At 68.5% G+C, this 57,236-nt stretch carries 56 protein-coding genes and 1 riboswitch (2 of these 57 cut by a window edge); of the genes, 46 read left to right on the top strand and 10 right to left on the bottom strand.

From position 1 onward, the window contains the following. Positions 1-966: the 5' portion of a glutamate--cysteine ligase gene (locus BJQ95_RS11315; protein WP_240694596.1), read on the bottom strand. The gene continues 204 nt to the left of window position 1, outside the view; the window shows 966 of its 1,170 coding nt (coding positions 1-966); the start codon lies at positions 964-966; the stop codon falls past the left edge of the window. Between the two features lie 294 nt (positions 967-1,260). On the opposite strand from BJQ95_RS11315, the gene rpsP reads away from it, so the two are divergent. The 11 genes from rpsP to BJQ95_RS11260 all read left to right on the top strand — a co-directional run bounded on the left by rpsP (position 1,261) and on the right by BJQ95_RS11260 (position 8,593). Further along, positions 1,261-1,677: a 30S ribosomal protein S16 gene (gene rpsP, locus BJQ95_RS11310; protein WP_130176408.1), complete on the top strand. Its 417-nt coding sequence runs from the start codon at positions 1,261-1,263 to the stop codon at positions 1,675-1,677. Between the two features lie 2 nt (positions 1,678-1,679). After that, the gene (locus tag BJQ95_RS11305; RefSeq protein ID WP_066596208.1) at positions 1,680-1,916 is read left to right on the top strand and encodes an RNA-binding protein; all 237 of its coding nucleotides are present in this window, start codon (positions 1,680-1,682) and stop codon (positions 1,914-1,916) included. Between the two features lie 21 nt (positions 1,917-1,937). Beyond that, positions 1,938-2,648, top strand: a complete 711-nt coding sequence (rimM, locus tag BJQ95_RS11300) for a ribosome maturation factor RimM (RefSeq protein ID WP_130176407.1) — start codon at positions 1,938-1,940, stop codon at positions 2,646-2,648. 93 nt (positions 2,649-2,741) lie between these two features. Continuing rightward, positions 2,742-3,599 carry a formate/nitrite transporter family protein gene (locus tag BJQ95_RS11295; RefSeq protein ID WP_130176406.1) on the top strand — a complete coding sequence of 286 codons (858 nt, stop codon included), beginning with the start codon at positions 2,742-2,744 and terminating at the stop codon, positions 3,597-3,599. 10 nt (positions 3,600-3,609) lie between these two features. Next, positions 3,610-4,395 (top strand): tRNA (guanosine(37)-N1)-methyltransferase TrmD, encoded by a 786-nt coding sequence (gene trmD, locus BJQ95_RS11290; RefSeq protein ID WP_130176405.1) that lies wholly within the window; start codon positions 3,610-3,612, stop codon positions 4,393-4,395. A 10-nt stretch (positions 4,396-4,405) separates the two neighbouring features. Further along, positions 4,406-4,960 carry an MFS transporter gene (locus BJQ95_RS11285; protein WP_130176404.1) on the top strand — a complete coding sequence of 185 codons (555 nt, stop codon included), beginning with the start codon at positions 4,406-4,408 and terminating at the stop codon, positions 4,958-4,960. A gap of 205 nt (positions 4,961-5,165) precedes the next feature. Next, positions 5,166-5,510, top strand: coding sequence for a 50S ribosomal protein L19 (gene rplS / locus BJQ95_RS11280; protein WP_130176403.1), 345 nt, complete (start codon positions 5,166-5,168; stop codon positions 5,508-5,510). A gap of 110 nt (positions 5,511-5,620) precedes the next feature. Then, the gene (lepB, locus tag BJQ95_RS11275) at positions 5,621-6,367 is read left to right on the top strand and encodes a signal peptidase I (RefSeq protein WP_130176402.1); all 747 of its coding nucleotides are present in this window, start codon (positions 5,621-5,623) and stop codon (positions 6,365-6,367) included. Positions 6,368-6,401: 34 nt separating this feature from the next. Beyond that, complete coding sequence (locus BJQ95_RS11270; RefSeq protein ID WP_130176411.1) at positions 6,402-7,046, top strand: ribonuclease HII; 645 nt, start codon at positions 6,402-6,404, stop codon at positions 7,044-7,046. A 25-nt stretch (positions 7,047-7,071) separates the two neighbouring features. Next, a complete protein-coding gene (locus BJQ95_RS11265; protein WP_130176401.1) occupies positions 7,072-7,395 on the top strand; it encodes a DUF2469 family protein in 324 nt (107 codons plus the stop codon). A 37-nt stretch (positions 7,396-7,432) separates the two neighbouring features. Continuing rightward, positions 7,433-8,593, top strand: coding sequence for a dipeptidase (locus BJQ95_RS11260; RefSeq protein ID WP_130176400.1), 1,161 nt, complete (start codon positions 7,433-7,435; stop codon positions 8,591-8,593). 36 nt (positions 8,594-8,629) lie between these two features. Here BJQ95_RS11260 and BJQ95_RS11255 read toward each other — a convergent pair whose 3' ends face one another. Further along, entirely contained in the window at positions 8,630-9,073 is a 444-nt protein-coding gene (locus tag BJQ95_RS11255; protein ID WP_130176399.1) for a nitroreductase/quinone reductase family protein, read from the bottom strand. Between the two features lie 117 nt (positions 9,074-9,190). Between BJQ95_RS11255 and BJQ95_RS11250 the strand changes: the two genes are divergently transcribed. The 6 genes from BJQ95_RS11250 to BJQ95_RS11225 all read left to right on the top strand — a co-directional run bounded on the left by BJQ95_RS11250 (position 9,191) and on the right by BJQ95_RS11225 (position 15,408). Then, entirely contained in the window at positions 9,191-9,715 is a 525-nt protein-coding gene (locus tag BJQ95_RS11250; protein WP_130176398.1) for a DUF1269 domain-containing protein, read from the top strand. A gap of 149 nt (positions 9,716-9,864) precedes the next feature. Continuing rightward, positions 9,865-10,221, top strand: coding sequence for a YraN family protein (locus BJQ95_RS11245; protein WP_130176397.1), 357 nt, complete (start codon positions 9,865-9,867; stop codon positions 10,219-10,221). After that, the gene (locus BJQ95_RS11240; protein ID WP_130176396.1) at positions 10,221-11,756 is read left to right on the top strand and encodes a YifB family Mg chelatase-like AAA ATPase; all 1,536 of its coding nucleotides are present in this window, start codon (positions 10,221-10,223) and stop codon (positions 11,754-11,756) included. Before BJQ95_RS11245 ends, BJQ95_RS11240 begins: the two co-directional genes overlap by 1 nt. After that, positions 11,753-13,090, top strand: coding sequence for a DNA-processing protein DprA (gene dprA, locus BJQ95_RS11235; protein ID WP_130176395.1), 1,338 nt, complete (start codon positions 11,753-11,755; stop codon positions 13,088-13,090). The genes BJQ95_RS11240 and dprA overlap by 4 nt, the downstream gene beginning before the upstream one ends. 184 nt (positions 13,091-13,274) lie before the next feature. Next, complete coding sequence (locus BJQ95_RS11230; protein ID WP_205750030.1) at positions 13,275-14,249, top strand: phosphodiesterase; 975 nt, start codon at positions 13,275-13,277, stop codon at positions 14,247-14,249. Between the two features lie 109 nt (positions 14,250-14,358). After that, positions 14,359-15,408, top strand: coding sequence for a tyrosine recombinase XerC (locus BJQ95_RS11225; RefSeq protein WP_130176394.1), 1,050 nt, complete (start codon positions 14,359-14,361; stop codon positions 15,406-15,408). Between the two features lie 94 nt (positions 15,409-15,502). Here the strand turns inward: BJQ95_RS11225 and BJQ95_RS11220 are convergent, their stop codons facing one another. Beyond that, the gene (locus tag BJQ95_RS11220) at positions 15,503-15,901 is read right to left on the bottom strand and encodes a M23 family metallopeptidase (protein WP_240694595.1); all 399 of its coding nucleotides are present in this window, start codon (positions 15,899-15,901) and stop codon (positions 15,503-15,505) included. Between the two features lie 787 nt (positions 15,902-16,688). Here BJQ95_RS11220 and rpsB point away from each other — a divergent pair. The 9 genes from rpsB to BJQ95_RS11175 all read left to right on the top strand — a co-directional run bounded on the left by rpsB (position 16,689) and on the right by BJQ95_RS11175 (position 23,477). After that, a complete protein-coding gene (gene rpsB / locus BJQ95_RS11215) occupies positions 16,689-17,633 on the top strand; it encodes a 30S ribosomal protein S2 (RefSeq protein WP_130176393.1) in 945 nt (314 codons plus the stop codon). An 11-nt stretch (positions 17,634-17,644) separates the two neighbouring features. Continuing rightward, the gene (tsf, locus tag BJQ95_RS11210) at positions 17,645-18,472 is read left to right on the top strand and encodes a translation elongation factor Ts (RefSeq protein ID WP_130176392.1); all 828 of its coding nucleotides are present in this window, start codon (positions 17,645-17,647) and stop codon (positions 18,470-18,472) included. Positions 18,473-18,635: 163 nt separating this feature from the next. Continuing rightward, positions 18,636-19,352 carry a UMP kinase gene (gene pyrH, locus BJQ95_RS11205; RefSeq protein WP_088456458.1) on the top strand — a complete coding sequence of 239 codons (717 nt, stop codon included), beginning with the start codon at positions 18,636-18,638 and terminating at the stop codon, positions 19,350-19,352. 31 nt (positions 19,353-19,383) lie between these two features. Further along, positions 19,384-19,938, top strand: a complete 555-nt coding sequence (frr, locus tag BJQ95_RS11200) for a ribosome recycling factor (protein ID WP_130176391.1) — start codon at positions 19,384-19,386, stop codon at positions 19,936-19,938. A gap of 12 nt (positions 19,939-19,950) precedes the next feature. Then, on the top strand, positions 19,951-20,931 hold the full coding sequence (locus BJQ95_RS11195; RefSeq protein WP_130176390.1) for a phosphatidate cytidylyltransferase: 981 nt from the start codon (positions 19,951-19,953) through the stop codon (positions 20,929-20,931). 46 nt (positions 20,932-20,977) lie between these two features. Continuing rightward, positions 20,978-21,526 (top strand): DivIVA domain-containing protein, encoded by a 549-nt coding sequence (locus BJQ95_RS11190; protein WP_130176389.1) that lies wholly within the window; start codon positions 20,978-20,980, stop codon positions 21,524-21,526. A 198-nt stretch (positions 21,527-21,724) separates the two neighbouring features. Beyond that, a complete protein-coding gene (locus BJQ95_RS11185) occupies positions 21,725-22,351 on the top strand; it encodes a lytic transglycosylase domain-containing protein (protein ID WP_240694594.1) in 627 nt (208 codons plus the stop codon). Between the two features lie 53 nt (positions 22,352-22,404). Beyond that, positions 22,405-22,704: a hypothetical protein gene (locus BJQ95_RS11180; RefSeq protein ID WP_130176388.1), complete on the top strand. Its 300-nt coding sequence runs from the start codon at positions 22,405-22,407 to the stop codon at positions 22,702-22,704. Between the two features lie 44 nt (positions 22,705-22,748). Then, on the top strand, positions 22,749-23,477 hold the full coding sequence (locus tag BJQ95_RS11175; protein WP_130176387.1) for an alpha/beta hydrolase: 729 nt from the start codon (positions 22,749-22,751) through the stop codon (positions 23,475-23,477). A 74-nt stretch (positions 23,478-23,551) separates the two neighbouring features. Here BJQ95_RS11175 and BJQ95_RS11170 read toward each other — a convergent pair whose 3' ends face one another. Together BJQ95_RS11170 and BJQ95_RS11165 are read right to left on the bottom strand one after the other, a co-directional pair. After that, on the bottom strand, positions 23,552-24,601 hold the full coding sequence (locus tag BJQ95_RS11170; protein WP_130176386.1) for an AI-2E family transporter: 1,050 nt from the start codon (positions 24,599-24,601) through the stop codon (positions 23,552-23,554). A gap of 36 nt (positions 24,602-24,637) precedes the next feature. After that, positions 24,638-26,251, bottom strand: a complete 1,614-nt coding sequence (locus tag BJQ95_RS11165; RefSeq protein ID WP_130176385.1) for a hypothetical protein — start codon at positions 26,249-26,251, stop codon at positions 24,638-24,640. A gap of 273 nt (positions 26,252-26,524) precedes the next feature. Between BJQ95_RS11165 and BJQ95_RS11160 the strand changes: the two genes are divergently transcribed. Beyond that, positions 26,525-28,342, top strand: a complete 1,818-nt coding sequence (locus BJQ95_RS11160; protein WP_256041358.1) for a hypothetical protein — start codon at positions 26,525-26,527, stop codon at positions 28,340-28,342. 55 nt (positions 28,343-28,397) lie between these two features. Beyond that, the gene (locus tag BJQ95_RS11155; protein WP_256041357.1) at positions 28,398-29,303 is read left to right on the top strand and encodes a tetratricopeptide repeat protein; all 906 of its coding nucleotides are present in this window, start codon (positions 28,398-28,400) and stop codon (positions 29,301-29,303) included. 95 nt (positions 29,304-29,398) lie between these two features. Here BJQ95_RS11155 and glgB read toward each other — a convergent pair whose 3' ends face one another. Together glgB and BJQ95_RS11145 are read right to left on the bottom strand one after the other, a co-directional pair. Next, on the bottom strand, positions 29,399-31,615 hold the full coding sequence (gene glgB / locus BJQ95_RS11150) for a 1,4-alpha-glucan branching protein GlgB (RefSeq protein WP_130179229.1): 2,217 nt from the start codon (positions 31,613-31,615) through the stop codon (positions 29,399-29,401). Further along, positions 31,612-33,690, bottom strand: coding sequence for a maltotransferase domain-containing protein (locus BJQ95_RS11145; protein ID WP_370688332.1), 2,079 nt, complete (start codon positions 33,688-33,690; stop codon positions 31,612-31,614). The genes glgB and BJQ95_RS11145 overlap by 4 nt, the downstream gene beginning before the upstream one ends. A gap of 92 nt (positions 33,691-33,782) precedes the next feature. Between BJQ95_RS11145 and glgP the strand changes: the two genes are divergently transcribed. After that, positions 33,783-36,371 (top strand): alpha-glucan family phosphorylase, encoded by a 2,589-nt coding sequence (glgP, locus tag BJQ95_RS11140; RefSeq protein ID WP_130179230.1) that lies wholly within the window; start codon positions 33,783-33,785, stop codon positions 36,369-36,371. 9 nt (positions 36,372-36,380) lie between these two features. On the opposite strand, the gene ybaK is transcribed toward glgP, so the two are convergent. Next, complete coding sequence (ybaK, locus tag BJQ95_RS11135; protein WP_130179231.1) at positions 36,381-36,872, bottom strand: Cys-tRNA(Pro) deacylase; 492 nt, start codon at positions 36,870-36,872, stop codon at positions 36,381-36,383. Beyond that, on the bottom strand, positions 36,869-38,926 hold the full coding sequence (gene glgX / locus BJQ95_RS11130) for a glycogen debranching protein GlgX (RefSeq protein ID WP_130179232.1): 2,058 nt from the start codon (positions 38,924-38,926) through the stop codon (positions 36,869-36,871). Before glgX ends, ybaK begins: the two co-directional genes overlap by 4 nt. A gap of 88 nt (positions 38,927-39,014) precedes the next feature. Between glgX and BJQ95_RS11125 the strand changes: the two genes are divergently transcribed. The 11 genes from BJQ95_RS11125 to BJQ95_RS11075 all read left to right on the top strand — a co-directional run bounded on the left by BJQ95_RS11125 (position 39,015) and on the right by BJQ95_RS11075 (position 51,742). Then, positions 39,015-40,223: a cysteine desulfurase family protein gene (locus tag BJQ95_RS11125; protein ID WP_130179233.1), complete on the top strand. Its 1,209-nt coding sequence runs from the start codon at positions 39,015-39,017 to the stop codon at positions 40,221-40,223. A gap of 21 nt (positions 40,224-40,244) precedes the next feature. After that, positions 40,245-41,426, top strand: coding sequence for a tRNA 2-thiouridine(34) synthase MnmA (mnmA, locus tag BJQ95_RS11120; RefSeq protein ID WP_130179236.1), 1,182 nt, complete (start codon positions 40,245-40,247; stop codon positions 41,424-41,426). Next, positions 41,419-43,734: an NAD-dependent DNA ligase LigA gene (gene ligA / locus BJQ95_RS11115; protein WP_256041356.1), complete on the top strand. Its 2,316-nt coding sequence runs from the start codon at positions 41,419-41,421 to the stop codon at positions 43,732-43,734. Before mnmA ends, ligA begins: the two co-directional genes overlap by 8 nt. A 90-nt stretch (positions 43,735-43,824) precedes the next feature. After that, positions 43,825-44,829, top strand: coding sequence for an NAD-dependent epimerase/dehydratase family protein (locus BJQ95_RS11110; protein WP_256041355.1), 1,005 nt, complete (start codon positions 43,825-43,827; stop codon positions 44,827-44,829). 182 nt (positions 44,830-45,011) lie between these two features. Further along, entirely contained in the window at positions 45,012-45,242 is a 231-nt protein-coding gene (locus BJQ95_RS11105) for a hypothetical protein (protein WP_130178926.1), read from the top strand. Between the two features lie 234 nt (positions 45,243-45,476). Further along, complete coding sequence (locus BJQ95_RS11100) at positions 45,477-46,913, top strand: alpha/beta hydrolase (protein ID WP_256041354.1); 1,437 nt, start codon at positions 45,477-45,479, stop codon at positions 46,911-46,913. A 36-nt stretch (positions 46,914-46,949) separates the two neighbouring features. Continuing rightward, on the top strand, positions 46,950-47,246 hold the full coding sequence (gene gatC, locus BJQ95_RS11095) for an Asp-tRNA(Asn)/Glu-tRNA(Gln) amidotransferase subunit GatC (protein ID WP_130178782.1): 297 nt from the start codon (positions 46,950-46,952) through the stop codon (positions 47,244-47,246). 5 nt (positions 47,247-47,251) lie between these two features. Beyond that, the gene (gene gatA / locus BJQ95_RS11090; protein ID WP_130178783.1) at positions 47,252-48,799 is read left to right on the top strand and encodes an Asp-tRNA(Asn)/Glu-tRNA(Gln) amidotransferase subunit GatA; all 1,548 of its coding nucleotides are present in this window, start codon (positions 47,252-47,254) and stop codon (positions 48,797-48,799) included. Further along, positions 48,799-50,319 (top strand): Asp-tRNA(Asn)/Glu-tRNA(Gln) amidotransferase subunit GatB, encoded by a 1,521-nt coding sequence (gatB, locus tag BJQ95_RS11085; protein WP_130178784.1) that lies wholly within the window; start codon positions 48,799-48,801, stop codon positions 50,317-50,319. The genes gatA and gatB overlap by 1 nt, the downstream gene beginning before the upstream one ends. Beyond that, entirely contained in the window at positions 50,319-50,636 is a 318-nt protein-coding gene (locus BJQ95_RS11080) for a hypothetical protein (RefSeq protein WP_130178785.1), read from the top strand. Before gatB ends, BJQ95_RS11080 begins: the two co-directional genes overlap by 1 nt. Further along, positions 50,633-51,742: a VIT1/CCC1 transporter family protein gene (locus BJQ95_RS11075; protein ID WP_240694882.1), complete on the top strand. Its 1,110-nt coding sequence runs from the start codon at positions 50,633-50,635 to the stop codon at positions 51,740-51,742. Before BJQ95_RS11080 ends, BJQ95_RS11075 begins: the two co-directional genes overlap by 4 nt. 94 nt (positions 51,743-51,836) lie before the next feature. Here the strand turns inward: BJQ95_RS11075 and BJQ95_RS11070 are convergent, their stop codons facing one another. Continuing rightward, positions 51,837-52,511 (bottom strand): TIGR03086 family metal-binding protein, encoded by a 675-nt coding sequence (locus tag BJQ95_RS11070; RefSeq protein WP_130178786.1) that lies wholly within the window; start codon positions 52,509-52,511, stop codon positions 51,837-51,839. A gap of 276 nt (positions 52,512-52,787) precedes the next feature. On the opposite strand from BJQ95_RS11070, the gene BJQ95_RS11065 reads away from it, so the two are divergent. The 6 genes from BJQ95_RS11065 to BJQ95_RS11040 all read left to right on the top strand — a co-directional run. Beyond that, positions 52,788-53,786 carry an LLM class flavin-dependent oxidoreductase gene (locus BJQ95_RS11065; RefSeq protein ID WP_130178787.1) on the top strand — a complete coding sequence of 333 codons (999 nt, stop codon included), beginning with the start codon at positions 52,788-52,790 and terminating at the stop codon, positions 53,784-53,786. A gap of 27 nt (positions 53,787-53,813) precedes the next feature. After that, positions 53,814-54,434 (top strand): hypothetical protein, encoded by a 621-nt coding sequence (locus BJQ95_RS11060; protein ID WP_130178788.1) that lies wholly within the window; start codon positions 53,814-53,816, stop codon positions 54,432-54,434. 85 nt (positions 54,435-54,519) lie between these two features. Beyond that, positions 54,520-55,788, top strand: a complete 1,269-nt coding sequence (gene dinB, locus BJQ95_RS11055) for a DNA polymerase IV (protein WP_130178789.1) — start codon at positions 54,520-54,522, stop codon at positions 55,786-55,788. Between the two features lie 9 nt (positions 55,789-55,797). Then, the gene (locus BJQ95_RS11050) at positions 55,798-56,124 is read left to right on the top strand and encodes a hypothetical protein (protein ID WP_130178790.1); all 327 of its coding nucleotides are present in this window, start codon (positions 55,798-55,800) and stop codon (positions 56,122-56,124) included. Between the two features lie 81 nt (positions 56,125-56,205). Beyond that, a riboswitch (TPP riboswitch) is annotated at positions 56,206-56,315 on the top strand. Between the two features lie 32 nt (positions 56,316-56,347). After that, positions 56,348-57,016 carry an ECF transporter S component gene (locus BJQ95_RS11045; RefSeq protein ID WP_205750209.1) on the top strand — a complete coding sequence of 223 codons (669 nt, stop codon included), beginning with the start codon at positions 56,348-56,350 and terminating at the stop codon, positions 57,014-57,016. Continuing rightward, on the top strand, positions 57,013-57,236 hold the 5' end (the start) of the coding sequence (locus tag BJQ95_RS11040; protein ID WP_205750210.1) for an ABC transporter ATP-binding protein. The gene runs 1,324 nt beyond the window's last position; only the first 224 of its 1,548 coding nucleotides appear in the window; it begins with the start codon at positions 57,013-57,015; its stop codon lies off the right edge, out of view. The genes BJQ95_RS11045 and BJQ95_RS11040 overlap by 4 nt, the downstream gene beginning before the upstream one ends.

Here is a 57,236-nt window from a genome sequence, read left to right as displayed (position 1 = left end):
CTCGTCGGTCACCATGCGTTCGGTGCCGGTGGAGTTCACGATGATCTCCGCCGCGAGGCCATACCGGGCCGCCCGCCACTTGTTCTCGCGCACGAACCACGGCTGCATCGTGGGAACCGGCCGTCCCTCATCGATCTCCGTCGACATCCACTCGACCAGGCACTGGATGAGAGCGGCGATCGCACCGAGCTCCTGCACAGTGGACACCCCGTCGCAGGCCCGAACCTCGATCGTGCCCCAGCGGGGTGACGGGCGGATGTCCCAGCGCACCTCGCTGGCATCCTCGATGATCCCCGTCACCGTCAGGTCGTTGACGTACGCCTCCCACGCTGCCCAGTTCTCGAGGCGCCAGGGCAGCCCTGCGGTGGGCAGCTGCTGGAACATCTGAGCACGATTGGACGCGTACCCCGTGTTCACGCCGGCCCAAAACGGGCTGGACGCACTCAACGCCTGCAGATGCGGCACGAAGCTCAGCAACCCGTTCAGGATCGGGATGACCTTGGCGCGGTCTTCGATGCCCACGTGCACGTGGATGCCCCAGATCATCATGTTGCGCCCCCACCACTGGGTGCGGTCGATGAGCTTGTGGTAGCGCTGCTTATCGGTGACCTTCTGCTCGAACCACTGGCCGAACGGATGCGATCCGCTGCAGATCGGGTCGACACCCCGCGGATCGGTGATGGCACGCACCTCGGCGACCTGGCCGGCCACGTCGGCAACCGCGCCGGCCACAGTGCGGTGCACCCCGGAGACGAGCTCCACGGTGTTCAGGAGGAGTTCACCGGTGATGTGCGGATGCGGGGAGCCATCAGGTCCGCGCAGGGCGTCCAAGACCTCTTCGGCAATCGACACGAGATCGCCGGTGGCCCGGTCTACCAGGGCAAGTTCCCACTCGATCCCGACCGTCGAACGCGCGGAGCGAGCGAATTCGATTCCCGCGGTTCCGGTTCCCGCCCTGCTTCCCACTGGTGTGCCCTTCGTGCCGTGTGCCCCGGTAAGGGCGATCTGGCCCAATCCTGACAGCTAATCCACCCGGATTCCGACTGCCGCGCTCCACCGCGTCGCGGAGCCATCCCGGTTTTCTGCACGAGTCAGAGTTCGATTATCACAAAGTGGTCGATGTCTGACACAATGATTAGTCGAGTTCCGTTGCGCCCGACCCTCTAATCCGGCGTAACACGAACCTTATTGAGCTTGTGCCGAGTGTGCCCCCACGCTCACGGCTGTCAGTTCGCCAAACATCTAAATCACAGGAGAATTGTGGCTGTCAAAATCCGTCTGAAGCGCATGGGCAAGATTCGTGCGCCGTACTACCGCATCGTTGTGGCCGACTCGCGCACCAAGCGCGATGGTCGTGTCATCGAAGAGATCGGCATCTACCACCCCACGCAGGAGCCTTCGGTCATCGAAGTCAAGTCCGAGCGTGCCCAGTACTGGCTCTCCGTCGGCGCCCAGCCGACCGAGCAGGTTGCGGCACTCCTCAAGCTGACGGGCGACTGGGGCATCTTCAAGGGTGACAAGAACGCCGTCTCCACCGTCAAGATCAAGGAGCCGAAGGCTCCCTTCGTCGCCGACGAGAAGAAGAAGCCGGTTCTGAAGCCCAAGGCCGACAAGCCCGCAGCCAAGGCCCCGACCGAAGACGTTGCCGCAGAGGCAACCGAAGAGGACAAGGCGTAATTTTGCTCGCTCCCGCGCTTGAGCACCTCGTCAAGGGAATCGTTGATCACCCGGACGACGTGCACGTTGTAGCCCAGAACTCACCCCGTGGCGAGGTGCTCGAGGTTCGTGTGAACCCCGAGGACCTCGGCCGGGTGATCGGCCGCGCCGGTCGCACCGCCAAGGCGCTGCGCACTCTCGTGGCCGCTCTGGCCGATGGCAAGCGCGTGCGGGTCGACGTTGTCGACACGGACTTCTGAAGCGGCGTGGACTAGCCCCTCATGAGTTTCGACAGCACGACCCCAGACACCCAATTACGGGTGGGGCGCCTCACCAAGGCCCATGGCCTCAAGGGCGCCATCAAGCTGGAGCTGTTCACGGATGACCCGGGACGACGTTTCGTTCCGGGCGCCGTGTTCACCCTCCAGGTGCCGACCAGCTCACCCTGGCACGGCAAGACCATCGAACTCGTCGAGCTGCGCTGGTACAACCAGCACGCCGTCGGGTTCTTCAAGGGTGTCCCCGACCGCGAGGCCGCGGAGACCCTGGCCAAAGCCATCCTCTGGATCGACCAGGACTCCGCCGAGCAGACGGATGAAGAAGACGCCTGGTACGACCACCAGCTGGTGGGACTCGCCGTCGTGCGCGACGGAGTGCAGATCGGCACGCTCACCCGCCTCGAACACCTGCCGGCCCAAGACCTCCTCATCGTGAAGACCGCCAACGGCGAGGTGATGATTCCCTTCGTCAAGGCGATCGTGCCCTCGGTCGACATCAAGGCCGGCGTCATCACGATCACCCCGCCGCCCGGGCTGCTCGAAGAGCTGCCGGACGAGCCGGACACGGACGCACCCGACACTGACGAACCGGACACTGACGAACCGGACACCGACGAATCAGACGCCGACGAATCCGACGCCGAACAGGCAGCGGATGCCGAAACCCCTCAAGAACCGGCAGCGACGCCGACTCCAGACGGCCAGGACGCATAACCGCCCCTGACCCAGTTCACGGGGAGAGGCGCGCCGCGCCACACCTACTTCACGTTCGTATAGATCGCGGCCGTTGAAGAGGAGTACCGTCGCATGTCCTACGTGAAACCGGACCAGCTGATTGATCAACTGGTCCACTCCGGAGTCGTCAAGACCAACCTCACCGCCCGCCAGATGTTCCTGCGCGGCACGCTTTCCGGAGCGATCCTCGGTGCGGCGACGACCCTCGCGTTGACCGCGGCGGCCCAGACCGGTCTGCCGATCGTCGGCGCTCTGGTGTTCCCGGTCGGGTTCTGCGTGATCCTGATGCTCGGCCTCGAGCTGGTCACCGGCAGCTTCGCGCTCATCCCGCTGGCGATCCTCGAGGGCCGCACGACCATCGCCAAAGGCCTGAAGAACTTCGCCATCGTCATCCCCGCGCACATCGTCGGCGCGGGCCTCTACGCCGCGCTTTACGTCGGTGTCATCACCTACCTCGGCACGGACACGACCGACCCGATGATCCAGGCGATCATCAAGATGGCCGAGCACAAGGTCCTGCCCTACGCCGCCGTCGGCGCCGGCGGCGTACTGGTGGCCATCATCAAGGCCATGCTCTGCAATTGGATGGTGGCGCTTGGCACCATCATGTTCTACACGTCGACCTCCGCGTCGGGCAAGATCCTGGGCATGTGGCTGCCCGTGCTCACCTTCTTCGGCCTGGGCCTGGAGCACGCCGTGGTGAACATGTTCGTCATCCCGGCCGGCATGCTGCTCGGCGCCGACATCAGTTTCGCCGACTGGTGGGGGTGGAACACCGGCCCCGTTCTGATCGGCAACTTCCTCGGCGCCGTGCTCTTCACCGCCTTACCGCTGTACTTCTCCCACCGCAACAAGGTCAACCGCGCCGCGGCCCTGCAGGACGACGACGACGCCGAGACCGCGCCGGAGCTCGCCGCCCGCCACTCGTAGACTTGCCCCCATGCGCATCGACATCATCAGTATTTTTCCGGAGTTCTTCGGTGTGCTGGACATCTCGCTTCTCGGCCGCGCCCGGCAGTCCGGCCTGATCGACCTCAACGTGCACAACCTGCGCGACTTCACCCACGACCGGCACAACACCGTCGACGACACGCCATACGGCGGCGGCGCCGGCATGGTGATGAAGCCGGAGCCCTGGGGCGAAGCACTGGACAGCATCCTGCCGGCCGCCCCTGAAACGGATGCGGCCGCACCGGATGCCGCCGGTGGCCCGGTGCTGATCTTCCCGTCGCCTGCGGGCGAGCAGTTTACCCAGGCGATGGCCCGCGATCTTGCCCAGCAGCCGCACCTGGTGTTCGGCTGCGGACGCTACGAGGGCATCGACCAGCGCGTCGTGGACCACTTCGCCGGTCGCGGCCAGGTGCGCCTGGTCAGCCTCGGCGACTACGTGCTCAACGGCGGCGAGGTGGCCGTCATGGCCATGATCGAAGCCATCGGACGGCTCATCCCCGGCGTGGTGGGCAACCCGGAGAGCCTCATCGAGGAGTCCCACGAGGACGGCCTGCTCGAATACCCCAGTTACACCAAGCCCGCCAGCTGGCGCGGCCTCGAGGTGCCGCCGGTGCTGCTCAGCGGCAACCACGGCGCCATCGCGACCTGGCGTCGGCAGCAGCAGATCGAACGCACCCGGAAGGTGCGCCCCGACCTGGGCGACGCCGCCGACGCCGCCGACGCCGCGCTTCTGCCTCCAGCGAACTCCAAGGCTCGGCGACGCACCCGCGAGTAACCTTGGGATTGTGATTCTCCGCAGGGTCTTCTACTACTGGCAGTTCGTAGCCGTCGGCGTGCTTCCGCTTTGGCTCATGGTCGCCGCGTCTATTTTCGGCAGCACCGCCTGGCAGGTTCTCGGTGCCACGTTCGGCGCTGTCGCCATCGGGTTCGGCCTGCTCGTGGTGAGCCTGCTCATCATCGCCCGCAGAGAGGTACGGGCCGCCAAAGCGGTGTCCTGGGCTGATGTGGGAGTGCTGACCCTCTGGCACGTTCTCATCGTGCTGATGGGGGTGTACTCGGTCACGGCTCCCTGGCTGTCCGTGCTCGTGGTTCTCGTGGGCCTCGGCGCCTTCTGGTTCGTATTGTGGGAGCTCTTCGATGCCGCCCGCAAACGGGTGCGCGAGGCCCTGGTCTACATCGACGAAACCGCCAGGTTCGGCACGGTGCCAGCCGGCCAGAACCCGTTCCAGCCCATGACCGATAGCTTCGCCGGGGACCAGGACGCAGCCGGCAAGAACGCGTCGCATCCGCCCGCTGACCCGTCCGTCATCATCATCCGGGAGAAGCCGACCGACCGGTAGGTCCGGCGCCGACACGGGGGTTTGGTGCGCGGCCTGGTTTCGTGGCAGAATAAGCGTTTGTGCCGCGGCATGTCTCTGCCACAGGGGAGCTGCATTTCTATCGGCACGCACACACTCAATTGGTCGCCACCACCTCACCCTCGGTGAGGGGGCGGGGCGCCACGAAAACGTCCTCGACCTGTGGCGGGTACAGAGAGCGAATAACATGCATATTCTCGACCAGGTGGACGCAGCATCGCTGCGTTCAGACATCCCGGAGTTCCGCGCCGGCGACACCGTCAAGGTCCACGTCAACATCGTTGAAGGCGCGCGTTCGCGTGTCCAGGTCTACCAGGGCGTCGTCATCGGCCGCTCCGGCGAAGGCGTTCGCGAGACCTTCTGCGTCCGTAAGGTCAGCTTCCAGGTCGGCGTCGAGCGTACCTTCCCGGTGCACTCCCCGGTGATCGACCACATCGAGGTCGTCACCCGCGGTGACGTGCGTCGCGCGAAGCTGTACTACCTGCGGGGGCTCCGCGGCAAGAAGGCCAAGATCAAGGAAAAGCGCGACTAAGCAGCGCCAGTCGCGGCGCGCTCGGGCAACTCCCTGAGCGTATTCGCAGGCCGCTGGATTTACCCCTGAGCTCCTCACCGCTAAACTGGGCGAGGAGCTCAGGCGGTTAAATGACAGACAACACTCTGCCCTCGCGATCGCATCGCCTGGAACCAGATTCGTCGCGGAAGAAACGCGGCGTCGCGATATTCATTCGCGACCTTCTCATCATCTTCGTGGTGGCACTGCTCATCTCGTTCCTGATCAAGACGTTCCTCGTGCGTTCCTTCTACATCCCCTCAGGGTCGATGGAGAGCACGCTGCTGGTCGATGACCGCATCATTGTCAATCAGCTGGAGCCCGGCCTGATCCCCGTCTCCCGCGGCGACGTCGTCGTCTTCCGCGATCCGGGCGGATGGCTGCCGCCGCAGGCGCCCATCGAACAGAGCCCGATCGTTGCAGCCCTCGACTGGACCATGTCCGTGGTGGGCCTGTCCGCGCCGGACAGCAACGACCATCTGATCAAACGGATCATCGGCCTCCCCGGAGACCACGTGGTCTGCTGCAACACGCTGGGCCAAATGAGCGTCAACGACATTCCGCTCAGCGAACCGTACGTACTGTTGCCCGAGGGGCAGACCAACGTGTCCAAGGAAGCGTTCGACGTTGTCGTTCCGAAGAATTCCCTGTGGGTGATGGGAGACAACCGCTACGACTCCCTCGACTCGCGTTACCACCCCAACACCCCGGGCAAGGGCTTCGTGCCGATGGACAACGTGGTGGGCCGCGCTCTCGTGATCAGCTGGCCTCTGGAGCGGTGGAGCTGGTTGGACGACTACCCCGCGGTGTTCCGCGGGGTCGAGGACGCCGAGAGGTGAACCTCGCCGGACTGACCGGGTACCGCCCATGATGATGGCCGTCGTCGAGCCCACCCTCGAGGTGGAGCTGGCGATGCTTGCCGCCGGCGCCAGCTGCGTGATCGGCTGCGACGAGGTCGGGCGGGGCGCCCTCGCCGGCCCCGTCGCCGTCGGTGTGGCCGTGGTGACCGCAGACGTCGGCGCGTTCCCCGTAGGGCTCCGCGACTCCAAGCTCCTGAGCGAACCGCGCCGCGAGCTCCTCGCGCCCCTCGCCGTCGCCTGGGTGAAGCACAGCGCGGTCGGACTGGCGTCGGCGCACGAGGTCGACGAGGTCGGCATCATCGCGGCCCTCGGCCTGGCCGGCAAGCGCGCCCTGGCGCAGTTGCACGCCGACGGCGTCGACATCGTCGGCGGCGTGGTGCTGCTGGACGGCAACGACGACTGGTTGAACAAGGCCCTGGCCACCCCGCTGGCGGTCGTGACCCGCATCAAGGCCGACCAGGACTGCGCATCGGTCTCGGCCGCATCCGTGATCGCCAAGGTGCACCGCGACCGGCTGATGATCGCCGCGGACATCGCCACCCCCGGCTACGGCTGGACGGGCAACAAAGGCTACGGCAGCGCCGCGCACATGAGCGCGATCGGCGAACTCGGCGCGAGCGAGCACCACCGGCGCAGCTGGCTCAAAACTCCGGCCTAGCTTGTGCGCGTAAGATTGTCTCACCATGGAAGAAGAAGAGTTCGAGGACTACGACCGCGAGGTCGAGTTGGCCCTATACCGCGAGTACCGAGACGTTGTGGGGCAGTTCCAGTACGTTGTCGAAACCGAGCGCCGCTTCTACCTCGCGAACGAGGTTGAGCTCGTCCGTCGTGACACCGAACACGACTTCTACTTCGAATTGACGATGAAGGATGTGTGGGTCTGGGACGTCTACCGGTCCGACCGTTTCGTGAAGTCGGTGCGGGTGCTGACGTTCAAGGATGTCAATGTGGAGGAGCTGGCCTCGAAGGAATTCGAGCTGCCCAAGGAACTCGCACTCGACGAGTAACCCGTTCCGCGGGCCGCTCGGCTGCTAGCGTGTGCGGATGAGCGCACGCCACACCCCGTCCAGCGTCGCCGTCGCCGCTCCGGCCGGCACGGCGGCCCGTCACCGCGCCGTACCTGACCCGGTCGATACCGCCCAGGCCACCGTTGCCGCGGCGCTTGACCTCGCCCCCTTGATCGACGGCCACAACGACTGGGCCTGGGAGTGCCGGGAAAACCGGGGCTACTCCGTCGAGGGCCTGGACGGCCACCTCGACACCGACACCGATATCGCCCGGCTCCGCGCCGGCCGGATGGGCGGTCAGTTCTGGTCGGTGTACGTCGAGGACACCCTCATCGGTGCCGACGCCGTGCAGGGCACCCTTGAGCAGGTCGACTGGGTCTACCGGCTCGCCGCACGATACCCGGAGACCTTCGTGATCGCCACGAGCGCCGCAGGGGTGGAAGGCGCCCGCGCGAGCGGTCGCATCGCCTCGCTACTGGGCGCCGAGGGCGCGCACTCGCTGAACGATTCACCCGCCGTATTGCGGATGCTGGCCAGGCTCGGGGTGCGCTATCTCACTCTCACCCACGTGCACAACACCAGCTGGGCAGACTCCGGCACCGACGAGCCCGTGCACAACGGTCTGAGCCCGCGCGGTGTGGAGTACATCCGGGAACTCAACCGGCTGGGCATGCTCGTGGACCTCTCACATGTGTCCCCGGCGACGGCGCACGCGGCCCTTGACATCACCAGTGCCCCGGTGATCTTCAGTCATAGCGCTTGCCACGCCGTCACGGCCCACCCCCGCAACGTGCCCGACGACGTGCTCGCGCGCCTGGCCGACAACGACGGCGTGCTGATGGTCACCTTCGTACCGCAGTTCGTCTCGGCCGCCTATGCGGAGTGGTTCGGGGGCGACAAGAGCGCCCCAGCGCCCCGGGTCACCCTGGCGCAGGTGGCCAACCATGTGGAGCACGCGCGTGAGACGGCCGGTATCCGCCATATCGGACTTGGCGGTGATTTCGATGGCACCGATGAGTTCCCCGAGCAGCTCGACGGTGTCGACGGCTACCCGGCTCTGCTGCTTGAGCTGGCCCGGCGCGGTTGGAGTGCCGCCGAGCTGGCCGCCCTGGCCGGCGCCAATGTGCTGCGCGTGCTGCGGGCTACGGATGCCGCGTTCGGCGGCGACGACTCGGCGCTGACCCGACTGAGCCGCTGACCGACTGAGCTGCTGAGCCGCTGAGCCGGCGCCCGGTCAGGGTCTGCGGGGCTCGCAGATGACCACCGGGATATCCCTGGTGGTTTTCTTCTGGTAGCCGGCATACCCGGAATAGGCCCGCACGATGGTCGGCCACAGCGCCGCCTTCTCCGCTTCGGTCGCCGTGCGGGCCCGCATCAGGCGGGTGTGGCCGTTCTCGGTGAGTTCCACGTCGGGCTGGGCAACCAGGTTGAGGTACCAGAACGGGTCGCGGTCGTCGCCGCCCTTTGAGGCGATCAGCACCACCCGGTCCGGCTCGTGGATCGGGGCGGTGAGCAGCGTGGAACGCCGCTCACCAGTCTTTCGCCCGATGGTGTGCAGCTCCACCACGGGCATCGGCCCGAGCTTCCAACCCAGCCGGCCGCGGGAGACCACCTGAAGCGACCGGTGCACGGCATTCATGGCTCGCATCGACAGGTCTCTCAGGCGGTCGGATGTCATGGGATCAGCCTACGACCGCGACCACGGCCGCCGCCGGTTGACACCCGGACGGGGGCTGGATACCGTCCCCTACGTCAGCGCTCAATCCCGTACCCCAGATGAACTTAGGAGTTTTTCATGTCCGACGAATCCGTCTTCCTCTACCTCGGTGTGTACCCCAACGCGGCAACCGCCGAGTCCGACCTCGAGGTTGTGCGCGAGCTGCACTCCAGCAAAGTGATCGGAACGTACGACGCCGCCGTCGCCACCAAGGAGGCCGACGGCTCGGTGCAGGTGCACCGCAAGACCAGCAAGCACGCCGGGTGGACCGGTGTCGCCGCCGGCGCCGTCGTCGGGCTGTTGTTCCCGCCCGCGATCATCGGCAGCGCCATCGTCGGCGGTGCGGCCGGCAGCGTTGTCGGTCACTTCTGGCGGAGCCTGGACCGCGGTGACATCAAGGAACTCGGCGAGATGCTCGATTCCGGGGAGGCCGCGCTCATCGTGGTGGGCAAGGACCGGCTCGAGCAGGAGTTCCAGCGGGCCGGGCTGGTGGCTCAGAAGCACATTGAAAAGGAGATAAAGGTGGATGCCAAGGAGCTCGACAAGCAGCTCGCTCAGGCCTCCACGGAGATGCAGACGACGGAACGCACCGACACGGTCTGAGTGTGACGGTCTAGGCAGGCCGGTCTCGTCTCCGGCGGCCATCGAGAGCCCGCTCCTCCACAGGGAGCGGGCTCTCGCGTGTCTGCACAGGCTCTAGCGCCGTCGGTCTGGCCGAAGCGGGCCGCCGCACGCTGGACCCGGAGGTGCTCGTGGCACGCAAAGACGATTTGGGCCGGCTGGGTGAAGACTGCGCCGCGGCGTTCCTGGTGCGGGCCGGTTACACAGTGGTGGAGCGCAATTGGCGCTGTGCGCAGGGTGAGATCGACCTGATCGTGGCCAAGGACGGCGACATCGTGTTCGTCGAGGTGAAGACCCGCTCCGGAACCGGCTACGGGCATCCGTTCGAAGCCATCACGGTGGCCAAGCTCGCCCGGCTACGTCGGTTGGCCGGCGCGTGGTGCGCCGAATTCGAGCCCAGGGCGCGAAACATCCGAATCGACGCCGTTGCCGTGATCGCCCGTCCCGGCCTGCCGCCGGTGGTGGAACACCTCGAGGGTGTGTCCTGATGAGCCTGGCCCGCACCCATTCCGTCGCGCTGATCGGCCTCGCCGGGTCGCTCGTCGAGGTGGAGGCCGACATCTCCAGCCAGTTGCCGGGGATGAGGCTGATCGGGCTGCCGGATGCGGCACTGGCCGAGGCCGCTGAACGAGTGCGCGCCGCGGCCAAGAACTCCGGCTGCGCGTTGAACGGCCATAGGCTCACCGTGAACCTCTCTCCCGCCGCCCTGCGCAAGCACGGCTCCGGTTTCGACCTGGCCATCGCCCTGGCCTGCCTGGCCGCGGACGACGTCGTGCCCGCCGCGTCGGTGGGTGCCGTCGTGCACATCGGCGAGCTCGCCCTTGACGGGCGGCTGCGGCCGACCCCCGGCATTCTGCCGGCGGTGATCGCCGCGGCGCGGCTGGGGCACCGTACCGTGATGGTGCCGGCCGGCAACGCCGAGGAAGCGGCCCTGGTGCCGGGGATCCGGGTGGTGGGTGTGGCGTCCCTTCGCGACGCGCTGATCTGGCACGGCGCCCGGTTGGAGCCCCAGGAGGTGGACGTGCTGTGCGCACCGGTCGAGGACGACCCGGCCGACGAGAACCTCGACCTGCTCGACGTGGTCGGCAACGACGAGGCCATCCTCGCCCTGCAGGTGGCCGCGGCCGGCGGACACCACGTGTTCATGCTCGGACCTCCCGGGGCGGGCAAGACCATGCTCGCCGCCCGGCTGCCCGGACTGCTGCCCGACCTGGGCCCGGCCGAATCCCTCGAAGTGAGCTCGCTGCGGTCTCTGAGCGGTCGCCCGGTGGGACGCTCGCTGATCACCCGGCCCCCGCTGGAGGCGCCGCACCACACCATCACCGCCGCCGCGATGGTCGGTGGCGGCAGCGGGCAGATCCGGCCCGGCGCCGCGGCGCGGGCGTCCCACGGCGTGCTCTTCCTCGATGAGGCGCCGGAGTTCGCCGGCGCCGTGCTGGACGCCCTGCGGCAGCCCCTCGAATCCGGTCGGATCAGCATCCACCGGGCGAATGCCGTCGCCCACTTCCCGGCCCGATTCCAGCTCGTGCTGGCTGCCAACCCGTGCCCATGCGGTCAATACGGCACCGGAGACCAGGAATGCACCTGCCCGCCGAACTCCCGGCGCCGTTACCTCGCCCGGATCTCCGGCCCGCTGCTGGACCGCATCGACATTCAGCTCACCGTGACCCGGGTGACCGCCGCGCAGTTGCGCATCGCCGCCGTCGGCGGCCGGCTTTCCAGCGACGTGGCCAGGCACCGGGTTGCAGCTGCCCGGGCAACCGCGGCGACTCGTCTGGTCGGCACACCGTGGACGCTGAATTCGCAGGTGTCCGGTCCCTGGCTGCGCAGCCCCGAGCGACGCCTGGATGCCCGGGTGACGGCGATGCTCGACCGGGCCCTCGAGCGCGGTGGGATCACCATGCGTGGCTACGACCGCATATTGCGGGTCGCCTGGTCCGTCGCAGATTTAACCGGAGTCGCCCGGCCCGGGCCAGACGAAGTAGGGCAGGCACTGTACCTGCGGAAGGGAATGGCGTCATGACACTGTTCGGACTCGACGAGGCGGTGGTGACCTCGCTCATCGCGGGAGTACGTCCGGCAGCCGCAGCATCCGGTGTGGTGCAGCCAACGGATGTGCGGCCCGCTGATGCCCAGCTCATTGAGGGGCAGCTCGCCGATGCGCAGCTCGCCGACCCAGGGGAGGCCTTCGCCCGGGCGGCGTGGACCACCATCGCCGAACCCGGGGACGGGGTGGCCGGCACAGTGGTCGGCCTGCTCGGTGCGGCCGCGGCGCTCCGCTCGGTGGTCGAGGCGTGGCCTCCGGACCGGCTGGCCGGCACTCTCACCGACTCCAGCGACGAGTACGAGGAGGGTGACCCGGCCGGGCTCCGCCCGGAGTTGGAGCAGGCCCTAGCCCGGTGGCGACCCCGGTTGTCCTCGACCGAGGTGATCCGGTCGCTCCAACAGGCCCGGCGCACCGGAACGGCCCTGCTCCTGCCGCGCGACCCGCTCTGGCCGGCCGCGGTCAGCGACCTGGGCAGGCATGCCCCGCTGGCACTGTGGTGGCGGGGTCGATCCGAGGCCCTCGCGGCGCTGGGCCACTCCATCGCCCTGGTCGGCGCACGTGCCGCGACCGGGTACGGCGAACACGTGGCGATGGAGGCGGCGGCCGGCCTCGTTGACCGAGGCCTGGCCATTGTGTCCGGCGCGGCATACGGCATCGACGGAATGGCACACCGGTCGGCGCTGGCCAGCAACGGCACGACAGTCGCCTTCCTGGCCGGGGGAGTCGACCGGTTCTATCCCAGCGGGCACGATGCCCTGCTCACCCGCATCGTGGAGGCGGGCGCCGTGCTCTCCGAGCTGCCGTGTGGTGCACCGCCCACCAAATGGAGATTTCTGCAACGCAACAGGCTGATCGCCGCCGCCAGCGGTGCCACCGTCGTGTTGGAAGCGGGCTGGCGCTCCGGCTCGCTCAACACCGCCGGGCACGCGGCCGCCCTGGGCCGTCCGCTGGGCGCCGTGCCCGGACCGGTGACCTCGCCCACCTCGGCCGGCTGCCACCGGCTGCTGCGGGACTACGACGCCATCTGCGTCACCACGGCGGCCGAGATGGCCGAGCTCATCGGCGTGGGCGTCGACCTGGAACTTGACCTGACCGGTGCGGACGGCCGTGACGGCGGGAAGGGGGCACGGGAACGCACCAGCGACCAGGTGCGGGTGTTCGACGCGCTCAGTGTGCGGGCACCGCGGGTTCCCGCCGAGATCGCCCGACGGTCCGGGCTCTCGACCACGACGGTGCTCGGCGTTCTCGGCACCCTGGACCTTGAGGGATCGGTGCGGGAACGGGCGACGGGCTGGGTGCGGGTCACCTGAGCCGCCGACCCAACTATTTCCCGTCCGGACAATGGGTCCCGGCACACCGGGCGCAATTGTCCGCAGCGGCACCAGTTGGGCATCCGGTCATGCCGCGTTCGGTCGGTGGATGCGTTTAGGGTGATTCGTGACGGCGCAGCAGGGCAGGCGCGTCTCGAGCATCTGCGAACGTGAGGGGTCAAGCATGACGGGAACAACACCGACCGAGGGGCTGAAGGCGGTGCTACCGGGCACATCCGTGCAGATGGGCCAGCATCCGCAGGCCTCCCATCTCATCGCCCACCTCAGCGACACGCACTTCCTGGGCACGGCCGCAGACGGCTCCGGGCGGCTGCTGTATGACGCCGTGGACACCGACAGCACCGTGCACCGTGCGATGGCACAGCTGGAGGCTTCCGGCCTGGCCATCGACGCCCTGGTCTTCACCGGCGACATCGCCGACCGCGGCGAGCCGGATGCCTACCGCCGGGTTCGCGACATCGTCGAGGCGTCAGCCGAGCGGATGGGTGCCACCGTGGTCTGGGTGATGGGCAACCACGACGAGCGCTCGGCGTTCCGCACCGAACTGCTGCGTACCGACGGCCACGACGCGCCCGTCGACGGTGTTGTCGACGTGAACGGACTGCGGGTGATCTCCCTGGACACCAGCGTGCCCGGCTACCACCACGGCGAGGTCACGCCCCACCAGCTCGCCTGGCTCCGCGACGTGCTGGGGCGGGCATCCGAGCACGGGTCGCTGCTGGCGTTGCATCACCCGCCGGTGCCCACCGCTCTGCCGCTGATGACGATCCTGGAACTCCGCGAACAGCAGGCGCTCGGGGACGTTCTTCGCGGCAGCGATGTGCGAGCGATCCTGGGCGGCCACCTGCACTATGCCACCACCGGGTTGTTCGCCGGGATCCCGGTGTCGGTCGCCGCGGCCACCTGCTACACGATCGACGCTGCCGCTCCGCCGCGTCAGCTCACCGGGCTGGGCGGCGGCCAGTCGATGAATCTGGTGCACGTCTACGCCGACCAGGTGGTGCACTCGAACGTTCCCCTGGGCAGCTTCGACGTGGTCACCCGGTTCGACCCTGCCTACCTCGACCGGATGGAAGCGCTCAGCCCCGCGGATCGGCTGGCGGCCTTCTCCCGGCACACTACATCCGCAGCTCGGTAATGGCGACCGGGGACTTTCCCCACGGGCATGCCCCCGGCGGAGGGACTCGAATGGATGCTTTTCCCGCGTCGCTGCGGAGATCCTGCTGGGTGCGCGAGATGCTGGTGGCATGCATCTTGACCCGGCGATAGATGGCTTCGCCCGCTATCTCGCCACCGAACGCGGCTTCTCCGCGAACACGGTTCGGGCCTACTGCGCCGACCTGTCCGGTTTGGCCACCTTTGCCGAGGAGCGGGCTGTCGCCACCGTCGACGGCCTGACCCTGGAGCTGCTGCGCGACTGGCTCTGGGAAGGCACCCAGGCGGGCCTGGCGCGAGCCACCATCGCCAGGCGCTCCGCGTCGGCCCGCGGGTTCACGGCCTGGCTCACCCGGGACGGCGTGCTGCCCAGCGACCCGGCCGTGCGGCTTCGCTCGCCCAAACCCGGCCGTACCCTGCCGCGGGTGATCAACCGCACCCAGATGCAGGAACTCCTGGACCGGCTCGAAGCCGCCGCGAGCACTGGTGATTCCGGCGCCGTGCGCGACCTGGCCATCATCGAGTTGCTGTACGCCTCCGCACTGCGGGTCTCGGAACTTGTGGGGCTCGACGAGGGGGACGTCGACCTGTCCCGTTTGACGGTGCGAGTAACCGGCAAGGGCGACAAACAACGTGTGGTGCCGTTCGGGGTGCCGGCGCGGAGCGCGATCGTGCGCTATCTGCAAACGGCACGTCCGGCGTTGGCCAGTGCGGGCCCGGCCAGGACGACGTCAGGAACAACGCCAGACGGGGAAGCGCCAGCGGGAGCAGCGCCCGCCGCGACGGCAGGGACCACGACTCCCGAGGTGACGCGTGCAGGGGCGGCCGGGTCTCCGACGGGGCGCCGAGCTGGCAGGGTCGACCCTGCCGCCCTGTTCCTCGGCAGCCAGCGGCAGCGACTCGGGGTGCGGGCCGTGTACCGCCTCGTCGCTGCACTGCTCGAGGCAATGCCGGGCAGCGGCCCGGCCGGTCCGCACGCTCTGCGCCACACCGCCGCCACACATCTGCTCGACGGCGGCGCCGATCTGCGCGCGGTGCAGGAGATGCTCGGCCACGCCAGCCTCGGCACCACCCAGATCTACACCCACGTCTCGGCGGAGCGCCTGCAGCAAAGCTACCGTCTCGCCCACCCCCGCGCCTAAAGGCCGCCCGTCCCGCCCGCGAACTGTGAGTTAAGCACCTAAAGAACGACATCTTGGGTGCTTAACTCACAGTTCGCGAGGGGGTGCGCGGGAGTCAACGGGATGGGAGCGGCAGCGGGCCGGACGGCGGGAGGGGGAGCAGGACCGCGCGGGCCAAGCCCCCGAGGAACAGCACCGGCGAGATGTACTGGCCGTAGCGACGCACCCCGAAGTGCACACACCGAGCCGTGCAGTGTGCGCCCGTCGCCACGATGCCGATCACCTGTCCGGCTTGAACCCGATCGCCTTCGCTGACCGTGGCGTTGACCGGCTCGAAGCTCGACAACAGATCGTTGCCGTGCTGGATGGAGACTACCGGCCGGTCCACCACCGTGCCCACGAACGTCACCACGCCGTCGGCGGGGGAGCGAACCGAATCGCCCTGGCCGGCCACGAGGTCGATGCCGCGATGCCCGGCCGCATACCGGCCGGCCGGCGCCTCGAAGGGACGCAAGACTTCTCGCGGTGGTCCGACCGGCCACGCCCACGCTGCCGCCCGCGCCGGTGCCACCACCACCACCACGGGCGCTGCCGTTCTCGCCACTGCCGCCACCGCTGGCTGTGTCGCCGCTGGGACAACCATCGCCGTGGCCGCCGTGGCCGCCGTGGCCGCCGTGGCCGCCGCCCCTGCCGCAGTGGCTGCTATCGCCGCTGTGTCCGCCGCCTCTGCCGCGGTGGCCGACGCAGCGCGCGCCGCGGGCGGAGCCGGGACGGGGCCGACGGGCGCAGCGGGGCCGCTCGCGAGCAACGACGCCAGTACGGCGCAGGCAGAAAGCGCGACCAAGCGCTGCCGTGCTGGAGCACCTCGGCGCCGGAACCGGCCGACGGCAGAGCGTGCGGAGAAGAGGCTACCGGCGAACCGTCTGGGGCGTCCTGTCACAGTCATGGAATCAGCATCCGGCGACGAGCGGGCTGGGGGAGAGCCGGCCGCCGGACTGTGCACAACTCAGACACACGGGGGCTGTGGAGGAGTGCTGGCGGAGCAGCAGGCGATGGGATGCAGAGCGCTCACGGGGCCTGCCGGTGGTCAGCGGCACGGGCCGGCCAAGTGCTAGAGTGCTCAGAGCAGCGCTTTGTGCGCTGACTACGCGTGCCCATTCGGCCAACACACCCATTCGGTCCCGCTTCTCACGAAGTCGGGCGGTTGTGTGCCGGGCACCAGGAGTAGTGATCATCCGATCACGACACAAACCGATAGGCGTTTTCTGCTGCGCAGATTCGTCAGATAAGGAGTACGGCTCATGGCCGTCGTAACCATTCGCCAGCTGCTCGACAGCGGCGTGCACTTCGGGCACCAGACCCGCCGTTGGAACCCGAAGATGAAGCGCTTCATCTTCACCGAGCGTTCGGGCATCTACATCATCGACCTGCAGCAGTCGCTTGGGTTCGTTGACAAGGCCTATGACTTCGTCAAGGAGACCGTCGCCCACGGCGGCACCATCCTCTTCGTCGGCACCAAGAAGCAGGCGCAGGAATCGATTTCGGAGCAGGCGACGCGTGTCGGCCAGCCCTACGTCAACCAGCGCTGGCTCGGTGGCCTCCTCACCAACTTCCAGACGGTCTCCAAGCGTCTGGCTCGCATGAAGGAGCTCGAAGAGCTCGACTTCGAGGACACCGCCAAGAGCGGTTTCACGAAGAAGGAAATGCTCATCAAGAAGCGCGAGCTCGTCAAGCTGCACAAGAGCCTCGGCGGAATCCGCAACCTGACCAAAACGCCGTCTGCGCTCTGGGTGGTCGACACCAACAAGGAGCACCTCGCCATCGACGAGGCGCGCAAGCTCGGCATCCCCGTCATCGCGATCCTGGACACCAACTGCGACCCCGACGACGTGCAGTACCCGATCCCGGGCAACGACGACGCCATCCGCTCCGTGGGCCTGTTGACCCGCATCATCGCGGACGCCGCAGCCGAGGGCCTCATCCAGCGTCACCAGAAGCCCGAAGAGGGCGCCGAAGTCGAGCCCCTCGCCGCGTGGGAAGCCGAGCTGCTCGCAGCTCCGGCCGAGACCACCCCGGAGCAGTCCTCCGCTGAGACCGAGAAGGTCGCCGACGCCACCGTCGACACCGAGCCGGTTGCCGAAGAGGCGCCTGTTGCAGAGACCGCAGCAGCAGAGACCGCAGCAGCAGAGCCCGAAGCCGCAACCGAAGAGGTTGCAGCCGACGCTCCCGTAGCCGACACCAAGTAAGGACAACAGGTATGGCAAACTTCAACCTCGAATCCGTCAAGATCCTGCGCGAGCGCCTCGGCACCGGCATGGTCGACACCAAGAACGCACTCGTCGAAGCCGATGGCGACATCGAGCGCGCGGTCGAGATCCTGCGTCTCAAGGGTGCAAAGGGCAACGCCAAGCGCGCTGACCGCTCCACCTCTGAGGGCCTCGTCGCCGCCAAGGTGATCGGCAATACCGCGTTCCTGCTCGAGCTCGCCTGCGAGACCGACTTCGTCGCCAAGGGCGAGAAGTTCGGCGCTCTCTCCGAGAAGGTTCTGGACGCGGTTTCCGCAGCCGGTGCCACCTCCGTCGAGGAGGCGCTTGCCGCTCCCGCCGCCGAACAGACCGTGGGTGAGCTCATCAACGGCGAAGCCGCGATCATCGGCGAGAAGTTCGAGCTTCGCCGTGTTGCAGCCGTCACCGGTGACAACTTCGAGATCTACCTGCACAAGACCAGCAAGGACCTGCCCCCGCAGGTCGGCGTTGTCCTTGGCTACACCGGTGAGGACGCCGCGACCGCTCGCAGCATCGCTCAGCACATCTCGTTCGCGAACCCGGAGTACCTGGCTCGCGAAGACGTACCCGCGGAAGCCGTGGAGGCCGAGCGTCGCATCGTCACCGAGATCAGCGAGAACGAGGGCAAGCCGGCTGCCGCGCTGCCCAAGATCGTTGAAGGTCGCATTCAGGCCTACTTCAAGCAGGTTGCCCTGCTCGAGCAGGACTACGCCAAGGACAACAAGTTGTCCGTCAGCAAGGTGCTCGCTGACGCAGGCCTGACCGTGACCGGCTTCGCCCGGTTCAAGGTCGGCGCGTAAGCCCGAAGTAACAGCATGAGACAGAAGGAGATCGGATCGCCTCGGCAATCCGGTCTCCTTCTTCTCTGTCCGCTTGCAGCCACGCTGCAGCGCGGGTAGGGCCCGCCGGTGCTCAACCGGTAGTTTTAGAACCACGATCCACAACGGAAGGACGCTCACGGACATGTCAGATACGGGTACCAAGCGCAGAGTCCTCCTCAAGCTGTCGGGCGAAGCATTCGGGGCGGGCAGCCTCGGTGTCAATCCCGATGTCATCAGCAGCCTCGCCCGGGAAATCGCCGAGGCCGCCAAGAGCGTCGAGATCGCCATCGTCGTCGGCGGCGGCAATTTTTTCCGCGGCGCAGAGCTCTCCCAGCGCGGCATGGACCGCGGCCGAGCCGATTACATGGGCATGCTGGGCACCGTGATGAACGCCCTGGCGCTGCAGGACTTCCTGGAACAGGCCGGCGCGGAGACCCGCGTGCAGTCCGCCATCGCCATGACCCAGGTCGCTGAGCCGTACATCCCGCGCCGCGCCGAGCGCCACCTCGAGAAGGGCCGCGTCGTCATCTTCGGCGCCGGCGCCGGACTGCCCTACTTCTCCACCGATACCGTGGCCGCCCAGCGTGCCCTCGAGATCGGCGCCGAGGTCGTCCTGGTCGCCAAGAACGGCGTCGACGGCGTGTACTCCGACGACCCGCGCACGAACCCCGACGCCCACAAGATCCACAGCATCACCTACCAGGATGCGCTCCAGCGCGGCCTCAAGGTCGTCGACTCGACGGCGTTCAGCCTGTGCATGGACAACAGCATGCCCATGCGGGTGTTCGGGATGGCTCCGCACGGCAATGTGACCGCCGCCATCCTCGGCGCCGAACTGGGAACCCTCGTCTCCAACTAGGATTATTGAAGCCACCGAAGAAGGAGTCACCGTGATTACGGATGTCCTGACCGACACCACCCAGCGCATGGACAAGGCCGTTGAGGCCGCGAAGGAAGACTTCGCCACCGTGCGAACCGGCCGTGCGAACCCCCAGATGTTCCAGAAGATCCTGGTCGACTACTACGGTACGCCGACGCCGCTCGGCCAGCTCGCCTCGCTGCAGAACCAGGAAGCCCGCACGCTCCTGATCACCCCGTACGACAAGAGCGCCCTGCGCGATATCGAGAACGCCATCCGGGACACCCCGAACCTCGGCGCCAACCTCGGCAACGACGGGATCGTCATCCGGGCATCCCTGCCCGAGCTGACGAACGATCGTCGCAAGGAATACGTCAAGATCGTCAAGACCAAGGGTGAAGACTCCAAGGTTTCGGTGCGCAACCTCCGCCGCAAGGCCAAGGACGAACTCGACGCCCTGAAGAGCGAGGTCGGCGACGACGACGTGGCCCGCGCCGAGAAGGAACTCGAGCAGATCACGAAGACTCACATCGACGCGATCGACGAGGCCCTCAAGCGCAAGGAAGCCGAACTCCTCGCTATCTAGGGAGACCAGCCAATGACGAACGATCCAGGGCCCACCACGCCACCCCAACGGGGTCGCGGCACCGGCCGCGCAGAGTTCCGGGCGCAGGTGCAGTCCACCAAGGCTGACATCGAGCGCCAGGTGCAGGCCACCAAGGCACAGCTGGATGCGACGAACGAACGCATCGAAGCGCGCACAGGTCGGAACCTGATTCTGGCGACCCTGATCGGCCTGGGTCTCGGCGGTCTGATGCTGGTCTCCTTGGTCTTCATCAAATCGCTGTTCATGATCCTGGCGGTTGTCGTCGTCGCCTTCACCGCCCTCGAATTGGCGGAGGCCTTGCGCCGGGCCGGGCGCAATGTTCCCCGGATTCCGGTGATCGTCTCCGCCGTAGCCGTGGTGCCGGCGGCGTTTTACCTGGGCGCCGGCGGGCAGTGGCTCGCGATGATGGCCGGCATCGTCTTCATCACGCTCTGGCGCATTGCCATGCTGATCGTGCCCGCACATCGGGTTCCCGTCGGTATCCTCCTCGGTGATATCGGGGCCGGCTTCCTCATCCAGGTCTACGTCGTCTTCCTCGCCAGTTTCGCGATCCTGCTGGTGGCCCAACCCGACGGTGAGTGGTGGACCCTGTCCTTCTTGCTGCTGGTGATCTCGGCGGACACCGCCGCGTACGCGTCGGGTCTGTCGTTCGGCAAACACCCGATGGTGCCCACGATCAGCCCGAAGAAGACCTGGGAAGGCTTCGCAGGTGCTGCCCTGGCCACCGCTGTGGTCGGCATCCTGCTGGCCGTGCTCATGTTGGGCCAGCCGTGGTGGTTCGGTGCGGTCTTCGGCATTGTGATTCTGGTCGCCGCCACATTCGGCGACCTTGCGGAATCTCTGATCAAGCGAGACCTCGGTATCAAGGACATGAGTTCCTGGCTGCCCGGCCACGGCGGTTTCCTGGACCGTCTGGACTCCATCCTGCCGTCAGCGGCAGCCGCGTATGCGCTGTACCTGATCTTTGCCTGACTCGGCTGCTTTCGACACGCGGCGTCCGGTGGGGCAGAATGAGGCGGTGAGCACTACGTTTCCCCGAACCAGCAAGAAGATGCTCGGCTACAACCTCAAACAGGTCGAGGAATTCCTCGAGTCGACACGCCAGGCGTACGACAATGCCGGTGGGACGGACCAGCTCACCGCTGCAGACATCCGGCACACCGCTTTCGCGATGCAGAAGGGCGGCTACTCGCCCACGCACGTCGATGCGGCCCTGGAGCGTCTCGAGGACGCCTTCGCCCTGCGGGAACGGGAACGCGCCACCACCGAAGCAGGCCCGGAGGCCTGGCTCGACGAGGCCCGCCAAACCGCGCAGGTGCTCATCAACCGGCTCGGCCGTCCCGCCGGACAGCGATTCAGCCGCACCAGCATCTTCAGCACCGGCTACAACAGGACAGAGGTGGACCGGCTCGCCACGAAACTGGTCAACTACTTCCAGGACGGCAATCCGGTCACCGTCGACGACGTGCGCACGGCCGTGTTCCGGCCAGAGCGGGCCGGCTATCGCGAGGCCCAGGTCGACCTGGTCCTCGATGGCGTCATCGACGTGATGCTCGCCGTTCGGTGACCAACTGCGTGTCGTTACCTGGCTGTTACACACGGGATGAGCTAGGGTCGAAGAATCGTGGGTAGACATCTGAATATTTCCGCGCCTGATTCAGGCGCATCGCCGGTGAGTAAACCGGCCGCGCAACAGCTTCGTGCACCACTCGCACGGTTCGCCCCTGTCGTCGTTCAGGCGCCGTCCCGACCGAGTCAGCGCAGCATGCACCGCCCGGCGTCGCGCAGTCACGTGGCGCTGTCGATGTTCGCCTTCACCGCCGCCGCCGCGTTTGTGCTCGTCACCGTGGTCGACCCGTACTCCGGGGCAACGGCGTCCCCCTACTTCCAGGTGCCCGGCGCCGCGTCCGACCGGTATGAGGGTGAGGCCGCCCAGTCCCTGCTCGTGGCCAGCACCGTGGCCAACGCCGTGAGCATCGACGGATACACCATCAACGAACCCGAGCCGGAACCGGCGCCCGCCCCCGTGGCCGCAGCATCGTCATCGTCGTCCGGATCCGTCAGCGCCGCACCGGCCGCCGTCCCCGATCCGGGTTCCGCCCAGGCTTACGCGTACGGCGCCGTTGCGTCCCGCGGCTGGGGCGAAGACCAGTACAGCTGCCTGGTATCGCTGTGGAACAAGGAGTCCGGCTGGCGGGTCAACGCGGCCAACTCCAGCAGCGGCGCCTACGGTATCCCGCAGGCCCTGCCCGGGTCGAAGATGGCCACGGCAGGCTCCGACTGGGAGACCAACGCCGCTACCCAGGTCGAATGGGGCCTGGGCTACATCAGCGGCCGCTATGGCACCCCCTGCGGCGCCTGGGGCCACTCCGTCGACGTCGGCTGGTACTAGGTCGCCCACCGGCGGGCCCACTGGGTCTCACGGGCCAGGGTTAGACTTGAACCATGCCGCGCAGCAATCGCCCCAAGGGCCGCAGAACCGGCACCGGCGAGGACGAGGCCGACGACCTGTCTCGCATGCTCGCAGGTTGGCGCCGCACCGAGATGAAACGCGACGGCGTCTGGCACGTTCAGCCCATCAGCGCCGCGCAGGCGGCCAAGACCTACCTGTGCCCGCGCTGCCAGTTGGACATCAATCCCGGCGTAGCGCACATCGTCACCTGGCGCGGTGATGGAGTGACCGGCGACGCCGCGGACCTCGCCGCCAGGCGGCACTGGCACCTGCACTGCTGGAAGATCAAGTAACCAGAGCGAATCCGCGCGCGCACACCCCGACGAGGAGCACCACCATGGCCGGACCGGTCGAGATCCGCGGCGGCATCGACCTGCCCGCAACCCGAGAGCACATCGAGCTGCACACCGAGGACGGCCTCACCCTGGTGGGCGAACTCGCCACGCCGGTGGACCGGCCGGCCGTCGCCACCCTGGTCACCCTGCATCCGCTGCCCACCCATGGCGGATTCATGGACTCGCACATCCTTCGGAAGGCCGCGGGACGCCTGCCGGCTTTGGCCGACCTGGCCGTGCTGCGGTTCAACACCCGCGGCACGACCTCGCCCAGGGGCACCAGCGAGGGCAGCTTCGGCCACGGCGACGCCGAAAGCGCCGATGTCGCCGCCGCGATGGCCTTCGTGGCGCAGCGCGGACTGCCGGCGCCATGGCTGGTCGGCTGGTCGTTCGGTACCGAACTCGCGATCAAGTACGGCCGCGACTACCCGATCCGCGGCGCCATCCTGTTATCGCCGCCATTGCACAGGGCCACGGATGCCGAACTGGCGGCCTGGGCGGGCGACGAACGCGAACTGGTGGTGCTGGTGCCCGAGCACGACGACTACCTGCGGCCCGACGAGGCCCGCACCCGGTTCGCCAGCGTACCGGAAGCCCGGCTGATCGCCGTCGACGGTGCGAAGCACCTGTGGGTGGGGGAGAGCCAGACCCGCCGGGTGCTCAACGAGATCGTCGCCGTCGTGAACCCGTCTGCCGCTCCGTTGCCCGAAGAATGGCACGGCGAGCTCTAACCGGCTGCGTACGACCGGTCGAGCAGAGCCCACCGCGGTATCCCGCCGGAGCGTGTTTGTGCTCCCTGGCGGCCCTACAGCTCGTTCTGGCGGGGAATCACGACCTGCTTGACGATCATGATGACCGACGCGGCGACCGGGATCGCGATGAGCGCTCCGAGAATGTTGAGCAGCGACCCGCCCGCCAGGGCGGCGACCACGACGACGGCGCCGGGAACCGCGACGGCCCGGTTCATGATGTTCGGGCTCAGCACGTACGCCTCGATCTGCATGTACACCAGGTAGTAGATGCCCGCGACGAGCACGGTGAGCCAGGAGCTGCCGATGCCGGGAATCATGCAGGTGGCCACGATGATGACGGACCCGGTGATGGTTCCGACCAGCGGGATGAGCGAGAACAGGAATGCGATCAGCGCCAGCAGAGCGGGGAACGGGGCACCGATGATCGACAGGAAGATGAAACTCAAGACACCGTTGCAGGCGGCGAGGGCACCCTGGCCCACGATGAAGCGGCCGACGGCGGTGGTGATCTGCTCGCTCAGGTCGGCGAAACGTTCGCGCTTGGAGGCGGGAACCAGCTGGTAGGTGGCACGCTTCATGGTGTTCAGTGACGCCGTGAAATACAGGGTCAGGATGAGGATGATGAGGCCGCCGAACAGCCCGGACACCAGCGCGAATCCGGAGGCGACGATCGTGCCGGTAATCTCGCTGAGATTGCCGCCGAGGTAGTCGGTCACCGACTTCACGATGGCTTGCACATCCAGGGCGGGGAATTGCTTCTGCACGTCGACGAGGAAGGTCGCCGAGTTCACCGACCTGACCAGGTCAGGGATGCGATCTGACAGATTGGCGATCTGATCGGCGACGATGGGAACTATCGCGAAGACCACCGCGGTCAACCCGCCCAGCACGGCGACCAGCACCGTGAGGATGGCCGCCCACCGGGGGAACTTCTTCTTCTCCAGCCAGGACACCGCGGGGTCCAGGCCGAGCGAGAGGAACAGGGCGGCGCCGACGTAAGTGATGATGGTCGACAACGAGATGACCGAATTGATGATCAGCAGGCCCAGACCCACGCCGAGCGTTCCGACCAGGCCCAGACGAAAGGCGTTTTGAATTTTCACTGTTTCTCCACTTGCTTGTCCGGGCTGCTGAACCGACTAATCCTGGTCGGCGTTCACCTTCTCCGCCTGGGTCAGGACGCTGCGCAGGCTCTCGAAGTAGCCGGCGACCGAGTCGCGCTCAATCCTAATCTGCGCCAGACGGTCCTCAGCGTCGGTGACTAGTTCGCGTGTTCGTGTGTCGGCGGCGGCGATGAGAGCGGCCGCGCGGTCCTCGGCATCACGAACGATGCGCTCGGCCTCATCGTCGGCTTTCGTCTTCGCCGCCTTGGCCTCGGCGCGGGCGCCGGCGCCCAGCTCTTCGTTCAACGCACGCAGGGACACTGTGCGGGCGTTGGTGTCGACCAGCTGAGCGGATGAGTCGTCGAGGAACTTCTGCGTCTGGGCGACGGCCGTCTGGTGCCGGGCCAAATGATCCTGCTCGGCCTCGTCCCGGCGGGCCTTGAGCTCCACCTCGAGGTCGGCGCGGATCTGGTCGATCTCGCGGCGCAGCTTGGCCGCCTCGTGCTCGCCGCGCTTGCGGGTGGCGGTGAGGTGGTTGTCCAGGTCGATCCTGGCCTGCTCGCTGTCGGCGTCGAAGTCGGCCTTGGTCTGCTCGAGCTCTCTGGCGAGGTCGGCCCTGGCCTGCTCGACCTCCGCGGCGAGGTCTGCGTGCGACTTGTCGATGTCGCGGTTCACTGCGGCGCGGTCGCGGTCCAGCTCCCGGTCCAGGTCCGTGTGGGCTTGCTCGCCCTCAATGGCGAGGTCGGCGCGAGCCTGTTCGATCTCCCTGGCCAGGTCGGTGCGGCCCTGTTCGATTTCCACGGACAGGTCGGAGCGGGCCTGTTCGGTCTCGTGAGCCAGGTCGATCCGGGCCTGTTCGGTCTCCCTGGCCAGGTCGATGCGATCCTGTTCGGTCTCCGCGGCGAGGTCGATTCGGGCCTGTTCGGTCTCCCGGGCGAGGTCGGCTCGCTGCTGGTCCAGCTCGTGGGCGACCTCGGCGCGGGTCAACTCGGTTTCCCGGGTCAGTCCCGCGGCGATCTCGCGTGCCTCTGTGGCTTCGCGCTGGGCGACCACACGCACCTCAGCGGCCCCACGTTCGGCCTCCGACCGGATGGCGGCGACCTCACGCTTGACCGTGGCGCGAAGCTCCGCGGCCTCGGTGGCAACGGCGCCGCGGATCGCGGCGGCCTCGTGCAGGGCATCCCGGGTGAGTTGCTCGTGGGTCTCGTTGGCGCGGGTGAGCAGGTCATCGGCCTCGGCGTCGGCGTCGCTGAGCAGCCGGCTGGCCTTGACGGCGGCGTCGGACACGGTCCGTTCGGCGTGCTCGGAGGCCTGTCGTTTGAGCGCGTCGATTTCGGCGGCTGCGGAGGCGCGCAGTTTCTCGGCGTCGATGTCGGCCTGGGCGATGACCCGGGTGGACTGTTCCTCTGCGACGCGGAGAGTGTTCTCCAACTTCGTGCCCAGACCGGAGAAGGTGGGGCTGCCGACCTCTTCGATCTCGGCGTTGAGGTCGTCGATCCGGGCACCGAGCCGTTTGACTTCCCTGGCCGACTCCGTGCTCTGCGCGTTGGCCTGGATCAGGTCACGGCGCAGCCCCTGGATCGCCTTATCGACCTCCTCCTTGTCGTACCCCCGGAATACCTGGGTGAAGTCAGCCTCGTCGGTCGCCACGTTGTCTCCTCATAAATGGGGCCTGTCCCCGCATGCAGTGCATGACGGAGCAGCCCGTGCAATTTTAGTGCCCGCAGAACGTGCGCCCCATCCCGCCTTCAGGGGAGAGCCCCGGCCGGTCCAGCGCCCAATCCGCATCCATCGGCGCTATTAGGCACCTCTCAGGAGCGTCCACTATCGTAAGACGTCCGTGTCTGTTGCTTCCCGGCTCCGACAAGCGGTGGCAGGCGTTGTGAACTGCAGCCATCGGCAGGCAACACAGGAGGGTTTTACGTGCGTTTCGTCTTTGCCATTCTGGCATTCGTTCTCGCCGCGCTGATGATCGCATTCGGCATCGCGCAGCGAACAGTCTTTCTCGAACCTGCTTCCACGAGCATGAGCACTACCGTCGAGGACGGTTCCGCCTACGCCGTGATCGACGGCAGAGCGCTTGGCGCGTTCCCCGGCAGCCAGACCCTCACGGTCTCAGGCTCCGACAGCGTCTTCGTCGCGTACGCGCGCACCGCCGACATCCAGGCTTGGATCGGCGGAGACGAGTACTCAGCGGTGAGCCTCGATGCCGACACCAAGAGCCTGGCCGTGACCACGACGACCGGGACCGAGGTCGCGCCCGCCGAGGAAGCCGAGGCAGCGCCCCTGCCGACCGACCCAGCCGGATCCGACCTGTGGCTGGAAGAGGTCACCGGCGAGAAGACCGTGACCACCACGATCAGTGCTCCGGAAGGCATCTCCGTGCTCGTCGCGTCCGATGGTACTGCCCCGGCCCCGACCGACATCACCGTGGCCTGGCCGACGGACAACGCGACGCCCTGGGCCGGACCGTTGATAGTCGGGGGAGCGCTCATGGCCCTGATCGGCTTTGTGATCTACCTGCTGGCCCTGCTGCACTTGCGCCGGTCCCGCCGCCCCCGGCGCAACGTGCCGCGCGGTCCGCGGATGCCCCGACTGCCCCGACTGCCCCGGGTGCCCCGCCCCAAGACCATCAAGGCCAGTGAGATCACCGGCCCGCGCCGCTCGATCGGCCGGCCCATGATCGCCGCGCCTCTCGTGCTGGTCACCGGTCTGGCGCTCAGCGGATGCTCGCCGGAGTTCTGGCCGACCGGCGCACCTGAAAGCTCGGGTACCGCGCCGGCAACGCCGGCTCCCAGCACTGAGGACACCGAGGCGGCGGCCGTCGACGAGACGCCGCAGCCGGCGGTGAGCGTGCCGCAGCTCGAGCGCATCGTCGGCGACATCGTCGACCTCACCGCCAAGGCCGACGCCAACCTGGACGTCGACAGCATCGCCACCCGGTTCACCGGCCCGGCCCTCGAGCAGCGTCTGGCCAACTACAAGATCCGCACCGCCGACTCGTCGTTTGCGGCCACCACCGCGCTGCCGGATTCCCCATTGACCCTCACGCTGCCGCAGCAGACCGACACCTGGCCACGCGTGGTCATGACCGTGCTGCAGTCCACCGACGAGGCGTCCGTGCCGACCATGGCCCTGGTGCTCAAGCAGAAGTCGCCGCGGGAGAACTACCTCGTGGAGTACGCGGTGCAGTTGGAGGCCTCGGCGAAGGTCCCCGGGGTCGCCCCGGCCACCATCGGCGCCCCGCTCATCGCACCGGACAACAAGTTCATGTCGATGGCGCCCAATGAGGTCGGACCGGCGTATGTCGACATCCTGCTGAACGGCGAGGCCAGCCCCTCGTTCCCGCTCTTCGAAGCCGAGGGCGACACCGCACGCACCCAACTGGGCGTGGACTACAAGGCGAAACAGCTCGCCGAGCTCGAAGACACCGGCACGATGGAGTTCACCAACGCCGTCGGCAGCGGTGAGGTCATCGCCCTTGCCACCAACGACTCCGGCAGTATCGTGGCCGTGAGTGCCAACGAGATCACGACGGTCACCGCCGTGAACGGCAAGGCGACGATCACCCCCAAGGAAGGCCCGAGCAAGGCGCTCTCCGGGATCGAGAAGACGTCAAAGGGCATTCAGAGCACCTACGGCGAACAGCTCTTGTTCCACGTGCCTGCCGCCAATTCAACCGACAAAATCGTTCTCCTTGGCTTCGCCCAGGGACTGATCAATTCCGTGGAGCTTCCATGACCGTTCTCCCCCGGCCGGCGCCAACCTGCGCGGCGCCGTCGACCTGTCCTCGCTTGTGAACCGCCCGCCCGCGGCCTCGGCCGGTGTGAGCACCGGCAGCGTGCCGGGCGGCGCCGTCGCCGGCGTTGTCCCGGTGCCGAATCTGGTCCTCGAGGGCACCGACACCAATTTCGCCGAGCTGTTGGAACTGTCCAAGGTCGTGCCGGTCATCGTCGATCTCTGGGCCGCCTGGAGCGAGCCGGCCACCCAGCTCACCCCGGTGATCGAGAATTTGATCAGGGAATTCAACGGTCGTTTCGTCCTCGCCACTGTGGACATCGACACAAACCCCCAGCTCGCGCAGGCATTCCAGGCCACCTCGGTGCCCACGCTCGCCGCAGTCATCAACGGGCAGCCCGTGCAGCTCTTCGACGGGGTGCTGCCGGCCGCCCAGATTCGAGAGGTCCTCGAACGGGTCCTCGAACTCGCCGCCCAGCACGGTGTCACCGGGGTCGCCGAAGCCGCAGAGACCCCTGACGGCCCGCCGGCGGAGCCCGCCGAACCCGAACTGCCGCCGCACCACCGTGAGGCGTACGAAGCCATCGACCGCGGCGACTACCCAACCGCCATCGACATCTACAAGCTGGCCCTGGCCCGTGACCCCCGCGACGCCATGGCCACAGCCGGCCTTGCCCAGGTGAGCCTGCTCGGACGCCTGCAGGGCAAGACCATCGCCGAGGTGCGTTCAGCGGCCGCCGACGACCCGGCTGACCTCGACGCTCAGCTCCTGGTCGCCGACCTCGACCTGTCCGGTGGGCACATCGAGGACGCTTTTGACAGGCTGCTCGGCCTGTTCCCCGGCCAGGACGCCGCCGGCAAGAACACGATCCGCCAGAGGATGCTCGAGCTGTTCGAGGTTGTCGGCACCGACGACCCCCGCGTGCCGCCGGCCCGCAAACGCCTCACCGCGCTGCTCTACTAGATACGAGCCCAGGCGCGGCACGCGAAAGCGCCCGTGTGGTCCCCTCAGCGCACTGAGGTGACCACGCGGGGCGCTTTCTTGGTCCCCGAGTGCTGTTAGCGGCGCAGGCGCAGCCAGAGGGCGCCGAGCGGCGGCAGGGTGAGGGTGGCGGATGCCGGCCGGCCGGCCCACGGCTCGGCGAACGCGTCCACCACTCCGAGGTTGCCCACGCCCGAGCCGCCGAAGTTCTCGGCATCCGTGTTGAGGATCTCTTCCCACACACCGGCCTGGGGCAGGCCCACCCGGTAGCCGGTGTGGGGTCGGCCGGAGAAGTTGAACAGGCAGGCCACCGGAGTGCCGTCGTTGTCCCAGCGCACGAACGTGACCACGTTCTCTGCCGCGGCGCCGCCGTCGAGCAGTTCGAACCCGCCCGGCTCGTTGTCACGGGCCCAGAGGCTGGGCGTGTCCCGGTACACCCGGTTGAGCTGGCCGACCAGGTTGAACAGGCCGCGATGGCCGGGCTGGTCGAGCATCCACCAGTCCAGGCCGCGCTCCTCGCTCCACTCTGAACGCTGGCCGAACTCCGAGCCCATGAACAGGAGCTGCTTGCCAGGGTGCGCCCACATGAAGGCCAGGTAGACCCGCACGTTGGCCAGTTGCTGCCACGGGTCGCCCGGCATCTTGGCGATCAGTGAGCCCTTGCCGTGCACGACCTCATCGTGGCTGATCGGCAGCAGGAAGTTCTCGCTGAACGCGTACACGAACGAGAAGGTGATCTCGTTGTGGTGGTAGCTGCGGTGCATCGGGTCTTCGCTCATGTACTCGAGCGAGTCGTGCATCCAGCCCATGTTCCACTTGAGCCCGAAGCCGAGTCCGCCTCCGGAGGTGGCCCCGGTGACGCCGGGCCAGTTGGTGGACTCCTCGGCGATCATGATCGTGCCGGGGTTGCGCTTGTAGGCCGTCGCGGTGATCTCCTGCAAGAGGCTGATCGCCTCGAGGTTCTCCCGGCCGCCGAATTTGTTCGGCTCCCACTCGCCGTCTTTCCGCGAGTAGTCCAGGTACAGCATCGAGGCGACCGCGTCCACGCGCAGCGCGTCGATGTGGAACTCCTCGAGCCAGTACAGGGCGTTGGCGACCAGGAAGTTGCGCACCTGCATCTGACCGAAGTCGAAGACGTAGGTGCCCCAGTCCATCTGCTCGCCGCGGCGGGGGTCCGGGTGCTCGTACAGGGCCTGACCGTCGAAGCGCGCCAGGGCGAACTCGTCCTTGGGGAAGTGGCCGGGCACCCAGTCCATGATCACGCCGATACCGGCCTGGTGCAGCCGGTCGATCAGGTAGCGCAGGTCGTCCGGGTGGCCGAACCGGCTCGTCGGCGCGTAGTAGCCGGTGACCTGGTATCCCCAGGAGCCGCCGAACGGATGCTCGGACAGCGGCATGAACTCCACGTGGGTGTACGCGAGTTCCTCGAGGTAGCCGATCAGCTCGTCGGCCAGTGCCCGGTAGCCCAGGCCGGGCCGCCAGGAGCCCACGTGCATCTCGTAGACGCTCATCGCCCGGTCGTGCGGGTCGGTGGCGCTGCGGGTGGCCAGCCAGTCCGCATCATTCCAGCTGTAGTCGGTCTCGCCGACCACCGAGGCGGTCAGCGGCGGGATCTCGGTGTAGCGGGCCATCGGGTCGGCCTTCTGCACCCACTCGCCGGCCTGCGTGAGGATCTCGAACTTGTAGTTGGAGCCGGCCGCCAGGCCGGGAACGAACAGCTCCCAGACGCCGGTGCTGCCCATGTTGCGCATCGAGTGCAGCACGCCGGACCAGCTATTGAAGTCCCCGATGACCCGCACGGCGCGGGCGTGCGGCGCCCAGACCGAGAACGACGTGCCGTTGACGGGCTTGGTGACCCCGGTGAAAGTGCGCACGTGGGCGCCGAGAACATCCCAGAGCCGTTCGTGCCGTCCCTCGCCGATCAGGTGCAGGTCGAGCTCGCCGAGAGTGGGCAGGTACCGGTACGGGTCGTCGCTGATCCAGGCCGGGCCGCCCTCGTAGTGCGCTTCGATCTCGTAGTCCTGCGGGCCGATGGCGCTCACGCCCTGCCAGATGCCGTACCCCAGGTGGGCCAGTTCGACGCGGGCGCCGGTGGACAGCACCGCGACGACCTCGATCGCCAGAGGCCGCAGGGCACGGATGACGGTGAGCGGGTCGGCGATGTCGGGCAGGTCGAGCAGGTGCTGACCGAGTACCTCGTGCGGGTTGTAATACGAACCGACGGAAACCGTCTCGAGGATGTGCGCCGAGAAAGCGGGCAGTTCGTCGGCGGGTCGGCCGGTGGCGTGTCTCATTCGGCCAGTCCGTTCTGGGTCGGTACCTGTGGGATCCGCACGTGCAGGATGTGCACGGGTTCGGTGAAGGCGTCGAGGCGCACGAAGTTGTCGGCCGACCAGGTCCACACGGCACCGGTGACGAGGTCCTCCACCTCGAAGTGGGAGCCCAGAGGAAGGCCGAACCTGCTCACATCCAGGTGCACCACGGTCTCACGCACGGAGTGCGGGTCGACGTTGGCGACGATGATCAGCGCGTCGGTCCGACCGTCATCGGTGAATTCGCCGGAGAGGTACTTGCTGTAGACGAGGATCGAATCGTCGTCGCTGGAGTGGATGTCGAGGTTGCGGAGCTGCCGGAGGGCCGGGTGCGCGGCCCGGATGTGGCCCAGACGCGCCAGGAACGGCGCCAGCGACTTGCCGAGCGCTTCGGCCTTGGCGAAGTCGCGGGGCCGCAGCTCGTACTTCTCGTTGTCGATGTTCTCTTCGGCGCCCGGGCGGGCGACGCTCTCATAGAGCTCGAAGCCCGCGTAGAGCCCCCAGGTGGGCGCGGCCGTCGCGGCGAGGGCCGCACGGATCTTGAACGCGGACGGCCCGCCGAACTGCAGGTACTCCGAGAGGATGTCCGGGGTGTTGACGAACAGGTTGGGCCGCAGGAAATCGGCCGTGTCATGGGCCAGCCCGTCGAAGAATTCCTCGAGCTCCTCCTTGGTGTTGCGCCAGGTGAAGTAGGTGTACGACTGCTGGAAGCCGACCTTGGCCAGGCCCTGCAGGAGCGCGGGTCGGGTGAATGCCTCGGCGAGGAAAACGACGTCGGGCGACTCGGCGTTGATCGTTCCGATCAGCCATTCCCAGAAGTCCAGCGGTTTGGTGTGCGGATTGTCGACCCGGAAGATGTTCACGCCCACGCCGATCCAGTAGCGCACGAGACGCAACACCTCGGCACGGATGCCGGCGGGATCGTTGTCGAAGTTGATCGGGTAGATGTCCTGGTACTTCTTCGGCGGGTTCTCGGCGTAGGCGATCGTGCCGTCGGGCAGCGTGGTGAACCACTCGGGGTGCTCGCGCACCCAGGGGTGATCGGGCGAGGCCTGCAGGGCCAGGTCGATGGCCACCTCGATACCTTCGGCGCCGGCCGCGGACAGGAAGAAGCTGAAGTCGTCGATGGTGCCGAGTTGGGGGTGGATGGCATCATGGCCGCCCGCTTCGGAGCCGATCGCCCACGGTGACCCCGGGTCGTTCTCGTCGGCATCGAGGGTGTTGTTCGGTCCCTTGCGGAAGGAACGGCCGATCGGGTGGATCGGCGGCAGGTACAGCACGTCGAAACCCATCGCCGCGACGCCGGGCAGGCGTGCCGCGGCGGTGCGGAAGGTGCCGCTCTGCCAGCTGCCGTCGTCGTTCTGCACGGCGCCCTCTGACCGGGGGAAGAACTCGTACCAGGAGCCGACGCCGGCGCGGGTGCGTTCGACCCGCACGGTGCGTTCGTCGGAGAACGAATCCAGGCTGGCGAGGGGCCGCACGGCCGCGGCCGCGGCCAGGGCGGGGTCGTGCACCACGGCGAGCCGGTCCGCGAGGGTGAGCTTCGTGTTGGTCAGGGTCTTCGCGGCGGCGGCGAACAGCCGGCGTTGGGCGGTGGGGCGCTTGAGGTCCTTTCCCGCCGCGGCCAGGAGCGTCGACCCGATCAGGAACATCAGCTCGACATCGATACCGGCGGGGACCTTGATGGCGGCGTTGTGCACCCAGGTGGCGAAGTCATCCGCGTAGGCACGCACCCGGTAGGTGTAGGAGCCCTGCAGATCGAGGCGCACGAGGGTTTCGTACCGGTCGGTGCCCGGTGCGCCCAGGCGCATCGGATGCTGGGTGTGGGTGCCATCGGGTGCCGTGAGATGGAGCATCACGCCGATGGCGTCGTGCCCTTCCCTGAACGCCGTCGCGGCGAACGGCACGACTTCACCGGCGAAAGCCTTCGCCGGCCAGAGGTTGTCGTTCAGCTGCGGGGAGAGGTCGAGGACGGGGATGCGACCGAGTTTGGTCGGGGCGTCCGCGATGCTCGGCGTTGAAAGGGCGGTACCGGTTCGTTTTGCTGTCTTGGCCACACAACTACCGTAGCGAACGGGGGCCGAATCGGTGGGGCCACACGCACAGGTTTGTTACCCGATGGACACGTGGCGCCCGTAAGGTGAGATTCGTGAAGGCGATCCGTAAATTTACCGTCCGTGCAGTCCTGCCCGAGGCGCTGGCCGCGCTCGACGAGCTGGCCGGAAACCTGCGCTGGTCGTGGCACGAGCCCACCCGGCAGCTGTTCGAACACATCGCCCCGGAGCTGTGGCGGAGCATCGGCACCGACCCCGTCGCGCTGCTCGGCGCCGTCGATCCGGCCCGGCTGCAGGAGCTCGCCAACGACCAGGACTACGTCTCCGGCGTCAACCAGGTGCGCGACGACCTGCGGGCCTATCTCGAGCAGCCGCGCTGGTACCAGGGGCTGGAAGGGGAGAAGCCCGCGTCGATCGCCTACTTCTCGCCCGAGTTCGGCATCGCGGCCGCGCTTCCGCAGTACTCTGGCGGCCTCGGTATCCTGGCCGGCGACCACCTCAAGAGCGCGTCGGACCTCGGCGTTCCCCTTGTCGGCGTCGGCCTGTTCTACAAGGCCGGCTATTTCAGCCAGGCGATCTCCACCGACGGCTGGCAGCTGGAAAGCTACCCGCTGCTCGACCCCGACGGGCTGCCGCTGTCCGTGCTGCGCCGGGCGGACGGCTCGCCCGTGCAGGTGTCCCTGGCTCTGCCGGACGATCGCACCCTGCACGCCCGCGTCTGGGAGGCCAGGGTCGGCCGCATCCGCCTGTTGATGCTGGACACCGACATCCCCGAGAACACCGACGAGCTGCGCCAGGTGACCGACCGGCTCTACGGCGGTGGCGGCGAACACCGCCTGCTGCAGGAGCTGCTGCTCGGCATCGGCGGTGCCAGGGCCGTGCGGCTGTGGAGCAACCTCAACGGTCAGCCGGAGCCCGAGGTGTTCCACACCAACGAGGGCCACGCCGGGTTCCTCGGCCTCGAACGCATCTCCAGCCTGATCGGGGAGGGGCTGAGCTTCGCCGAGGCGCTCCAGGTGGCCAGGGCCGGCACGGTCTTCACCACCCACACGCCGGTCGCGGCGGGCATCGACCGGTTCGAGACCTCCCTCGTGCGCCGGTACTTCGAAACCGACCTGCTGCCCGGCGTGGCCGTGGACGACCTGCTGAGCCTCGGCGCCGAGAGCTACCCGGGTGGGTCGCCCGACGTGTTCAACATGGCCATCATGGGCCTGCGGCTCGGCCAGCACGCCAACGGCGTCTCGAAACTGCACGGTGAGGTGAGCCGGCGGATGTTCAGCGGCCTGTGGCCGGGATTCGACGCCAGCGAGGTGCCGATCACCTCGATCACCAACGGGGTGCATGCGCCCACCTGGACCGACCCGGCGCTGAAGGCCCTCGCCGCGAACCGGCTCGGCGCCACCGACACCTCCACGGCCGACTGGGCGTCGCCCGTCGTGAGCGACCAGGACCTCTGGGAGGTGCGCGGTGACATGCGCCGCCAGTTCGTCGAGGACGCCCGCCGTCGCATCGGGGCCGCCTGGCTGGTGCAGAACCCCGGCGGCATTGTTCCGTCGTGGATCAACCAGGTCTTCGACCCGAACGTGCTCACCATCGGCTTCGCCCGCCGGGTGCCCACCTACAAACGGCTCACCCTGATGCTGCACGACCCCGAGCGGCTGCGCGCCCTGCTGCTGCACCCCGACCACCCCGTGCAGATCGTGATCGCCGGCAAGTCGCACCCCGCCGACGAAGAGGGCAAGCGGCTGATCCAGCGGATCGTTCAGTTCGCGGCCGACCCCGAGCTCCGCACCCGCATCGCGTTCCTGCCCGACTACAACATCGGCATGGCACAGCTGATGTACCCGGGCACGGACGTGTGGTTGAACAACCCGTTGCGCCCGCTGGAGGCCTGCGGCACCTCGGGCATGAAGGCGGCCTTGAACGGCGCCCTCAACCTGTCGATCCTGGACGGCTGGTGGCCGGAGTACTTCGACGGCCAAAACGGCTGGGCGATTCCCTCCGCCGACGCGAGCACCAACCCGTCCGAGCGCGACAGGATCGAGGCGGAGGCGCTGTACGAGCTCATCGAGCACCAGGTGGCGCCGCCGTTCTACGAGCGCAACCGCGACGGCGTACCCGAACGCTGGGTTGCCAACATCCGCCAGACCCTGGCCGGGCTCTCCCCGGAGCTGAACGCAGGCCGCATGGTGCGCGAATACGTGGAGAAGCTGTACCGTCCCGCCGGCGCCTCCGAGGCCCGGTTGTCGGCCAACAACTACCGGGCGGCCCGTGAGCTGGCCCTCTGGAAGGCCCGGATCGTGGGCGCGTGGCCCGGCGTGGCGGTCGCGCACGTGGAATCCGGCGGTGTCGCCCCGGTTCCCCAGGTGGGCGACGAACTGCGTCTCCGCGCTCACGTGTACCTGAACGGCCTGGCGCCGGAGGATGTGACGGTGCAGGTGGTCTACGGCAAGAGCTCCGGCGGTGACGACCTCACCAACGTCAGCACCCAGGCTCTCGAACCGATCAACGACACCCTGGGGCAGGACGCCACCGAGACCGTGCTGCCCGGCGCGGCGACGCTGTTCACCGGCACCGTCGAGCTCGACCGGTCCGGCGGTTTCGGCTACACAGTGCGCGTCGTGCCGCGGAACGAGCTGCTGATCAGCCCCGCCGAGATGGGGCTGGTGGCCGTCGCCGGCTGAGCCGGTGCGTCACCGGTCCCGGCCGATCGCGGCCACGGTCGCGGCCGTGACGGCGATCAGGTCGGCGGGGGAGAGCTCGAGGTCGAAGCCGCGCCGACCGCCGGAGACATAGACGGTGTCGAACAGCTCGGCGGTCTCGTCGAGCACCGTGATCAGCCGGGCCTTCTGGCCGATCGGGCTGATCCCGCCCACGACGTAACCGGTCTTGCGCTCGGCGAGAACCGGGTCGGCCATGACCGCCTTCTTGGCGCCGACGGCAGTCGCGAGCGCCTTGAGGTCCAGCTGGCCGGAGACGGGAACGATGGCGACGACCAGGGTGCCACCCGTGTCGGCGAGGAGGGTCTTGAACACCTGGTCGGGGTCGAGTCCGAGCTTGTCGGCGGCCTCGAGGCCGTAACCGGCCACGGCCGCGTCGTGCGGGTAGTGGTGGGCGGTGAACCGGATGCCCGCCTGCAGCAACGCCACGGTGGCGGGGGTGCCGCCGGCATCCGGCTTGGTCACGCCCGGGCTTCTTCGGCCCGCAGCAGCAGCATCGAGGTGCCGCCCATGGTGAGGCTGGCCCCGGGGGCGTAGGCGTTCTGCACCTCGCGGATGTCGTCATGGCTGGAATCCCACAGCACCGTGTAGCCGGACACCCCCGAGTGCAGCGGCAACGTCACATCGGTGGGGGTCTCCAGGCCGTGCACGATCAGCAGGATGCGGTTGAAGGCTTCATGCTCGGGGGTGCTCGCCGCCAGGTACTGCAGGGTGCGTTCCTGCGGGGAGTTCCAGTCGGCCTCCGACATCGACGCCCCTGCCGCGTTGTACCAGTCCATCTGGCTGGCGCTGAGCGTGGTCTGCCCCGGCCGGCCGAATCGCACCGGGCGGAGCGCAGGGTTGTCCCGCCTCAACGCGAGCAGTTGCCGGGTGACCCTGTGCAGGTCCTGCTGCCAGTCGTCGAAGTTCCAGTCCAGCCAGGTGAGCTCGCTGTCGTGGCAGTACGCGTTGTTGTTGCCGCGCTGGCTGCGGCCGAACTCGTCGCCCGCGGTGAGCATCGGAACGCCGGCGGAGAGCAGCAGGGTGCCCAGCAGGTTGCGCATTGCCCGGCGCCGGGTGCGCAGCACCAGGACGTCGCGGGTGGGACCCTCGACACCGTGGTTGAAGGAATTGTTGCCGTCGGTGCCGTCGCGATTCATTTCACCGTTGCCCACATTGTGCTTGACGTTGTAAGCGGTGAGGTCGGCCATGGTGAAACCGTCGTGCGCGGTGATGAAGTTCAGCGAGGCGAGCGGGCCGCGCTCGAGCGAGAAGGTGTTGGCCGAGCCGGCCAGACGGGAGGCGAACCGGCCGATGCCGCTGTCGGAGGTGGAGTGGTTGCGCACCGCGGCAACGTCGGTGAGCCAGAAGGACCGCATCCGGTCGCGGTACCGGTCATTCCACTCCGTCCAGCCGGACGGGAAATTGCCGGTCTGCCAGCCGCCCATGCCCACGTCCCACGGTTCGGCGATCAGCTTCACGCCGGCCAGGTCCGGGTCGTCACGGATGGCGGTGAGCAGGGGGTGATCCGGAGTGTAGTGCACCTCGCCGTCGCGGCCGAGTGTCGCGGCCAGGTCAAACCTGAACCCGTCGATCTGCACCTCGTTGGCCCAGTAGCGCAGGGAGTCCAGCACCAGCCGCATCGGCACCTCGTGGCTGAAGTTGACGGTGTTGCCGCATCCGGTCACGTCGATGTAGTGGCCCGTGGCGTTCTGCCGGTAGTAGGTGGCGTTGTCGATGCCGCGCAGGCTCGTCACCGGGCCGGCCGGGCCCTCCTCGGCGGTGTGGTTGTAGACCACGTCGAGGATGACCTCCAGGCCGGCCTCGTGAAGCAGCTTGACCATGCCCTTGAACTCGCGGAGCACCGCTTCCGGCCCCTCGGACTGGGAAGCCTGGGTGGCGTAGTCGGCGTGCGGGGTGAAGAAGTTGACGGTGTTGTAGCCCCAGTAGTTCGACAGGCCCTGCTTGATCAGGCGCTGCTCGGAGACGAAGGACTGCACGGGCAGCAACTCCACCGCCGTCACCCCGAGGTTCTTGAGGTAGGCGATGGTGCTCTCGTGCGCGAGCCCGGCGTAGGTGCCGCGCAGCTCCACCGGCATCGACGGGCTGAGCTTGGTCATGCCTCGCACATGCGCCTCGTAGACCACTGTGTGGTCCATCGGCGTGTTGGGTTTGACGGCCCCGGCCCAATCGAAACCGCCGTCGACCATGGTGGACTGCCACTGGTCAGGACCCACCCGGGCCAGACCCCGCGAGTACGGGTCGATCAGGGTTTTCTCCGGGTGGAAGGAGTGTGTCGGTCCGGCGGGGCCGGACACCCGGATACCGTAGCGGCGTCCGGCGGTGAGGGTGCGGGAACGGCCGACCCAGACGTTGTGGGAGTCGCGCACCATGGCCACCGTGCGCACGATCCAGTTGGGATCGGTGTGGTCGAAAATGCACAGTTCGATGGCCTCGGCGTGTTCGGACCAGACGCGGAGCTCCCCGCCATTGCTCGTAGCGCGGACGCCCAGATTGCGGAGGGAGTCAGCTGGAGTCATGAGATCTAGAGTAATCAGTACGAACGGTATGCTCCGACCAGCCCGGACGGGTAGGGCCGGGCGCCGGATCAGCGAAGGAGGCGAGCAGATGTCGGTGTACTTTGACCACGCGTATCTCGACCACGCGGCCACGGCACCCATGCTGCCGGCCGCGATCACCGCGTACGCGGAGGCGATGGCCGTCGTCGGCAACCCCGCATCCATTCACAGCCAGGGGCAGAACGCGAAACGGATGCTCGAAGAGGCCCGCGAACGGGTCGCCGCGAGCGTGGGCTGTGACCCGATCGAAGTCGTCTTCACCGGCGGCGGCACCGAGGCGGTGAACCTGGGCATCAAGGGCCTGTACTGGGCTCGGGCCCCGCGAACCCGCATCCTCGTCCCCGGCGGGGAACACCACGCCACCGTCGACACCGTGGAGTGGCTCGCCCAGCAGGAGGGGGCGACCGTGCAGTGGATCCCATTGGACGGGCTGGGCCGCGTCGACGTGGCTGCCCTCGCCGCCGCCATCGATTCGAACCCGCACGACGTGGCCCTGGTCACGCTGCTGGCCGCCAACAACGAGGTGGGCACCCTGCAGCCGATTCGGGAGGTGGCGGCGCTCGCCGCGGCCCACGGCATCCCGGTGCACGTGGACGCCATCTCCGCCTACGGCCACCTTGCGATCGACTTCACCGCCCTGCACGCCACCGGCGTCTCGGCGCTGAGTCTCTCGGCGCACAAGATCGGCGGACCGGTGGGGATCGGCGCCCTGGTGCTCTCCCGCACCGCAACGGTGGTGCCGCTGATCCACGGCGGCGGCCAGCAGCGCCAGGTGCGCAGTGGCACCCAGGATGTGGCTGCCGCGGTTTCGTTCGCGGTCGCCGCCACCGCCGTGACGTCCGAGCTCGAGACCGAGGGCCGGCGCCTCCGGGCGCTCCGCGACACCGTGATCGCCGGTGTCACCGCCGCGGTTCCGTCCGCCGTGTACAACGGCGACCCCGACCCGGCCGGCCGGCTGCCCGGCAACGCCCACTTCACCTTCCCCGGCTGCGAGGGCGACTCGCTCCTGTTCCTGCTCGACGTCGCCGGCGTGTCGGTGTCGACGGGGTCGGCCTGCCAGGCGGGCATCCCCGAGCCCTCCCACGTGTTGCGCGCCATGGGCCGGAGCTTGGCCGAGGCTCGGAGCGCGCTGCGGATCACGCTGGGCCGCACCTCCACCCAGGCCGACGTCGATGCCCTGATCAGCGCACTTCCGACGGCCTGGGCGCAAGCAATCGGCGCGGGAATGGCCGACTCGGCGCCACGTGCGTACACTTAACCAGTGAAGATTCTGGCAGCAATGAGCGGTGGGGTGGATTCCGCCGTGGCCGCAGCCCGCGCGGTCGAGGCAGGACACGAGGTGGTCGGGGTGCACCTGGCCCTGTCGCGCATGCCCGGCACGCTCCGCACCGGCAGCCGCGGCTGCTGCACGGTCGAGGACTCGATGGACGCCCAACGCGCGGCGAACATCATCGGCATCCCGTACTACGTGTGGGACTTCTCGGAGCGGTTCAAGCTCGACGTGGTCGATGATTTCATCAACGAGTACGCCGCCGGCCGCACCCCGAACCCGTGCATGCGCTGCAACGAGAAGATCAAGTTCGCCGCGCTGCTCGAAAAGGCCCTGGCGCTCGGCTTCGACGCCGTCTGCACCGGCCACTACGCCTCGATCGTGACGGATGCCGACGGCAACCGGGAACTGCACCGGGCCAGTGCCTGGGCCAAGGACCAGTCCTACGTGCTCGGTGTGCTCACCAAGGAGCAGCTCGCGCACTCGATGTTCCCGCTGGGCGCCACGCCGTCCAAGGCCGAGGTCCGCGCCGAGGCCGCCGAGCGTGGTTTCTCGGTGGCGAACAAGCCGGACTCCTACGACATCTGCTTCATCCCCGACGGGGACACCCGCGGCTGGCTGGGCGAGCGGGTCGCCCCGGAAACCGGCGACATCCTGGACCGCGAGGGCAACAAGCTCGGCCAGCACGAGGGCGCCGTGGCGTTCACCGTCGGCCAGCGCAAGGGCCTCTCGATCGGCACGCCCGCCGCCGACGGCAAGCCGCGCTTCGTGCTCGAGGTGCGCCCGATCACCAACACCGTCGTCGTGGGACCCAAGGAAGCCCTGGCCATCAAGGAGATCGCCGGCACCAAGTTCACCTGGGCCGGGCGGGCGCCCGAGCACCCCGAGATCGAATTCGTCTGCCACGTGCAGATCCGCGCGCACGCCGACCCCGAACCCGCCGTGGCCCAGGTGATCAGCGTTCCCGCCGACCCCGCCGCGACCCCGCCGGTCGAGGCTCACACCGAGCTCCGCATCCTGCCGACCGAGCCGCTGACCGGTGTGGCACCGGGCCAGACCGCCGTCGTGTACGTGGGTACCCGGGTGCTGGGCCAGTGCACGATCGACCGCACCGTCAGTGCCGTGCCGGTCCCCGCGAGCGATGACGTCGCAGGCACGGTTCCCGCCGACTCCGCTTCGGTCAATGCCTGACGCCACCGGAGCGTCACCGGTGGCCGCGCTGGCCGCCGCCGGGCAGGAGGCCGCGAGCCTGACCACCCGCATTCTCGAGGCCCGCGACGCGTACTACGAGCGCAACGAGGTCATCGTCTCCGACGCCCAGTACGACGGCCTGATCCATCGCCTCGAAGAGCTCGAACGGCTCTTCCCCGAACTCGCCAGCCAGGACAGCCCCACCCAGACCGTGGGCGGCCGCGCCGAGACCACCCTCTTCGACCCGGTGCAGCATGCCGAGCGCATGCTCAGCCTCGACAACGTGTTCTCGATCGACGAGTTCGAGGCGTGGGCCGCCAAGGTGCAGGTGAGCGCCAACCGGGCCGTGCACTTCCTGTGCGAACTCAAGATCGATGGCTTGGCCATCAACCTCCGGTACGAGAACGGCGTGCTGGTCAGCGCCGCCACGCGCGGGGACGGCGTCGTCGGTGAGGACGTCACCGAGAACATCGCCCTGGTGCCCGGCATCCCGCGCACCCTGAGTGGCACCGGGCATCCGCCACTGATGGAGGTGCGCGGAGAGGTCTTCTTCCCCGTCGAGTCCTTCCGAGAGCTCAACGCCGCCCAGAGCGCCGCCGGGGAGCGCGTCTTCGCCAACCCCCGCAACGCCGCCAGCGGGTCGCTGCGGCAGAAGGCCGAAAGCAAGAACGCCGACCAGCTCGCCCTGATGAAGGCCAGGCTCGGCCGGCTGCGGATGCTCGTGCACGGCATCGGTGCCTGGCAGCAGCCCGGCGCCGAGTCTCAGTCCGCCGTTTACGCCCTCCTCGCCGGCTGGGGTCTGCCCACCAGTACCCACTTCGCGGTCGTCGCCACGCCTGGCGAGGCATCCGAGTTCATCGGGTACTTCGGCGAACACCGCGGCAGCGTGGAACACGAGATCGACGGCATCGTGATCAAGGTCGACGAGCTCGCCCTGCATGACGAACTCGGCGCCACCAACCGGGCGCCGCGCTGGGCGATCGCCTACAAGTACCCGCCGGAACAGGTGAACACCAAGCTGCTCGACATTGTCGTGAGCGTGGGCCGCACCGGTCGGGCCACCCCGTTCGCCGTGATGGAACCGGTGCGGGTGGCCGGGTCCGTGGTGCGGCAGGCCACCCTGCACAATCAGGACGTGGTCAAGGCCAAAGGCGTGCTCATCGGCGACACGGTCGTGCTGCGGAAGGCCGGCGACGTGATCCCCGAGGTCCTCGGCCCGGTCGTGGAATTGCGTGACGGCACCGAACGCGAATTCGTGATGCCGCAGAACTGCCCGGTCTGCCATACCCCGCTCAAGGCCGCCAAAGAAGGCGACATCGACCTGCGCTGCCCCAACGCGCGCAGCTGCCCCGCCCAGGTGCGCGGCCGGGTGGAGCACATCGGTTCTCGTGGCGCCCTGGACATCGAGGTGCTCGGCGAGGTCACCGCGGCGGCGCTCACCCAGCCCACGGTGCCGGAGACCCCGCCGCTGGACACCGAGGCGGGGCTGTTCGATCTGACCATCGACGACCTGCTGCCGATCACCGTCGTGGTCCGTGACGCCGAGACGGGCCTGCCGCGAGAAGACGAGGACGGCACCGTGCGCCAGCGCTCCCCGTTCCGCCGGAACCCGACCGCCGCCGAGAAGAAGGCCGGGCTGGAGGGCCCGCAGCCGTCCTCCAACGCCGTGAAACTGATCAACGAGATCGAGCTGGCCAAGACCAAACCGCTGGCCCGGATCCTGGTCTCGTTGAACATCCGGCACGTCGGTCCGGTGGCCGCACGGGCCCTAGCCAACCACTTCGGGTCGCTGGAGGCGATTCGTGCGGCCTCCCGCGACGAGCTCGCTGAGGTCGACGGGGTCGGCGGCATCATCGCCGACGCGGTGATCGACTGGTTCGAGGTGGACTGGCACCGCGAGATCATCGATCGCTGGGCCGCCGCCGGGGTGAAGTTCACGACGCCGGGGCACCCAGGGCCCGGCGCCGCCGCCGCAGCCGGGGGAGTGCTCACCGGACTCACCGTCGTGGCCACCGGCTCGCTGGAGGGCTTCACCCGTGAGGGCGCCGCCGAGGCGATCATCGCCGCCGGTGGCAAGAACGCCTCCAGCGTGTCGAAGAAGACCGACTTCGTGGCCGCCGGCCCAGGCGCCGGCTCCAAACTGGCCAAGGCCGAGGCCCTCGGGGTGCGCATCATCAACGCCGACCAGTTCCGGTTGCTGCTCGAACACGGCCCGGCCGGCCTGCCCGACGCCGTGCCGGCGGATGCCGCGGCAGAGCCTGCGGCCGAGGTGGAGGACGCGGCCACGGTGAGCACCGACACCGAATAGCCGCAGAGAACGGCCGGTGCACCCGGCCGGTCTCTGTGCCCAGAGCGAACTGCCTTGCCGTGGGGAGCGCAGGTTGGGTTAGCTGGCCCCATGCGATTCCTCATTCTCGGCGGTACGGCCTGGCTCGGCAGCACCATCGCGACGGCGGCGATGCACCACGGCCACAGAGTCACCTGCCTGGCGCGTGGCGAATCCGGTCAGGTGCCGGCCGGCATCCGCTTCGTGCGGGGTGACCGCAGCCGGCCGGATGCGTATGCGGAGGTCGCCTCAGAGGGTTGGGATGTGGTCGTGGATGTGTCCAGGCAGCCGGGACAGGTGGCCGACGCCGTGCAGGCGCTGGGGGAGCGCGCCGCCTCGTACACCTTCGTGTCATCGGGGAACGTGTACGCCGACGCCGCCACCCCCGGGCAGGACGAGCGCGGGAAACTGCTCGAGGCGCTTCCGGGCGATGTGATCGAGTCGATGGAGTCCTACGGCGAGGCCAAGGTCGCCTGCGAAGACCGGGTGCTGGCGGGGTTCGGCGCCGACAGGTCGCTGATCGTCAGGTCGGGCCTGATCGGGGGACCCGGCGACCTCTCCGACCGCAGCGGCTACTGGCCGTTGCGGTTCCGCGAACCCGCCGGCGCCGACGGGAGCGTGCTGGTCCCGGACACGCCGGGCCTTCTGACGCAGCTGATCGACGTGCGCGACCTGGCCGAGTGGATCGTCGATGCGGGCGAGGACGGCACCACCGGAATCTTCAATGCGACGGGCGAGACCGTCACGCTGGCCGAACATCTCTCGGTGGCGCGAGCGGTTGCCGGTCACACCGGCCCGATCGTCGGCGCCGCCGCCCACTGGCTGCTCGACCACGAGGTCGGGCCGTGGTCGGGGCCCCGGTCCCTGCCGCTTTGGCTGCCGCTGCCCGACTACGCCGGCTTCAACGCCAGGGACGGCGCCGCGGCCCGTGCCGCGGGACTGGTCACCCGCCCGCTGGCCCAGACCCTGGCCGACACCCTACGCTGGGAACGCCTCCGCGTGCCGGAGGGCCCCCGCCGGGCCGGGCTCGCCGACGCCGACGAGCTTGCCCTGCTCGCCGAACTCGCCGCCGGCTGACCCGCCCCGCCCGCCGCCCGCCCCGCCCCGCCCCGCCCGCCGCCCGCCCCGCCCCGCGCTAACTGTTCCCCGTGCGGACAAATGGTCCCGGTGTATCGGGTGCAGATGTCCGCACGGGCAACAGGTGAGGCCCGAGCCGTGACCACCCGGCCGGGCCCACGCCGCATTACTAGGCTGAGGGCATGGATCCCATCAAGGACGATGACCGACCAACCGAAGAACCAGCCGCGCCGCAGCTCCTGGAGCCGCGCGAACCGCCGTTCCAGGCGCTGTTTCCCAACCTGGACCGGGTGTCACGATCAGCTTTCCGCCCTGGCACCGTCAGCCGCCGTCGCATCGGCCGGGCGACCGGCCTGCTGCTGGGAGTGGTCGTGGTGATCGGGGCCTTGATCGGGGTCAGCCTCATCCTTTGAGCCCCGGAAGTTCACCTTGAAAGGGTCGAGAAGTCCCGAGCCGGAAACCTGCCGGAAACAGTGCGCTGAAATCGGGCCATCGGGCCCCCGATCGCCCTGAATGAGGGGCAGTGCGACCCCCCTGCTGATCGATAGGCTGAGGGCGCAGGACTTACCAGTGGCGCTGAGTCTGCATGCTACTCATTCGTTCGGGAGGGGACGGGACGCGTCGTGCTATTCGAGGCCGCTGCACTGGTGACAGCCTCGCTTGCCCTGGCCGGGCTGAGCGGGCCCGTTTCCATACCCGAATACACCCAGATCAGCGTGCACCAGACCGTGTCCACCCGGGTCTCGGACCGTCAAGGTGATGTGGGCGCCTCGCCGGCGTGGACCCAGCTCGAGGTGCAGGCCGCCGCCGTCGACATCGACGCCGCCAAATTGCGCACCATGGCCGGGTCGAACCTACTCGTGGGCATGTCCCACCTCGGCCTGGCCGACCTGGCCGGATTCGCCGCCGAATACCCCGCCCACATCGACACGTTGCTGGCAGCCCCGCCCGAAGCCGGCATGGTGTCGGCCTGGTGGACGCTGCTGGATGCCACCCAGCGGGCCACCCTCGCCGCCGCGACACCGCGATTGGTAGGAAACCTCGACGGTGTGCCGCTGGCCCAGCGCAGCCGCGCCAACGAGAACTACCTGCGCGAATCCTTCGCCGAGGCCAATCGGGCCCTCGACGGCCACCTGTCGGATGCCGAGGCAAACCGGCAGACCCGTCTGGTCGCCATGCTCACCCAGGTATCTCTGGCGCTGCACCCCAGCGACGGCGGGCCCAAGCGCAGCCTGATCCTGCTCGACACGTCGGGGTCCGGCCGGGCGGCCATCGCCCTGGGCAACCCGGACACCGCCGACTACATCGGCTACCTGGTGCCGGGAATGAACTACCAGGTCGAGCCGCAGATGGTGAACTGGACCACAGTGGCCGACGACGTCTACCGCGAAGAAGTGGCCGTGTTGGCCGTCCGCGACGGCGCGCCCGCGACCTCCGAGCCCCCCACAGCCCAGACCGCATCCGTCCACGCGCCCGTCACGGCCGCCGGGAGCACCCCGGTCAGGCTCGTAACAGGGTACCCGGATGCTGCGGCGACCCGCGCCAAGACCATCGCCACGATCGCCTGGATCGGCTACGAAGCGCCTGACCTGTTCTCCGTCGGCGGGCGTGACCGGGCCGTGGCCGGGGCCGGCTTCCTTGAAACCTCGTGGGCGGGTGTGCGCGCCAGCAGGGGCGGCGACCAGCCCTTCATCTCGGTGTTCGCGCACTCCTACGGCTCGACGGTGTCGCTCATGGCGCTGGCCAACGGTTCGGTGGAAGTCGACGCTCTCGTTGTCGTCGGCTCGCCCGGCAGCGAGATCCAGTCCACCGACCGGCTCAAGGTCGCAGGCGGGAACGTCTTCGTCGGCAAGGCCGACTGGGACCCCGCCGTGAACTCGGCGTTTTTCGGCAGCGATCCCGGCGCGTCTTCCTACGGCGCCAAGGCCCTCGGCGTGAGCGGCGCGGCCGACGCTGTGACCGGTGACTGGCTCGACGGATCCATCGGCCACAACGACTATTTCAAGCCCGGAAGCGAGTCTCTGCACAACATGGCGCTGATCGGCACCGACAACGCGGACCTGGCCACCGACGGCATTGAATAGAATTGAGGCTTCCGCTTCGATTTTCTTGGGAGTTTCATGTCTGAAATCACGGCCGAGCAGGTTGCCCATCTGGCGAACCTCGCCCGGATCGACCTCAGCTCGGCAGAAATCGATCGCCTCACGGTCGAGCTCGGCCAGATCGTCGACTCTGTCGCCAAGGTCGCCGAGGTCGCCACGCCCGACGTTCCCGCGACCAGCCACCCGATGCCGCTGACCAATGTGTTCCGCGACGACGTCGTCGTGCCCTCGCTCACCGTCGACCAGGCCCTGTCCGGCGCCCCCGACCGTGCCGGCGACAAATTCCGCGTGCCCGCCATCCTGGACGAGGAGTAACCCAAGTGACCAACCTCATCAACCGGACCGCCGCCGCCCTGGCCGGCCTGCTCGTCGACGGCTCGGTCAGCTCCGTCGACGTCACCCGCGCGCACCTGGACCACATCGACGCCGTCGACCCTGACGTGCACGCGTTCCTGCACGTGGCCCGCGATGCCGCCCTCGCCACCGCCGCCCGGGTCGACGCCCGCCGCGCCGCCGGCGAGAAGCTCGGCCCCCTGGCCGGTGTGCCCATCGCCATCAAGGACGTGCTCGCCACTCACGACATGCCCACCACCTCCGGATCCAGGATCCTCGAGGGCTGGATTCCGCCGTATGACGCCACCGTGGTCCGCCGCATCCGCGACGCCGACCTGATCCCGCTGGGCAAGACCAACATGGACGAGTTCGCGATGGGCTCCTCCACCGAGCACTCCGCCTACGGCCCTACCCACAACCCGTGGGACCTCGACCGGATCCCCGGCGGCTCAGGCGGTGGCTCCGCGGCCGCCGTCGCCGCGTTCGAGGCGCCGCTGGCGCTCGGCAGCGATACCGGCGGCTCGATTCGCCAGCCCGCCGCCGTCACCGGCTCCGTCGGCGTCAAACCCACCTACGGCGGGGTGTCCCGCTACGGTGCGATCGCGCTGGCCTCCTCGCTCGACCAGGTCGGCCCGGTCACCCGCACCGTTCTCGACGCGGCTCTGCTGCACGACGTGATCGGCGGGCACGACCCGCTCGATTCCACGTCGCTGACGGATGCCTGGCCGTCGATGGCCGCCGCCGCTCAGGCGGGCCTGAAGGACGGCGCCCTCACGGGCGTGCGGATCGGCGTGATCAAGGAACTCAACGGCGCGGGCTTCCAGGCCGGTGTCACTCAGCGCTTCGAAGAAACCCTGGCCCTGCTCTCCGCCGCCGGCGCCATCGTCAGCGAGGTGAGCGCCCCGAACTTCGAGTACGCGGTCTCCGCCTACTACCTGATCCTGCCCGCAGAGGCGTCCAGCAACCTGGCCCGCTTCGACTCCGTGCGCTTCGGCCTCAGGGTCAACCCCGAAGACGGCCCGCTCACCAGCGAGCGTGTCATGGCCGCCACCCGCGACGCCGGATTCGGTGACGAGGTCAAACGCCGCATCATCCTCGGCACCTACGCCCTCAGCGCCGGCTACTACGACGCCTACTACGGCAGCGCCCAGAAGGTGCGCACGCTCATCCAACGCGACTTCACCGCCGCGTTCGACAAGGTCGACCTGCTCGTCTCGCCCACGGCGCCCACCACGGCGTTCAAGTTCGGCGAGAAGATGGACGACCCGATGGCGATGTACCTGAACGACATCACCACCATCCCGGCCAACCTCGCCGGCATCCCCGGCATGAGCCTGCCGATGGGCCTCGCCCCGGAGGACGGCCTGCCGGTCGGCCTGCAGGTGATGGCGCCCGCCCGCGCGGATGCCCGCCTGTACACCTTCGGCGCCGCCGTCGAGCAGCTGCTCGAGGCGCACTGGGGGCACACCCTACTCAGCCGGGCGCCCGCGCTGGCCAACACCGAAATGTTCGCAACCGAAGGGGGAGCCGTCTAATGAAGAAAGCCGAATTGATGGACTACGACAAGGCCCTCGAACTGTTCGAGCCGGTGCTCGGCTTCGAGGTGCACGTCGAACTCAACACCAAGACCAAGATGTTCTGCGGCTGCGCCAACGAATTCGGCTCAGGGGCCAACACCAACACCTGCCCCACCTGCCTGGGTCTGCCCGGCGGGTTGCCGCAGGTGAACCGTCAGGCCATCGAGTCCTCCATCCGCTTAGGGCTGGCCCTCGGCTGCGAGATCGCGGAGACCAGCCGGTTCGCCCGCAAAAACTACTTCTACCCCGACACGGCGAAGAACTTCCAGACCTCGCAGTACGACGAACCGATCGCGTTCAACGGCCAGCTCACCATCGAGCTGGAAAGCGGCCGTCAGGTCACCGTGGACATCGAGCGCGCGCACATGGAGGACGACGCCGGCAAGCTCACCCACATGGGCGGCGCGGCCGGACGCATCCAGGGCGCCGACTACTCGCTGGTGGACTACAACCGCGGCGGCGTGCCGCTGGTGGAGATCGTCACCCAGATGATCGAGGGCGCAGAGGCCGACGCCCCGGAGATCGGCAAGACCTACGTCGCCGCCATCCGTGAAATCGTCAAGGCGCTCGGCGTCTCCAACGCGCGGATGGAAGAGGGCAACGTGCGCTGCGACGCCAACGTGTCGCTCCGCCCGCGCGGCTCCGACATCCTGGGCACCCGCACCGAGACCAAGAACGTCAACTCGCTGCGCAGCGTCGAACGTGCCGTGCGCTACGAGATCCAGCGCCAGGCGGCGCTGCTGACCGCGGGCGGCACCATCACGCAGGAGACCCGGCACTGGCACGAGGACACCGGCACCACCTCCGCGGGTCGGCCCAAGAGCGACGCCGACGACTACCGTTACTTCCCCGAGCCCGACCTGGTACCCGTCGCCCCGTCGCGCGCCTGGGTCGAAGAGCTGCGCGCCACCCTGCCCGAGCCGCCCGCGGCCCGCCGCAAGCGCCTGCAGGCCGACTGGGGCTTCGTGAACCTCGAGTTCCAGGACGTCGTCAACTCCGACCTCCTCGACGTCATGGAGGCCACCATCGCCGCCGGCGCGCCCGCTCAGGCCGCCCGCAAGTGGTGGACCGGCGAGATCGCCCGCTTGGCCAACGCCGCCGGCGTCACCGCCGAGAGCCTCGTGACGCCGGCGCAGGTCGCCGCGCTGATCGCCCTGATCACCGACGGCACCCTCACCGACCGCCTGGCCCGCCAGGTGCTCGAGGGTGTCATCGCCGGCGAGGGCACGCCCAGCGAGGTCGTCGCCAGCCGCGGCCTGGCCGTGGTCAGCGACGACGGCCCCCTGATCGCGGCCATCGACGAGGCCCTGGCGTCCCAGCCCGACGTGCTCGCGAAGATCCGAGACGGCAAGGTGCAGGCCGCCGGTGCCGTCATCGGCGCGGTCATGAAGGCCATGCGCGGCCAGGCGGATGCGGCCCGGGTGCGCGAGCTCGTGCTCGAACGCGCCGGCAGTGCCCCAGCGGAGCCGGCAGAATAATGGCCCTCTTCAAGCGCCGCCAGGCTGACGCGCCGGCAGCCGCGCCCACGGGTGTGGCTGGCGCATTCGGCGTCGGGATGCAGGTGGTGGTGCGACTGGACCGCAGCCGCTACCCCGACTCGCTGGTGGAGGACCCGATCGGAGTCATCACCGCGCCCGGTGAGCTGGTCGGTTCGGCGCTCTACGCCCCCGTCGTGGGCAAGGAAGCGGTGTGGGTGGTGCACTTCGAGGAACCGTTCTACGGTCTCGACGGCACGGGCCCGCACGAATCGGCACGCGTGTCGCAGGGTTCGCTTGAGGCAGCTCCGGAGTCGTGATCGCCGTGGCCGACCTCACCCAGCCCGCCGAGGCAGACATCCGTCGGTGGCGGCGGTACCTGGCCGATGAACAGGCCGAAGCCGCCGTCTACCGGGACCTGGCCGGCCGGCGAAGCGGCGAGGAACGCGAGATCCTCCTCGCCCTCGCCGACGCCGAGGGCCGGCACGAAGCACACTGGCGGGCACTGCTGGGCGACAGGGTCGGAGCGCCCCGGAAGGGCGCACTGCGCACCCGGGTCCTTGGGCTGCTGGCGCGCCGGTTCGGTTCGGTCTTCGTGCTCGCCCTCGCCCAGCGCGCCGAGGCCAGATCGCCCTACGACGGCGACGCCGACGCCACCAGCGCCATGGCCGCCGACGAGCGCATTCACGAGGAGGTCGTGCGCGGGCTCGCCGCTCGCGGTCGCCAGCGCCTGTCCGGCACGTTCCGGGCTGCGGTGTTCGGCGTCAACGACGGCCTGGTGAGCAACCTCGCCTTGGTGCTGGGCATCGGAGCCACCGGTGTACCCACCGCCACCATCCTCTTCACCGGCATCGCCGGTCTTCTCGCCGGCGCCCTGTCGATGGGCGCGGGGGAGTATGTGTCGGTGCGCTCGCAACGAGAACTCCTGGAGGCATCCACCCCGAACCCGGCCACCCGGAGCGTGCTCTCGCACCTGGACGAGGCGGCCAACGAGCTGACCCTGGTGTACCGCGCCCAGGGCATGACGCCCGAGGAAGCCGAGGTGCACGCCCGGGAGGTGCTGAGCACCGTGGCCATGGCCACCGGCGCCCTGGATGTGAGTCGGCTGAACGCGTCGGCCGCACCCGCCATCGACGAGCACGAGGCCATCGGCACCGGGGCGGGCGCCGCGATCTCCAGCTTCTGCTTCTTCGCCTCCGGGGCGTTGCTGCCGGTGCTGCCCTACCTGTTCGGCATGCAGGGTGTCGCCGCGATCGTCGTCGCCGCCGTGCTCGTGGGCCTGGCGCTTCTGGCCACCGGCGCGGTCGTCGGGCTGCTCTCCGGCGGGCCGCCGCTCAAGAGGGCACTGCGCCAGCTCGTGATCGGCTTCGGCGCCGCCGGGGTGACCTACCTGCTCGGCCTACTCTTCGGCACCACGATCGCGTAACAGCAGCGCCCGGCCGGCCCTTCTGGCCGGAATTGTTTCCGATGCGGACAACTGGTCCCGGTGCGCCGGGTGCACTTGTCCGCATGAGCAACAGTTAGTCCAGGCGGCGGTCGTCGCGGCCGGTCAAGGCCAGCAGCCGGGACTGCAGCGGTGCATCCTCGGGCATCGGAACCGGGGAATCGAACAGGCCGCTGGCCTCCAGTGCGTCCCGTTGCGGTTCGAACACCGTCCAGACGGCGGCCACCAACGCGTCGTCCAGGACCTCGTCGGCTGCGGTGGCCCTGGCCAGGTCCCAGGAATGGATCGTCACGTCGGACACCTGCTCGCGCAGGTAGTCCAGCACCGTGACGGTGTCGTAGGAGAGCTGCACCGACGCATCCGCGGGAGCCGCCTGCCAGGCCGCCGTGGCGAGCGAGGAGTGCGTGTGCCATTCGGCGGCGAGGTCGTCGCCCAGTGGATCGACCCGGCGCCTGGCCTGGTCCAGGGTCAACCCGGCCAGCAGCGGCGGGATCCACTGCTGCTCGTGGACGACGTGGCGGACCAGGTCGCCCACGGTCCATTCCTTGTCCGGGGTCGGCGCGTTCCAGTCGTCGACGGCGGCGATGCGGCGTGCGAACTCGCGGTGGGCCTGTTTCTGCAGGGTGTACCAGTCGACCTGCGGGGCTGAGTCCGTCGAATCGGCGGGCAGTGCCGTGTCTGTTGTCGTGGTGCTGTCGGTCGGCGCGGTGGCGTGGGTGGTCACAGTGGGCTCACTTCGTTGATCGGTCATGCGGCATCCGCCCAGAGGGGAAAGGCCGGTGCTGGGTGCAACGACACCGGGCACCCCGGCATTCCGTGCCCGCGTCATTTGTCACTGGAGCCCGCCGAATCACTGTCCCCTTGCCTGGAGGTGTCCGGGGGGAGACCGGTTCGTCTCGCCCGTGCGAGAATTTCTGCAAAGAAGTCAGCTTCGATGTAGAAGCCAGCCAGAACCCAGCCAGAACCCAGCCGACCCCGCCGTCGGCCAGACCGAACGGGGTCCCCAGTGTCAGGTGCCATTGCCGTCATGCTTCCACGCGACCTGCCCGCCGCGCAGTTTGTGCCCTACGCCCGCCGGGCCGAAGAACTCGGTTTCGACGAGATCTGGGTGGTGGAGGACTGCTTCTTCCGCGGGGGAATCGCGCAGGCCGCCGTAGTGCTCGCCGCTTCATCGACCATCGTCGTGGGAATCGGGATCCTGCCCGCGGCCGCCCGCAATCCCTGCTTCGCGACCCTCGAGATCGCCACCCTCGCCGAGCTCTTCCCCGGGCGGCTGCAGGTTGGAATCGGACACGGCATGCCGGGCTGGATGCGGCAGACCGGCAGTTGGCCGGCCAGTCCGCTGGCCATGCTCGCCGAAAATATCGACCTGATGCGTGCCCTGCTGCGCGGAGCGAACGTCACGGCATCCGGCCGGTATACCCGGGCGGATGCCGTGGTCCTCGCCGCCGCCCCCGCCACTGTTCCGCCGATCCTGGCGGGCGTGCGGGGCCCGAAGTCCCTCGAGCTGGCCGGCGCCTGCGCGGACGGGGTGGTGTTGGCCGAACCCGTCACACCGGAATACCTCGCCGCCGCGATCGCCGCGTTGGATGCCGGCCGCGACGAGGCCGCCACCGATTTCGGGTTCCCGGACCTCCGACCGCCTCTGGCGAAACGACACGTCGTGGCCTACAACGCGGCCGCTGTCGACGAGGATCCCGCCGTGGCGCGCGCCCTCGTGCGTCCGGCATTGGAGTGGATCGGCGACCCCGATTGGGCCCCGCACATCCGGGTTCTGCCGTTCGCTGCGGAATTCGACGCTCTGCGAGCAACCAGCGCCAGCCGTGCGGACTTCGCGGCAGCGCTGCCCGAGCAGTGGGTCGACCAGCTGGCGGTGGTCGGCACCGCCGCATCCGCACGACGGCGCATCGACGAGCTGCACGCGGCGGGGGCCACGAGCGTGGTCCTCCTCCCGGCCGGCACCGACCCTGTGAAAGCGCTGGAGTCGCTGGCCACGGTCCTGTCGGTTCGCTCGGGTGCCGCCTAGGCTGGAGCAAACCAAAGGAGCAGACACATGGGATTCCTCGATCGCCTCCTGGGCCGACCCGAACAGCCGGAGCAGCCCCGCCGCGCGGCGGCGCCCCAGCGCACCGACGATGAGATCGCGGTGGAGCGCTACCGGTACCTTCTGCGCACGGCGCCGCCCGAAACCATCGAGCAGGTGCACACCGAGGCCTTCAGCAAGCTCACCGACGAGCAGCGCAACCTGCTCTTCCAACAGCTGACCGAGAACGCGATGGAGGGTGAACGCCCGGCCAACGCCGAACCGGCCACCCTCGCCAAGTCCGCCACCCGGGCCGAACTCCGCCAGCCGGGCACCCTGGACCGGGCGTTCGGCGGCGATCAGGCCGGCGGCCGTCAGGGTCCCGGCTTCGGCAGCATGCTCGGCGCTTCCCTGCTGGGCACCGTCGCCGGCTACGTCGTCGGCTCGGCCATCGTGGGCGCCTTCCTGCCCGATGCCGGCGGTGAGGCGGATGCATCCGGCGACTCCGGAGACACCGGCACGGACTCTGGCACCGACCCCGCCGCCGAGACCACGGCGGACTCCGGCGGCGATGTCGGCGGCGACTCCGGCGGCTGGGGCGACTTCGGCGGTGGTGGCGACTTCGGTGGCGGCGACTTCGGCGGGTTCTGACCGGCCGCACGCCGCACCAACCCTGTACTGTCGAAGGTAGCTTCGATTGGATTGCTGCCGGTTCGGCAGAAGGGCGTGGTGCGGCATGAGCAGGCAGGATGGCAGCGACCGGCAGACCACCGGTGCCGACGTCGACGACACCACCGCCACGATGCTGCACATCGACATGGATGCGTTCTTCGCGTCAGTGGAGCTGCTCGACCACCCCGAACTGGTGCACCTGCCCGTCGTCATCGGCCACCGCTCCGGCCGGTCCGTGGTGACCGCCGCCAACTACGTCGCCCGCAAGTACGGCGTCAACTCGGCCATGCCCATGGCCATCGCCCTGCGCCGTTGCCCGGCCGCGATCGTGCTCGAGCCGCACATGAGCCGGTACGCGGAGGTATCCCGCCAGGTGATGGGGATCTTCGGCGACATGACGCCGATGGTCGAACCGCTCAGCATCGACGAGGCGTTCCTGGACGTGACCGGTGCCCGGCGCCTGCACGGCTCGCCGGCCCAGATCGCCGAGAAGATCCGTGCGCGGGTCTTCGCCGAAACCGGGCTGACGTGCTCGGTCGGTGCCGCGTCGACCAAGTTCGTGGCCAAGCTGGCGTCCGGCCGGGCCAAGCCGGACGGCCTGCTGGTGATTCCCGCGGAGGACACCATCGCCTTCCTGCATCCGTTGCCCGTCGGCGCCCTGTGGGGCGTCGGCGCCACCACCGAACAGGCCCTGCTCGGGCTCGGGCTTCGGCAGGTGCGCGACATCGCGCACGCCCCGGTCGAGTTGTTGCAGCGTGCCGTGGGCGTCGCGGCCGCGCACAAGCTGCACGACCTGTCCTGGGGCATCGATCCGCGCAGGATCAACCTCGACCGCGACGAGAAGAGCATCGGTCACGAGGTCACCTTCGAGCACGACGTCACGGATGTGGCCCGGTTGCGGAGTGAACTCCTGCGCCAGTCCGACGCCGTGGCCGCGAAGCTCCGCGGTAACGGCCTGGTCGCGCGAACGGTGGTGCTCAAGCTGCGCTACGCCGATTTCAGTACGGTGACCCGCTCCCGCACCCTGAGCGAGGCAACCAATGTGGGGCGGCGGATCTACGAAGAGGTCGCCGCGAGTTTCGACGTGCTCGCCGCCCGGGGCATCCGGGTGCGCCTCATCGGGGTGCGTGCCGAGCAGCTCGGCACCGGTGACGGCGCCGGGATGGGCCTGTGGGACGATGACGACGACTGGCGCGAGGCCGAGCTGGCCGTGGACACCGTCACCGCCAGGTTCGGCCGGGGGATCGTGCGGCCGGCGTCGCAGCTGCGTGGCGGCAGTTCTCCGAAGCGTGACGTGCACCCCTTCGGGACACCGCAAGGGGAAGGGGAGTAGCCTCGCAGCATGACTAATCTCGCCTTGAAGCTCGCAGAAAACGCTCGAACCATCGGGGTCAGGTCGGCCTATGGGGATCCCGTGCAGATCGAGGGTGTCACCATCGTCCCGGTCGCCCTGGTGCAGTACGGATTCGGCGGTGGCGGTGAAGGCGACGAGTCCGCCGCGGCCGGCGGTGGCGGTGGAGGCATGGCCATCCCGATCGGCGCCTACGTGAAGTCCGGCGGGGCAGCGCGCTTCGAGCCGAACGTGATCTCGCTACTCGCCGTCGGCATCCCGTTCGTCTGGGTCTCCGGAAAGGCCATTGCCCGGATCATCCGCGCGCTCAAGCGCTAACGACGGCGGGCGCTTGGCGGCGCGACGACGTCGCGCAGCACCTCATCGCGCCCGGATGCGCCCGCAGGGTTCTATACTCGAATCGAACAACACGGGAGTCCGGTGAACCGGGCTGAGAGGAAGCTACTTCAGCTTCGACCGTCGAACCTGATCTGGATCATGCCAGCGCAGGGAGGCTTCTCAATCCCGTGCCCAGTATTCCTCTACGGAAAGGGCACGAACAGTGCGCGCATCAAACAACACCCTGTCTTCTCAGACTCCGACCCCCTCCACGTCGCGTAAACCGCGGGTGCTGAAATGGCGGGTCGTCGACATCGTCGTAGCCAGCGTCATCGGCGTCGCCAGCGGCGTGATCTTCTGGGCCTGGGGTCTGGCGTGGTCGCCGCTGAGCGCCCTGCTGGCCTTCACCCCCGGGCTCGAGGGGCTCCTGGCCGGCGGCTGGCTCTTCGCCGGCGTGCTCGGCGGGCTCATCATCCGCAAGCCTGGGGCCGCCGTGTACACCGAGGTGATCGCCGCCGTCGTGTCGATGCTTATCGGCACGCAGTGGGGCTTTTCCACCCTGATCTGGGGCGTGGTGGAGGGTCTGGGCGCCGAGCTCGTGCTGGCGCTGTTCTTCTACTCCAACTGGCGTCTGGGCGTGGCCCTGCTGGCCGGCGCCGGCGCCGGTGTCGCTGTCGGCCTGCTCGACACGACTTTCACGAGCTACGCGGCCCTCGACATCGGCTACAAGGCCGTCTACTTCGTCTCCGCCGTCGTCTCCGGCACCGTGCTGGCCGGGTTGCTGTCCTGGTTGGCGGTTCGCGGGCTCGCCCGCACCGGCGCGCTCAGCCGGTTCGCCGCCGGCCGTGAATCCGGCCCGACCGACCGGGCACTCAGCCAGCCCGCCCAGTGACCGGCGCCAGGGTCACGGCGTCCGGCTGGGGCTGGCGGCACGCCGGCCGGGCCAGGGCCGCGGTCTCCGGGCTGAACCTGGACATTCACCCGGGGGAGCGGGTGCTCGTGCTCGGGCCCAGCGGCGCAGGCAAGAGCACGCTGATGCACGCCCTGGCCGGCGTGCTCGGTGATGACGAGGATGGCGACGAGACCGGCGAGCTCCTCGTGGACGGCCGGCG

It is taken from the genome of Cryobacterium sp. SO1, assembly GCF_004210215.2.
Lineage (GTDB): Bacteria > Actinomycetota > Actinomycetes > Actinomycetales > Microbacteriaceae > Cryobacterium.
Note: the sequence above shows the minus strand (reverse complement) of the source record. Positions and strands in the feature narration are given on the sequence as shown.

Coding starts and splice junctions, on each gene's coding strand:
- gatB (WP_130178784.1), top strand. CDS start 48,799: ATGAAGAAAGCCGAATTGATGGACTACGACAAGGCCCTCGAACTGTTC.
- lepB (WP_130176402.1), top strand. CDS start 5,621: ATGACAGACAACACTCTGCCCTCGCGATCGCATCGCCTGGAACCAGAT.
- BJQ95_RS11080 (WP_130178785.1), top strand. CDS start 50,319: ATGGCCCTCTTCAAGCGCCGCCAGGCTGACGCGCCGGCAGCCGCGCCC.
- tsf (WP_130176392.1), top strand. CDS start 17,645: ATGGCAAACTTCAACCTCGAATCCGTCAAGATCCTGCGCGAGCGCCTC.
- BJQ95_RS11250 (WP_130176398.1), top strand. CDS start 9,191: ATGTCCGACGAATCCGTCTTCCTCTACCTCGGTGTGTACCCCAACGCG.
- rimM (WP_130176407.1), top strand. CDS start 1,938: ATGAGTTTCGACAGCACGACCCCAGACACCCAATTACGGGTGGGGCGC.
- BJQ95_RS11225 (WP_130176394.1), top strand. CDS start 14,359: ATGCATCTTGACCCGGCGATAGATGGCTTCGCCCGCTATCTCGCCACC.
- BJQ95_RS11195 (WP_130176390.1), top strand. CDS start 19,951: ATGACGAACGATCCAGGGCCCACCACGCCACCCCAACGGGGTCGCGGC.
- BJQ95_RS11185 (WP_240694594.1), top strand. CDS start 21,725: ATGCACCGCCCGGCGTCGCGCAGTCACGTGGCGCTGTCGATGTTCGCC.
- BJQ95_RS11125 (WP_130179233.1), top strand. CDS start 39,015: ATGTCGGTGTACTTTGACCACGCGTATCTCGACCACGCGGCCACGGCA.
- dinB (WP_130178789.1), top strand. CDS start 54,520: ATGAGCAGGCAGGATGGCAGCGACCGGCAGACCACCGGTGCCGACGTC.
- BJQ95_RS11295 (WP_130176406.1), top strand. CDS start 2,742: ATGTCCTACGTGAAACCGGACCAGCTGATTGATCAACTGGTCCACTCC.
- glgB (WP_130179229.1), bottom strand. CDS start 31,615: ATGAGACACGCCACCGGCCGACCCGCCGACGAACTGCCCGCTTTCTCG.
- glgX (WP_130179232.1), bottom strand. CDS start 38,926: ATGACTCCAGCTGACTCCCTCCGCAATCTGGGCGTCCGCGCTACGAGC.
- BJQ95_RS11070 (WP_130178786.1), bottom strand. CDS start 52,511: ATGACCGATCAACGAAGTGAGCCCACTGTGACCACCCACGCCACCGCG.
- BJQ95_RS11270 (WP_130176411.1), top strand. CDS start 6,402: ATGGCCGTCGTCGAGCCCACCCTCGAGGTGGAGCTGGCGATGCTTGCC.
- rpsB (WP_130176393.1), top strand. CDS start 16,689: ATGGCCGTCGTAACCATTCGCCAGCTGCTCGACAGCGGCGTGCACTTC.
- BJQ95_RS11060 (WP_130178788.1), top strand. CDS start 53,814: ATGGGATTCCTCGATCGCCTCCTGGGCCGACCCGAACAGCCGGAGCAG.
- ligA (WP_256041356.1), top strand. CDS start 41,419: ATGCCTGACGCCACCGGAGCGTCACCGGTGGCCGCGCTGGCCGCCGCC.
- BJQ95_RS11260 (WP_130176400.1), top strand. CDS start 7,433: ATGAGCGCACGCCACACCCCGTCCAGCGTCGCCGTCGCCGCTCCGGCC.
- BJQ95_RS11175 (WP_130176387.1), top strand. CDS start 22,749: ATGGCCGGACCGGTCGAGATCCGCGGCGGCATCGACCTGCCCGCAACC.
- mnmA (WP_130179236.1), top strand. CDS start 40,245: ATGAGCGGTGGGGTGGATTCCGCCGTGGCCGCAGCCCGCGCGGTCGAG.
- BJQ95_RS11110 (WP_256041355.1), top strand. CDS start 43,825: ATGCGATTCCTCATTCTCGGCGGTACGGCCTGGCTCGGCAGCACCATC.
- trmD (WP_130176405.1), top strand. CDS start 3,610: ATGCGCATCGACATCATCAGTATTTTTCCGGAGTTCTTCGGTGTGCTG.
- BJQ95_RS11240 (WP_130176396.1), top strand. CDS start 10,221: ATGAGCCTGGCCCGCACCCATTCCGTCGCGCTGATCGGCCTCGCCGGG.
- gatC (WP_130178782.1), top strand. CDS start 46,950: ATGTCTGAAATCACGGCCGAGCAGGTTGCCCATCTGGCGAACCTCGCC.
- BJQ95_RS11255 (WP_130176399.1), bottom strand. CDS start 9,073: ATGACATCCGACCGCCTGAGAGACCTGTCGATGCGAGCCATGAATGCC.
- rplS (WP_130176403.1), top strand. CDS start 5,166: ATGCATATTCTCGACCAGGTGGACGCAGCATCGCTGCGTTCAGACATC.
- BJQ95_RS11050 (WP_130178790.1), top strand. CDS start 55,798: ATGACTAATCTCGCCTTGAAGCTCGCAGAAAACGCTCGAACCATCGGG.
- dprA (WP_130176395.1), top strand. CDS start 11,753: ATGACACTGTTCGGACTCGACGAGGCGGTGGTGACCTCGCTCATCGCG.
- BJQ95_RS11180 (WP_130176388.1), top strand. CDS start 22,405: ATGCCGCGCAGCAATCGCCCCAAGGGCCGCAGAACCGGCACCGGCGAG.
- BJQ95_RS11230 (WP_205750030.1), top strand. CDS start 13,275: ATGACGGGAACAACACCGACCGAGGGGCTGAAGGCGGTGCTACCGGGC.
- BJQ95_RS11265 (WP_130176401.1), top strand. CDS start 7,072: ATGGAAGAAGAAGAGTTCGAGGACTACGACCGCGAGGTCGAGTTGGCC.
- BJQ95_RS11065 (WP_130178787.1), top strand. CDS start 52,788: ATGCTTCCACGCGACCTGCCCGCCGCGCAGTTTGTGCCCTACGCCCGC.
- BJQ95_RS11105 (WP_130178926.1), top strand. CDS start 45,012: ATGGATCCCATCAAGGACGATGACCGACCAACCGAAGAACCAGCCGCG.
- pyrH (WP_088456458.1), top strand. CDS start 18,636: ATGTCAGATACGGGTACCAAGCGCAGAGTCCTCCTCAAGCTGTCGGGC.